Origin of the sequence: Companilactobacillus miaonis, assembly GCF_036913615.1 — a bacterium.
GTDB lineage: Bacteria > Bacillota > Bacilli > Lactobacillales > Lactobacillaceae > Companilactobacillus.
The window spans coordinates 1-54,809 of sequence record NZ_JAYKTX010000002.1 but is presented as its reverse complement, the minus strand read 5'-3'; the positions used below and the strand labels follow the sequence as shown (position 1 = coordinate 54,809).

72 protein-coding genes, 26 tRNA genes and 1 rRNA gene (1 of these 99 running past the window's edge) are annotated in these 54,809 nt (G+C 35.1%); 15 read left to right on the top strand and 84 right to left on the bottom strand.

Features of this window, described 5'->3' with window-relative positions:
- From glmM to murB, 5 genes are all read right to left on the bottom strand, one after another.
- A protein-coding gene (gene glmM / locus U8521_RS01845; protein ID WP_135374475.1) for a phosphoglucosamine mutase crosses the window boundary here: on the bottom strand, positions 1-1,286 show its 5' portion. It extends 67 nt beyond the left edge of the window; the window shows 1,286 of its 1,353 coding nt (coding positions 1-1,286); it begins with the start codon at positions 1,284-1,286; its stop codon lies beyond the left edge, outside the window.
- 19 nt (positions 1,287-1,305) lie between these two features.
- Positions 1,306-2,391: a CdaR family protein gene (locus U8521_RS01840; RefSeq protein ID WP_334333400.1), complete on the bottom strand. Its 1,086-nt coding sequence runs from the start codon at positions 2,389-2,391 to the stop codon at positions 1,306-1,308.
- Entirely contained in the window at positions 2,375-3,229 is an 855-nt protein-coding gene (gene cdaA / locus U8521_RS01835; protein ID WP_334333401.1) for a diadenylate cyclase CdaA, read from the bottom strand. The genes U8521_RS01840 and cdaA overlap by 17 nt, the downstream gene beginning before the upstream one ends.
- A 75-nt stretch (positions 3,230-3,304) precedes the next feature.
- Positions 3,305-5,422, bottom strand: a complete 2,118-nt coding sequence (locus tag U8521_RS01830) for a cation:proton antiporter (protein WP_334351674.1) — start codon at positions 5,420-5,422, stop codon at positions 3,305-3,307.
- A 20-nt stretch (positions 5,423-5,442) separates the two neighbouring features.
- On the bottom strand, positions 5,443-6,342 hold the full coding sequence (murB, locus tag U8521_RS01825) for a UDP-N-acetylmuramate dehydrogenase (RefSeq protein ID WP_334333403.1): 900 nt from the start codon (positions 6,340-6,342) through the stop codon (positions 5,443-5,445).
- A gap of 111 nt (positions 6,343-6,453) precedes the next feature.
- Between murB and U8521_RS01820 the strand changes: the two genes are divergently transcribed.
- Together U8521_RS01820 and U8521_RS01815 are read left to right on the top strand one after the other, a co-directional pair.
- Positions 6,454-7,212, top strand: coding sequence for an exodeoxyribonuclease III (locus U8521_RS01820; RefSeq protein WP_334351673.1), 759 nt, complete (start codon positions 6,454-6,456; stop codon positions 7,210-7,212).
- Positions 7,213-7,218: 6 nt separating this feature from the next.
- A complete protein-coding gene (locus U8521_RS01815; RefSeq protein WP_334333405.1) occupies positions 7,219-7,755 on the top strand; it encodes a 3'-5' exonuclease in 537 nt (178 codons plus the stop codon).
- On the opposite strand, the gene U8521_RS01810 is transcribed toward U8521_RS01815, so the two are convergent.
- From U8521_RS01810 to U8521_RS01795, 4 genes are read right to left on the bottom strand one after another with little or no spacing between them, the layout of a single operon-like run.
- Positions 7,752-8,210 carry a GNAT family N-acetyltransferase gene (locus tag U8521_RS01810; RefSeq protein WP_334333406.1) on the bottom strand — a complete coding sequence of 153 codons (459 nt, stop codon included), beginning with the start codon at positions 8,208-8,210 and terminating at the stop codon, positions 7,752-7,754. The genes U8521_RS01815 and U8521_RS01810 overlap by 4 nt on opposite strands.
- Positions 8,207-8,668 carry a tRNA (adenosine(37)-N6)-threonylcarbamoyltransferase complex ATPase subunit type 1 TsaE gene (gene tsaE / locus U8521_RS01805; protein ID WP_334333407.1) on the bottom strand — a complete coding sequence of 154 codons (462 nt, stop codon included), beginning with the start codon at positions 8,666-8,668 and terminating at the stop codon, positions 8,207-8,209. The genes U8521_RS01810 and tsaE overlap by 4 nt, the downstream gene beginning before the upstream one ends.
- A gap of 29 nt (positions 8,669-8,697) precedes the next feature.
- Positions 8,698-9,666 carry a phosphate acetyltransferase gene (pta, locus tag U8521_RS01800; protein WP_334333408.1) on the bottom strand — a complete coding sequence of 323 codons (969 nt, stop codon included), beginning with the start codon at positions 9,664-9,666 and terminating at the stop codon, positions 8,698-8,700.
- The gene (locus U8521_RS01795) at positions 9,666-10,361 is read right to left on the bottom strand and encodes a uracil-DNA glycosylase (RefSeq protein WP_334333409.1); all 696 of its coding nucleotides are present in this window, start codon (positions 10,359-10,361) and stop codon (positions 9,666-9,668) included. Before U8521_RS01795 ends, pta begins: the two co-directional genes overlap by 1 nt.
- Positions 10,362-10,442: 81 nt before the next feature.
- Here U8521_RS01795 and U8521_RS01790 point away from each other — a divergent pair, with 81 nt between their 5' ends.
- Positions 10,443-11,324 carry a Cof-type HAD-IIB family hydrolase gene (locus tag U8521_RS01790; protein ID WP_334351672.1) on the top strand — a complete coding sequence of 294 codons (882 nt, stop codon included), beginning with the start codon at positions 10,443-10,445 and terminating at the stop codon, positions 11,322-11,324.
- Positions 11,321-11,869, top strand: a complete 549-nt coding sequence (locus U8521_RS01785; protein ID WP_334351671.1) for a hypothetical protein — start codon at positions 11,321-11,323, stop codon at positions 11,867-11,869. The genes U8521_RS01790 and U8521_RS01785 overlap by 4 nt, the downstream gene beginning before the upstream one ends.
- A 53-nt stretch (positions 11,870-11,922) precedes the next feature.
- Here the strand turns inward: U8521_RS01785 and U8521_RS01780 are convergent, their stop codons facing one another.
- Entirely contained in the window at positions 11,923-12,489 is a 567-nt protein-coding gene (locus U8521_RS01780) for a GNAT family N-acetyltransferase (RefSeq protein ID WP_334333412.1), read from the bottom strand.
- Positions 12,490-12,744: 255 nt separating this feature from the next.
- Positions 12,745-13,224: a hypothetical protein gene (locus U8521_RS01775; protein WP_334351670.1), complete on the bottom strand. Its 480-nt coding sequence runs from the start codon at positions 13,222-13,224 to the stop codon at positions 12,745-12,747.
- A gap of 187 nt (positions 13,225-13,411) precedes the next feature.
- On the opposite strand from U8521_RS01775, the gene U8521_RS01770 reads away from it, so the two are divergent.
- Together U8521_RS01770 and U8521_RS01765 are read left to right on the top strand one after the other, a co-directional pair.
- Positions 13,412-13,888 carry a hypothetical protein gene (locus U8521_RS01770; RefSeq protein WP_334351669.1) on the top strand — a complete coding sequence of 159 codons (477 nt, stop codon included), beginning with the start codon at positions 13,412-13,414 and terminating at the stop codon, positions 13,886-13,888.
- Between the two features lie 775 nt (positions 13,889-14,663).
- Positions 14,664-14,858: a hypothetical protein gene (locus U8521_RS01765; RefSeq protein WP_334351668.1), complete on the top strand. Its 195-nt coding sequence runs from the start codon at positions 14,664-14,666 to the stop codon at positions 14,856-14,858.
- Positions 14,859-14,976: 118 nt separating this feature from the next.
- Here U8521_RS01765 and U8521_RS01760 read toward each other — a convergent pair whose 3' ends face one another.
- The 44 genes from U8521_RS01760 to U8521_RS01545 all read right to left on the bottom strand — a co-directional run bounded on the left by U8521_RS01760 (position 14,977) and on the right by U8521_RS01545 (position 46,484).
- Positions 14,977-15,342 (bottom strand): hypothetical protein, encoded by a 366-nt coding sequence (locus U8521_RS01760; protein ID WP_334351667.1) that lies wholly within the window; start codon positions 15,340-15,342, stop codon positions 14,977-14,979.
- 155 nt (positions 15,343-15,497) lie between these two features.
- Positions 15,498-16,523, bottom strand: a complete 1,026-nt coding sequence (locus U8521_RS01755) for a GH25 family lysozyme (protein ID WP_334351666.1) — start codon at positions 16,521-16,523, stop codon at positions 15,498-15,500.
- A 1-nt stretch (position 16,524) separates the two neighbouring features.
- Complete coding sequence (locus U8521_RS01750) at positions 16,525-16,806, bottom strand: phage holin (RefSeq protein WP_010019178.1); 282 nt, start codon at positions 16,804-16,806, stop codon at positions 16,525-16,527.
- Complete coding sequence (locus U8521_RS01745) at positions 16,806-17,108, bottom strand: hypothetical protein (RefSeq protein ID WP_334351665.1); 303 nt, start codon at positions 17,106-17,108, stop codon at positions 16,806-16,808. The genes U8521_RS01750 and U8521_RS01745 overlap by 1 nt, the downstream gene beginning before the upstream one ends.
- A 40-nt stretch (positions 17,109-17,148) precedes the next feature.
- Positions 17,149-17,295 carry an XkdX family protein gene (locus tag U8521_RS01740; protein ID WP_278551883.1) on the bottom strand — a complete coding sequence of 49 codons (147 nt, stop codon included), beginning with the start codon at positions 17,293-17,295 and terminating at the stop codon, positions 17,149-17,151.
- 65 nt (positions 17,296-17,360) lie between these two features.
- Positions 17,361-17,648: a flagellar hook assembly protein FlgD gene (locus tag U8521_RS01735; protein ID WP_334351664.1), complete on the bottom strand. Its 288-nt coding sequence runs from the start codon at positions 17,646-17,648 to the stop codon at positions 17,361-17,363.
- Between the two features lie 25 nt (positions 17,649-17,673).
- A complete protein-coding gene (locus tag U8521_RS01730; RefSeq protein ID WP_334351663.1) occupies positions 17,674-18,153 on the bottom strand; it encodes a hypothetical protein in 480 nt (159 codons plus the stop codon).
- Between the two features lie 11 nt (positions 18,154-18,164).
- Positions 18,165-19,406, bottom strand: coding sequence for a hypothetical protein (locus U8521_RS01725; RefSeq protein ID WP_334351662.1), 1,242 nt, complete (start codon positions 19,404-19,406; stop codon positions 18,165-18,167).
- A 15-nt stretch (positions 19,407-19,421) separates the two neighbouring features.
- Positions 19,422-19,712 (bottom strand): hypothetical protein, encoded by a 291-nt coding sequence (locus U8521_RS01720; protein WP_334351661.1) that lies wholly within the window; start codon positions 19,710-19,712, stop codon positions 19,422-19,424.
- The gene (locus U8521_RS01715) at positions 19,699-20,751 is read right to left on the bottom strand and encodes a BppU family phage baseplate upper protein (protein ID WP_334351660.1); all 1,053 of its coding nucleotides are present in this window, start codon (positions 20,749-20,751) and stop codon (positions 19,699-19,701) included. The genes U8521_RS01720 and U8521_RS01715 overlap by 14 nt, the downstream gene beginning before the upstream one ends.
- Positions 20,752-21,435 carry a hypothetical protein gene (locus tag U8521_RS01710; RefSeq protein ID WP_334351659.1) on the bottom strand — a complete coding sequence of 228 codons (684 nt, stop codon included), beginning with the start codon at positions 21,433-21,435 and terminating at the stop codon, positions 20,752-20,754.
- 4 nt (positions 21,436-21,439) lie between these two features.
- Positions 21,440-21,775 carry a hypothetical protein gene (locus U8521_RS01705; RefSeq protein ID WP_334351658.1) on the bottom strand — a complete coding sequence of 112 codons (336 nt, stop codon included), beginning with the start codon at positions 21,773-21,775 and terminating at the stop codon, positions 21,440-21,442.
- Positions 21,775-23,460 carry a phage tail protein gene (locus U8521_RS01700; protein ID WP_334351657.1) on the bottom strand — a complete coding sequence of 562 codons (1,686 nt, stop codon included), beginning with the start codon at positions 23,458-23,460 and terminating at the stop codon, positions 21,775-21,777. The genes U8521_RS01705 and U8521_RS01700 overlap by 1 nt, the downstream gene beginning before the upstream one ends.
- The gene (locus tag U8521_RS01695) at positions 23,457-24,314 is read right to left on the bottom strand and encodes a phage tail domain-containing protein (RefSeq protein ID WP_334351656.1); all 858 of its coding nucleotides are present in this window, start codon (positions 24,312-24,314) and stop codon (positions 23,457-23,459) included. Before U8521_RS01695 ends, U8521_RS01700 begins: the two co-directional genes overlap by 4 nt.
- A 5-nt stretch (positions 24,315-24,319) precedes the next feature.
- Positions 24,320-28,609 (bottom strand): phage tail tape measure protein, encoded by a 4,290-nt coding sequence (locus U8521_RS01690; protein WP_334351655.1) that lies wholly within the window; start codon positions 28,607-28,609, stop codon positions 24,320-24,322.
- 213 nt (positions 28,610-28,822) lie between these two features.
- Positions 28,823-29,215 (bottom strand): phage tail assembly chaperone G, encoded by a 393-nt coding sequence (gene gpG, locus U8521_RS01685; protein ID WP_334351654.1) that lies wholly within the window; start codon positions 29,213-29,215, stop codon positions 28,823-28,825.
- Positions 29,215-29,901, bottom strand: a complete 687-nt coding sequence (locus U8521_RS01680) for a major tail protein (RefSeq protein ID WP_334351653.1) — start codon at positions 29,899-29,901, stop codon at positions 29,215-29,217. Before U8521_RS01680 ends, gpG begins: the two co-directional genes overlap by 1 nt.
- Positions 29,902-30,288 (bottom strand): hypothetical protein, encoded by a 387-nt coding sequence (locus U8521_RS01675; RefSeq protein WP_334351652.1) that lies wholly within the window; start codon positions 30,286-30,288, stop codon positions 29,902-29,904. It lies immediately after the preceding gene.
- Complete coding sequence (locus tag U8521_RS01670) at positions 30,285-30,707, bottom strand: HK97-gp10 family putative phage morphogenesis protein (protein WP_334351651.1); 423 nt, start codon at positions 30,705-30,707, stop codon at positions 30,285-30,287. The genes U8521_RS01675 and U8521_RS01670 overlap by 4 nt, the downstream gene beginning before the upstream one ends.
- A complete protein-coding gene (locus tag U8521_RS01665) occupies positions 30,704-31,066 on the bottom strand; it encodes a head-tail adaptor protein (RefSeq protein WP_334351650.1) in 363 nt (120 codons plus the stop codon). Before U8521_RS01665 ends, U8521_RS01670 begins: the two co-directional genes overlap by 4 nt.
- Complete coding sequence (locus U8521_RS01660) at positions 31,053-31,373, bottom strand: head-tail connector protein (RefSeq protein ID WP_334351649.1); 321 nt, start codon at positions 31,371-31,373, stop codon at positions 31,053-31,055. Before U8521_RS01660 ends, U8521_RS01665 begins: the two co-directional genes overlap by 14 nt.
- Positions 31,374-31,565: 192 nt before the next feature.
- Positions 31,566-32,714 carry a phage major capsid protein gene (locus U8521_RS01655; RefSeq protein ID WP_334351648.1) on the bottom strand — a complete coding sequence of 383 codons (1,149 nt, stop codon included), beginning with the start codon at positions 32,712-32,714 and terminating at the stop codon, positions 31,566-31,568.
- Positions 32,714-33,454: a head maturation protease, ClpP-related gene (locus tag U8521_RS01650; RefSeq protein ID WP_334351647.1), complete on the bottom strand. Its 741-nt coding sequence runs from the start codon at positions 33,452-33,454 to the stop codon at positions 32,714-32,716. The genes U8521_RS01655 and U8521_RS01650 overlap by 1 nt, the downstream gene beginning before the upstream one ends.
- Positions 33,399-34,664: a phage portal protein gene (locus tag U8521_RS01645; RefSeq protein WP_334351646.1), complete on the bottom strand. Its 1,266-nt coding sequence runs from the start codon at positions 34,662-34,664 to the stop codon at positions 33,399-33,401. Before U8521_RS01645 ends, U8521_RS01650 begins: the two co-directional genes overlap by 56 nt.
- Before the next feature lie 15 nt (positions 34,665-34,679).
- Positions 34,680-36,449: a terminase large subunit gene (locus U8521_RS01640; RefSeq protein ID WP_442886110.1), complete on the bottom strand. Its 1,770-nt coding sequence runs from the start codon at positions 36,447-36,449 to the stop codon at positions 34,680-34,682.
- Complete coding sequence (locus U8521_RS01635; RefSeq protein ID WP_334351644.1) at positions 36,433-36,894, bottom strand: phage terminase small subunit P27 family; 462 nt, start codon at positions 36,892-36,894, stop codon at positions 36,433-36,435. Before U8521_RS01635 ends, U8521_RS01640 begins: the two co-directional genes overlap by 17 nt.
- A 164-nt stretch (positions 36,895-37,058) precedes the next feature.
- The gene (locus U8521_RS01630; RefSeq protein ID WP_334351643.1) at positions 37,059-37,406 is read right to left on the bottom strand and encodes an HNH endonuclease; all 348 of its coding nucleotides are present in this window, start codon (positions 37,404-37,406) and stop codon (positions 37,059-37,061) included.
- On the bottom strand, positions 37,390-37,626 hold the full coding sequence (locus tag U8521_RS01625; protein ID WP_334351642.1) for a hypothetical protein: 237 nt from the start codon (positions 37,624-37,626) through the stop codon (positions 37,390-37,392). The genes U8521_RS01630 and U8521_RS01625 overlap by 17 nt, the downstream gene beginning before the upstream one ends.
- A 43-nt stretch (positions 37,627-37,669) precedes the next feature.
- Positions 37,670-37,915, bottom strand: coding sequence for a hypothetical protein (locus U8521_RS01620; RefSeq protein ID WP_334351640.1), 246 nt, complete (start codon positions 37,913-37,915; stop codon positions 37,670-37,672).
- 323 nt (positions 37,916-38,238) lie between these two features.
- Positions 38,239-38,679 carry an ArpU family phage packaging/lysis transcriptional regulator gene (locus U8521_RS01615; RefSeq protein ID WP_334351639.1) on the bottom strand — a complete coding sequence of 147 codons (441 nt, stop codon included), beginning with the start codon at positions 38,677-38,679 and terminating at the stop codon, positions 38,239-38,241.
- A gap of 111 nt (positions 38,680-38,790) precedes the next feature.
- On the bottom strand, positions 38,791-39,186 hold the full coding sequence (locus U8521_RS01610; protein WP_334351638.1) for a hypothetical protein: 396 nt from the start codon (positions 39,184-39,186) through the stop codon (positions 38,791-38,793).
- Positions 39,170-39,640, bottom strand: a complete 471-nt coding sequence (locus U8521_RS01605) for a tyrosine-type recombinase/integrase (RefSeq protein ID WP_334351637.1) — start codon at positions 39,638-39,640, stop codon at positions 39,170-39,172. Before U8521_RS01605 ends, U8521_RS01610 begins: the two co-directional genes overlap by 17 nt.
- Positions 39,641-39,642: 2 nt before the next feature.
- Positions 39,643-39,852: a hypothetical protein gene (locus U8521_RS01600; protein ID WP_334351636.1), complete on the bottom strand. Its 210-nt coding sequence runs from the start codon at positions 39,850-39,852 to the stop codon at positions 39,643-39,645.
- Positions 39,853-39,860: 8 nt separating this feature from the next.
- Positions 39,861-41,633: a hypothetical protein gene (locus tag U8521_RS01595; RefSeq protein WP_334351635.1), complete on the bottom strand. Its 1,773-nt coding sequence runs from the start codon at positions 41,631-41,633 to the stop codon at positions 39,861-39,863.
- Positions 41,634-41,657: 24 nt separating this feature from the next.
- Entirely contained in the window at positions 41,658-41,795 is a 138-nt protein-coding gene (locus tag U8521_RS01590) for a hypothetical protein (RefSeq protein ID WP_334351634.1), read from the bottom strand.
- Positions 41,795-42,544 (bottom strand): hypothetical protein, encoded by a 750-nt coding sequence (locus U8521_RS01585; protein WP_334351633.1) that lies wholly within the window; start codon positions 42,542-42,544, stop codon positions 41,795-41,797. The genes U8521_RS01590 and U8521_RS01585 overlap by 1 nt, the downstream gene beginning before the upstream one ends.
- A 9-nt stretch (positions 42,545-42,553) precedes the next feature.
- Positions 42,554-43,006, bottom strand: coding sequence for a replication terminator protein (locus U8521_RS01580; RefSeq protein ID WP_334351632.1), 453 nt, complete (start codon positions 43,004-43,006; stop codon positions 42,554-42,556).
- 24 nt (positions 43,007-43,030) lie between these two features.
- Positions 43,031-43,255, bottom strand: coding sequence for a hypothetical protein (locus U8521_RS01575; protein ID WP_334351631.1), 225 nt, complete (start codon positions 43,253-43,255; stop codon positions 43,031-43,033).
- A 19-nt stretch (positions 43,256-43,274) separates the two neighbouring features.
- Positions 43,275-43,778 (bottom strand): single-stranded DNA-binding protein, encoded by a 504-nt coding sequence (gene ssb, locus U8521_RS01570; RefSeq protein WP_334351630.1) that lies wholly within the window; start codon positions 43,776-43,778, stop codon positions 43,275-43,277.
- Positions 43,775-44,608, bottom strand: coding sequence for a conserved phage C-terminal domain-containing protein (locus U8521_RS01565; RefSeq protein ID WP_334351629.1), 834 nt, complete (start codon positions 44,606-44,608; stop codon positions 43,775-43,777). Before U8521_RS01565 ends, ssb begins: the two co-directional genes overlap by 4 nt.
- A 310-nt stretch (positions 44,609-44,918) precedes the next feature.
- Positions 44,919-45,152, bottom strand: a complete 234-nt coding sequence (locus tag U8521_RS01560) for a hypothetical protein (protein WP_334351628.1) — start codon at positions 45,150-45,152, stop codon at positions 44,919-44,921.
- Positions 45,149-45,472: a DUF771 domain-containing protein gene (locus U8521_RS01555; protein ID WP_334351627.1), complete on the bottom strand. Its 324-nt coding sequence runs from the start codon at positions 45,470-45,472 to the stop codon at positions 45,149-45,151. Before U8521_RS01555 ends, U8521_RS01560 begins: the two co-directional genes overlap by 4 nt.
- 1 nt (position 45,473) lies before the next feature.
- Positions 45,474-45,758, bottom strand: coding sequence for a hypothetical protein (locus tag U8521_RS01550; RefSeq protein WP_334351626.1), 285 nt, complete (start codon positions 45,756-45,758; stop codon positions 45,474-45,476).
- A 6-nt stretch (positions 45,759-45,764) separates the two neighbouring features.
- Entirely contained in the window at positions 45,765-46,484 is a 720-nt protein-coding gene (locus U8521_RS01545; RefSeq protein WP_334351808.1) for a phage antirepressor KilAC domain-containing protein, read from the bottom strand.
- Positions 46,485-46,544: 60 nt separating this feature from the next.
- Here U8521_RS01545 and U8521_RS01540 point away from each other — a divergent pair, with 60 nt between their 5' ends.
- Positions 46,545-46,943, top strand: coding sequence for a hypothetical protein (locus tag U8521_RS01540; RefSeq protein ID WP_334351625.1), 399 nt, complete (start codon positions 46,545-46,547; stop codon positions 46,941-46,943).
- Here the strand turns inward: U8521_RS01540 and U8521_RS01535 are convergent.
- Positions 46,936-47,115, bottom strand: coding sequence for a hypothetical protein (locus U8521_RS01535; protein WP_334351624.1), 180 nt, complete (start codon positions 47,113-47,115; stop codon positions 46,936-46,938). The two genes, U8521_RS01540 and U8521_RS01535, sit on opposite strands and share 8 nt — an antisense overlap.
- 36 nt (positions 47,116-47,151) lie before the next feature.
- Positions 47,152-47,400: a helix-turn-helix transcriptional regulator gene (locus U8521_RS01530; protein ID WP_442886106.1), complete on the bottom strand. Its 249-nt coding sequence runs from the start codon at positions 47,398-47,400 to the stop codon at positions 47,152-47,154.
- A gap of 120 nt (positions 47,401-47,520) precedes the next feature.
- Here U8521_RS01530 and U8521_RS01525 point away from each other — a divergent pair, with 120 nt between their 5' ends.
- The 8 genes from U8521_RS01525 to U8521_RS01490 all read left to right on the top strand — a co-directional run bounded on the left by U8521_RS01525 (position 47,521) and on the right by U8521_RS01490 (position 52,056).
- Positions 47,521-48,213: a LexA family transcriptional regulator gene (locus U8521_RS01525; protein WP_334351622.1), complete on the top strand. Its 693-nt coding sequence runs from the start codon at positions 47,521-47,523 to the stop codon at positions 48,211-48,213.
- A 38-nt stretch (positions 48,214-48,251) separates the two neighbouring features.
- Entirely contained in the window at positions 48,252-48,623 is a 372-nt protein-coding gene (locus U8521_RS01520) for a helix-turn-helix domain-containing protein (protein ID WP_334351621.1), read from the top strand.
- Positions 48,620-48,793, top strand: a complete 174-nt coding sequence (locus U8521_RS01515) for a hypothetical protein (RefSeq protein ID WP_334351620.1) — start codon at positions 48,620-48,622, stop codon at positions 48,791-48,793. The genes U8521_RS01520 and U8521_RS01515 overlap by 4 nt, the downstream gene beginning before the upstream one ends.
- A 15-nt stretch (positions 48,794-48,808) precedes the next feature.
- On the top strand, positions 48,809-48,994 hold the full coding sequence (locus U8521_RS01510; RefSeq protein ID WP_334351619.1) for a hypothetical protein: 186 nt from the start codon (positions 48,809-48,811) through the stop codon (positions 48,992-48,994).
- 18 nt (positions 48,995-49,012) lie between these two features.
- Positions 49,013-49,306, top strand: a complete 294-nt coding sequence (locus tag U8521_RS01505) for a hypothetical protein (RefSeq protein WP_334351618.1) — start codon at positions 49,013-49,015, stop codon at positions 49,304-49,306.
- Between the two features lie 57 nt (positions 49,307-49,363).
- Positions 49,364-50,014, top strand: a complete 651-nt coding sequence (locus tag U8521_RS01500) for a hypothetical protein (protein WP_334351617.1) — start codon at positions 49,364-49,366, stop codon at positions 50,012-50,014.
- 182 nt (positions 50,015-50,196) lie between these two features.
- The gene (locus U8521_RS01495) at positions 50,197-50,835 is read left to right on the top strand and encodes a helix-turn-helix domain-containing protein (protein ID WP_334351616.1); all 639 of its coding nucleotides are present in this window, start codon (positions 50,197-50,199) and stop codon (positions 50,833-50,835) included.
- Positions 50,836-50,853: 18 nt separating this feature from the next.
- Positions 50,854-52,056, top strand: coding sequence for a tyrosine-type recombinase/integrase (locus U8521_RS01490; protein WP_334351615.1), 1,203 nt, complete (start codon positions 50,854-50,856; stop codon positions 52,054-52,056).
- Between the two features lie 183 nt (positions 52,057-52,239).
- Here U8521_RS01490 and U8521_RS01485 read toward each other — a convergent pair.
- The 27 genes from U8521_RS01485 to rrf form a co-directional block, all read right to left on the bottom strand.
- Positions 52,240-52,324, bottom strand: a tRNA-Leu gene (locus U8521_RS01485).
- A gap of 33 nt (positions 52,325-52,357) precedes the next feature.
- Positions 52,358-52,428 (bottom strand) — tRNA-Cys (locus U8521_RS01480).
- 19 nt (positions 52,429-52,447) lie between these two features.
- A tRNA-Gln gene (locus U8521_RS01475) sits at positions 52,448-52,519 on the bottom strand.
- An 8-nt stretch (positions 52,520-52,527) separates the two neighbouring features.
- Positions 52,528-52,600: transfer RNA gene (locus tag U8521_RS01470), tRNA-His, on the bottom strand.
- A gap of 18 nt (positions 52,601-52,618) precedes the next feature.
- Positions 52,619-52,689, bottom strand: a tRNA-Trp gene (locus U8521_RS01465).
- A gap of 4 nt (positions 52,690-52,693) precedes the next feature.
- A tRNA-Tyr gene (locus tag U8521_RS01460) sits at positions 52,694-52,776 on the bottom strand.
- A 4-nt stretch (positions 52,777-52,780) separates the two neighbouring features.
- Positions 52,781-52,853: transfer RNA gene (locus U8521_RS01455), tRNA-Phe, on the bottom strand.
- 5 nt (positions 52,854-52,858) lie between these two features.
- Positions 52,859-52,932 (bottom strand) — tRNA-Asp (locus U8521_RS01450).
- Positions 52,933-52,947: 15 nt separating this feature from the next.
- Positions 52,948-53,021, bottom strand: a tRNA-Met gene (locus U8521_RS01445).
- A 26-nt stretch (positions 53,022-53,047) separates the two neighbouring features.
- Positions 53,048-53,137 (bottom strand) — tRNA-Ser (locus U8521_RS01440).
- A gap of 46 nt (positions 53,138-53,183) precedes the next feature.
- Positions 53,184-53,255, bottom strand: a tRNA-Glu gene (locus tag U8521_RS01435).
- Positions 53,256-53,264: 9 nt separating this feature from the next.
- Positions 53,265-53,352 (bottom strand) — tRNA-Ser (locus U8521_RS01430).
- Positions 53,353-53,360: 8 nt separating this feature from the next.
- Positions 53,361-53,435: transfer RNA gene (locus U8521_RS01425), tRNA-Ile, on the bottom strand.
- 13 nt (positions 53,436-53,448) lie between these two features.
- Positions 53,449-53,519 (bottom strand) — tRNA-Gly (locus U8521_RS01420).
- 40 nt (positions 53,520-53,559) lie between these two features.
- Positions 53,560-53,633: transfer RNA gene (locus tag U8521_RS01415), tRNA-Asp, on the bottom strand.
- An 18-nt stretch (positions 53,634-53,651) separates the two neighbouring features.
- Positions 53,652-53,725 (bottom strand) — tRNA-Met (locus U8521_RS01410).
- A 35-nt stretch (positions 53,726-53,760) separates the two neighbouring features.
- A tRNA-Ile gene (locus U8521_RS01405) sits at positions 53,761-53,834 on the bottom strand.
- A gap of 7 nt (positions 53,835-53,841) precedes the next feature.
- A tRNA-Met gene (locus U8521_RS01400) sits at positions 53,842-53,915 on the bottom strand.
- Positions 53,916-53,952: 37 nt separating this feature from the next.
- Positions 53,953-54,026, bottom strand: a tRNA-Pro gene (locus U8521_RS01395).
- A 22-nt stretch (positions 54,027-54,048) separates the two neighbouring features.
- Positions 54,049-54,122 (bottom strand) — tRNA-Arg (locus U8521_RS01390).
- Between the two features lie 13 nt (positions 54,123-54,135).
- Positions 54,136-54,221: transfer RNA gene (locus U8521_RS01385), tRNA-Leu, on the bottom strand.
- Positions 54,222-54,235: 14 nt separating this feature from the next.
- Positions 54,236-54,307: transfer RNA gene (locus tag U8521_RS01380), tRNA-Gly, on the bottom strand.
- A gap of 4 nt (positions 54,308-54,311) precedes the next feature.
- Positions 54,312-54,384, bottom strand: a tRNA-Thr gene (locus U8521_RS01375).
- A 62-nt stretch (positions 54,385-54,446) separates the two neighbouring features.
- A tRNA-Leu gene (locus U8521_RS01370) sits at positions 54,447-54,529 on the bottom strand.
- Between the two features lie 24 nt (positions 54,530-54,553).
- A tRNA-Lys gene (locus tag U8521_RS01365) sits at positions 54,554-54,626 on the bottom strand.
- 8 nt (positions 54,627-54,634) lie between these two features.
- Positions 54,635-54,707 (bottom strand) — tRNA-Val (locus U8521_RS01360).
- Positions 54,708-54,718: 11 nt separating this feature from the next.
- A 5S ribosomal RNA gene (gene rrf, locus U8521_RS01355) occupies positions 54,719-54,809 on the bottom strand; the annotation flags it as partial.

Sequence of the window (54,809 nt, the reverse complement as noted above, 5' to 3'; positions counted from 1 at the left end):
GCAGCTTCACACATAACGCGAAGAAGTGCTTGTGTACCACTAGGACGTACCAAGACACGACCATCGCCATCCATCTCATCTTCGACGGCTTTGATCACATCAAGAATTGGTTGATGCTTATCCCATGAATTCTTGTCGGCAACTGGGACATTAACTAATTTTTGTGGATAAACTTTTACAGGTGCTGCTAATTCAGCCAAACTCTTGCCGGTTTGTTTCATAACGTGCAATAAGTGTGTACCAGTTAGCATTCCGTCACCAGTGTTCATGTATTCATACAAAACAACGTGTCCTGATTGTTCACCACCGATGTTGTAATTGTTCTTACGAATTTCTTCAACCACATGACGGTCTCCGACAGCAGTTTGAACAGACTTCATCCCATTAGCTTCGATAGCCTTGTACAAGCCGATATTACTCATAACAGTTGTTACGATCGTGTCTTTCTTTAAACGGCCACCATCGTGTAAATATTTGCCTAAGATGAACATTATCTTGTCACCATCAACAATATTACCGTCAGCATCAACTGCTATACAACGGTCTCCATCACCATCGAAAGCAAGACCTGCTACGGCGTCTGACTCTTTAACACGTTGAGCCAATTGTTCAGGATGTGTTGAACCAACATTTTTATTGATGTTGATTCCATCTGGATGAGAAGCCATGATTTCGAAGTCAACATTTAAATCGGCAAACAAAGTACTTGCTAAACGACTAGTTGAACCGTTAGCAGTATCTAAGACGATCTTCATACCACTTAGATCATCAGATAGTGTTTGTTTCAAGAATTGAAGATATTTTTGTGCACCTTCTGGATAATCAGAAACACTACCTAAGCCCTCAGCTGAAGGTCTTGGTAAAGTATCTTCCTTTGCATCTAATAATTCTTCGATCTCTTCTTCAACATCATCTGCTAGTTTATAACCATCACCACCAAAGAACTTGATACCATTATCTTCAGCAGGGTTATGAGAAGCAGAAATCATAATACCAGCATCAGCTGAAACGGCACGTACCAAATATGCTACGGCAGGAGTTGTAATAACATCCAAGTTTAAAACTTCGATACCGACTGAAAGAAGTCCTGAAATTAAACTCTCTTGAAGCATTTGACCAGAAATACGAGTATCTCTAGCTACCAATACACGAGGATGTGCATTTTCACTTTCTGAATGTTGGGTTAGCACATAACCACCACAACGGCCCAATTTAAAAGCTAATTCTGGACTTAATTCTTTATTTGCAATACCTCTTACACCATCTGTTCCAAAATATTTTGTCATGAAAATTTACCCCCAGCGTCTATTCGCTATCATTATTATCGTTTGTTGAATTAGTGCTTGATGAACTTGATGAACTCGTATCATCTGAATCAGAATCTGACGAACTAGTACTAGACGTTTGATTCCCAGTCGTATTAGACAAAGTATTAGAATTTGTCTTACTGATAGTCACACTAATCGAAGTTGGATCAGTGAATGAAACTTTACTCCCTAAAGCATCACTCAAATTAACCGTCTTCTTAGTACTTTCCGTTACATTAGATAAATCAACCGGCACATCGATTGAACTATCGATGTCGTCAATCTGATCCTTTGTACCAAAAACTCTAACATTTTTTACATCAGATTCAAGTGTATACCCGTTACCCGATGAATTTCCCTTTTGTTTCAAATTAATAGTTACTTGTTTACTTTGAATCGTGATAGGGATTTTTACGTGTACCGTTTGTGGATCTAACGTAACATTTACAGTTTTACCATTTTTATCGAGAGCTTGCACTAAAACTTCTTGATCAAACGTAGATTTTATTCCTTTAGGTAAAATTGGTTTAACTACTACTCGATTGATTTTTTCAATTTCAGAAGCCGCCCCCGTAACAGTTACTTCTTGTGGTGAAACGTCCACAGTTCCTGTTTCATAACCAGTAGCTAATGACTCCTTGTTATAGTCGACATCAACCGTGAATTTCTTAGTTTCACGTTTTTGAATATTAACCGTTACATACTTAGGTTTGATACTGTAAGTCAATTCGCTATTCAAACCAGATTCTTTAATTTGAACACGATGTTGACCAATTGAGAGATCACGCAAATTTAAATACAAATTAAAATTTTGCGTGTTCTTAGTAGCAGTTACTAATGCTGCTGGTCCTTCAATAGTTATCTTAACTTTCTCGGGATATCCCGTTATGTAGTACTTATCAACATCTGCTTGCAATTGCAATGGCGCATTAATCGTAGCCTTTTTGGTCACAGTTGAAGTATTCGATTGATTAGAATCTCTTGTTGAGCCAACACCTGGCGTGCTGACAAAGAAGAATAGCCAAAGAGCACAACAGAGAGATATAAATGCGTAAAAATAATTACTATTAATTATCTTTTTCATCTTGTCTCTCCTTCTTCCGGTTTAGTTTTAAAAAGTCCAAAATTGAATGTGTTCCATTCTCATTAGGATCTTTTAACTGAGCGTGCAGATATTTCAAATAATCTTCACGGGAAAGATCAAGCATCATGTGCCCATTTCGAGTAATCATTACCCCGCCAGTCTCTTCAGAAACAACGATCGTGATAGCATCTGTAACTTCACTGATACCGACTGCCGCACGATGTCTGGTTCCGAGTTCCTTAGGAATAGTGTTACTTTCTGAAAGTGGCAAATATGCTGCCGCAACAGAGATTCGGTTATTTCTAATAATAACTGCCCCATCGTGTAATGGCGTATTTGGAATGAAAATATTAATCAACAATGCACCTGTAACTTCGGCATCCAAATCAATTCCGGTTTCAACATATTCTTCCAAACCAGTATTCATTTCTAAGGTGATCAACGCTCCAATTCGACGCTTACTCATATATTGAATCGCTTGGTCAAGACTTTCAATCAGATGATTTTTCGTCTTACCTTCTTCGTTACTGGTCGAACTAAAGAATGGCAACCGTCCCAAATGTTCCAATCCACGACGAATTTCAGGTTGGAAAATTATTACAATAACGATAATTCCCCAATTGATCAACTGATCCATTAAGTAAGAAACCGTATGTAAATTTAGAGCCCAACTAATCAGTTTGATTCCAAAAATAATCACGATTCCTTTTAACAATTGAACAGCTTTTGTGCCACGTAACATTGACAGAACTTTATACAAAAAATACCAGACTACCAGGATATCAACCAAGTTAGCCAAATTCTGCCACGTAAAAATATTGCTTGGTATAAAATTCATTTTCATAGCTCCTTAGTAGTTCGAACTAATTATAACAAACAATAAAAATTATAAAAGTTCATCACATTTTATATGTTAATCTACACCAATATTAATTACTTCTTCACTGTAATTAATATTTTGACGCAATTCATTAGCCGTTGCTTTACTAACTTTACCTTGTTCTAACATATCTTGAACAAAAGCTCGACGATAACTCAACGCTTTAATTTCCAAATTCATCCGGTCACTGTTAAATTGTGGCGAGCGGCCTCGATATTTACCCTGGAGTAATTCCAAGCGATCTTCATAATGACGTTGGAAAATATAAATTAAATTATCTTCTAAATCATCATGTTCAGTTTGACTCAATTCTTGTAATTTTTCTAAAGCACTCTTAGCACCAGCAATAGAAATTTTAATTGAATCCTGATTTATCTGTTTAATATCATCCGATTTAACTGAACGGTAAATAAGGTGACGTAATTGTAAATAAGTTCTTCTGAAATAATTGTAAAAAAATTCAATCGTTGGATTTGACCGACGATGAACAATCTCACGTTTATAACGAGCAATCTTTTTGATAGCCAGATCATAAGATTCTTCAGAAATTTTCTGATTGTTAAAGAGTTCTTCAATCGCCTCTAATTCGCAATTGAAACAAACATCCCACAATTCAGCATCCTTTTTCCCACGAACACGTCGTTTACTAATTTGATGAGTTTTAACTAAAGCATTCGATTGAATTCCAATGTTTCTTAAATCATATAAATATTCAGCAATCACCGACGAATAGACCGACGTGTCGCCGTCATCCATTTCTGCCCGTAATTTTTTGATTGTTTTTTCTAAAATTATTCGATTAGCTTCTTTTGCTGTCAACTCAACCGTTGGAATATCTTCTTCATCTGAATCGGTATCTTCATTATCAGCAAAAGTACTACCACGATAAGCAACTGGCGCGCTATTTTTAGTCAATAAAGGAATAATAAAAGTTGCTCCCAATAAACTAAAAATAATCACGGCACTAGCAATAAATAACACTAAAGTTCTCGATGGAAACGGTGCTCCACCTTTGATTGTCAACGGAATCGACAAAACACCGACCATTGTAACCGCACCACGAACACCAGAAATACCTGACATCAAACAATCATCAAAACGAGTTTTTGACCAAAAAGTGATTTTGCCATCACTATTGTTGGAAAATGTTGAATAAATATAACTCCACAAGAAGCGAATTACGACCAACATGATCCAAATAACAAAAGCTAGGATAGTTGCTCCAAAGGTATTGATATTATCGTTATGGACTAGTTTTTCCATCGCAAACGGAATCTCGATTCCCAGTAGAACAAAGACAATTCCGTTCAAGACGTAAACTACCAGATCCCATGTTCTTGAAGTAACTAAACGAATCTCCGGAGTAAAGTTACTCATATTTTTACTTGAAGAAATATTAAATATTCCGGCAACAACAACCGCCACAACTCCAGAAACATCAAAAACATCATCCGCTAAATAATAAATTATAAACGGAATAATGATTTGGATAATCGCATGCAAAATTGAATCGTCAACACCTTGGTTGATCAAGTACAGACGGATTCCATTGAAAATCCAAATCAAAGCGGCACCTAAAAGTGCCCCAACAATTGAAATGTAAAAGAAGTCGACCGTAGCATTTTTCAACGAGAAAACTCCTGTTACCGTAGCTGCAACTCCGTATTTAAAACAAATCAGACCAGATGCATCATTGATCAAACTTTCTCCGTTGATCAGATGCATTAATTTATCTGGAATATGAGCCTTTTTAGCTATTGACTCCACAGCTATTGGGTCAGTCGGCGACAAGACCGCAACTAATGTAAAAGCCACTGCCCAAGGTAAAGAAGGAATCAACCATTTAACAAATACTCCACCGACTACCGTGGATAAAATAACTAAAATGATGGCATTTCCCAAAATTGGACCCTTTAATTTCCAGAGCTCTCTTTTTGGAAAATTATTCCCATCATTGAACAAAATTGGCGCAATAAACGTCAGTAAAAACCACTCTGTATCGACACTAATTTTAATGTGCATAAATAATGCCGCGATAATTCCGGCCGCAATTTGTAATAAACTGGGGGGAATTGAGACAAAGTAGTGACTAATAATATTGGCAATAATTAATAATGAAAGAATCAAAATAATTGATTCAATTATTTCCACAGACAACACCTACCGTTTTCTTATTTTTTATCTTCACCAATAATGCGAACTTCGGTTTGAAGTTCAACATCAAATTTTTCTTTAACAGTCTTTTGAATTAGATGAATTAAATTCAAATAATCAGTTGCTGTGGCATGCTTAATATTGACGATAAAACCAGCATGTTTCATTGAAACTTGTGCTCCGCCAACCATTTTTCCTTGAAGACCAGCTTTAATAATCAATGGACCAGTAAAATGGCCCTTTGGACGCTTAAAGACACTTCCACAAGATGGATATTCCAAAGGTTGCTTAGAACGTCTAAGATTGTTCAATCGATCCATTTCTTCTTGAATTGTTTCCTTATTACCACGTTTAAGTGCAAACGTAGCACTAATAACGATACCACCATCATCTTGAACCAAACTGTGGCGGTATGAGAATTTCATATCTTCATGGGTCAAAGTCGTGATGTGACCATCTGGCAATAATACTTCTGCGGACTCAAAAACATCCTTAATCTCTCCACCATAAGCTCCGGCGTTCATAAAGACAGCTCCACCAACACTTCCGGGAATACCAGCCGCAAACTCAATTCCAGTCAACCCAGCTTTTTGAGCAGCAATAGTTGTATTAATAATCGTGGCACCTGCTTCGGCGGTAACTTTTGTATCCGAAACCGTGATCTGTTTAAAATTAGGTAGAATAATTACGATTCCCCTAATTCCACCATCTTTAATTATTAAATTACTAGCATTTCCAATAACTGTGATTTCAACATTATTGGCTCTGGCTGTATCAACAATTTCGACTAATTCTTCACGAGTTTTTGGAAAAGCCAAAACATCGGCGTTCCCACCTGTTTTAGTAAACGTATATTTACTTAAAGGCTCATTTAATTTAAATTCAATATTAGGTAATTTTTCAACTGGAAAATTCAATATTCATCATCCTTCGTGTAGCATAGACTTACATTTAATTTTATCACATCCTTATATACATAACGAACTAACAACCATCACATAATGCTATAATTATGCCGAGGTGATCAGATGAAACTTATATCCTGGAATGTAAACGGTTTACGTGCCGTTGTAAAAAAAGATTTTGTTAAAATTTTTCAAGATTTAGATGCTGACATTTTCAGTATTCAAGAAACCAAGCTCCAAGAAGGTCAGATTGACCTTGAATTACCTGGCTACCACCAATACTTTTTCTATGCTCAGAGAAAGGGCTATTCAGGGACTGCTATCTTTACAAAGGAAAAGCCAATAAACGTCAAAAATGGTTTGAACATCCCTGAATTTGACGATGAAGGTCGTACTTTGATCTTAGAATTTCCTAAATTCTATTTAATCAACAGTTATTCCCCTAATTCACAGCAAAAATTAAAGCGTCTCGATTATCGAATGCGTTATGACGATGCTTTACGAGACTATATGAATAAACTTGCAACAAGAAAACCTGTAATCTTGTGTGGTGATTTAAACGTTGCCCACGAAGAAATTGATTTAAAGAATGATAAAACTAATCATAAAAATCCTGGTTTTTCAGACGAAGAGCGTAATAAGTTTACAGAACTCTTAAATAGTGGTTTCATTGATAGTTTCAGAAGTCTTTACCCTAATGAAGAAAAATATTCTTGGTGGAGTTATCGCTTTAACGCCCGCAAGAACAATGCTGGTTGGAGAATTGACTACTTTGTCGTTTCTGACAACGGTAAAGATCTAATTCAAAATGCTGACATTTTGAATGATATTTATGGATCAGATCATTGTCCAATCGAACTAGACTTAACTTTAGGAGATTAATTATTTATGAATTTTGTCTCAATGGATTTCGAAACCGCAAATGGCAGCCGTTCTAGTGCTTGCTCTTTAGCTTTAGTATTAGTTAGAGATAATCAAATCGTTGATAACTTTTATACTTTGATCAACCCTCAACAATACTTTAGCTCTCGAAACATTCAAATCCACCACATTCATCCCGAAGATGTTGCCGATGCACCAACATTTGATCAAGTTTGGAATCATATTCGTCCACTATTTGATACAAGTCATTTAGTTGCTGCTCATAACGCTAGTTTTGATAATTCTGTTTTAAAAAATACCCTTACGGAATACGGAATTATGGTACCGAAATATTTAACTATTGATACTTTGAGAACTAGTCGAAAATTTTTCCCAGATTTTCCTAACCACAAATTGAATACTGTTTCTGATCGGTTAAATATTGACTTGCGGAATCATCACAATGCTTTAGCAGATAGCGTTGCTTGTGCTGAGATCCTGGTCAAAACCGAACAGCAATTTGGAATTGAACAAATAAAAAAGATGGTCAAGCTAACTAGCTAAACCATCTTTGACATTACAAACGTTTTATTTTTTTCTAACTCAGTTGTAAATCCATATTTTTGATAAATATGAATTGCAGCTGGGTTATTTTGATATACTTCTAAAAAAATTTTCTTTAGCGGTGAATCTTTTGCCCAAATTAAACAATCTTCAATCAAATACGAGGCAATCTTGTTATTCCAAAAATCTTGATCAACTACAACACCTAATTCAGCCTTCGTATCATCAACATTTTCAATGCGACAAAAACCGATGACTTCATCTTCAAAAAGTGCTAACTCCAATTCATCAAAGCGTGATTGGTAGATTGCATCCAGTGCCAATTCTTCTTTCTCACGAGTCAAATCATGGTCAAAAACGATGAAATCACTCTGCTTATCAGCTTTTTGTAAAAAATTAATCAATTTTTGGGCATCACTTGGAATTGCTTCACGCAATACTAATTGTTCGCTCATAGCAAATCTCCAAATTTACGATCCTCATATTTCTTACCACGCAATTTAAAGACAATTTGTCGATCAGTATCTGACAAGCGGGTAATATTGATTGAAATGTGTTCTGCAGGGATCTCATCTTTGATAAATTGTGGCCATTCGACGACCGTAACACCGTTACCATTGAAGTATTCATCAAACCCGAGATCCTCATCAGGACTGCTTTCCAAGCGATATGCATCCATATGATAAAGTGGCAAGCGTCCATCTTGATACTCGCGAATTAGTGTAAAAGTTGGACTCTTAACATTGCGTTTGATACCTAACCCTCTTGCTAGCCCGCGAGTGAAGGCAGTTTTACCTACTCCTAAATCACCATTTAAAACTAAAACGTCGCTAGGTTCGAGTAAAGTGCTGATTTTTGCACCTAAGTCTTCTGTTTCCTCATATGAATGTGTTGTTAATTGATATTCGAGCATAATTTCCCCTCAATTTTAAAGTAACAATTTTAGAGTGCCAAGGCGGCAGTTAAAATAGCTGTCTTAAAGACATCTTCTTCATTGCAACCACGTGATAGATCAGAAATTGGTTTAGCCAATCCTTGTAAGATAGGTCCAATCGCTTCAAAACCACCAAATCTTTGAGCAATCTTGTAACCAATGTTACCTGATTGAAGATCTGGAAAGACGAAAACATTAGCATGACCAGCGACTTTTGAATCTGGAGCTTTTTGAGCACCAACACTTGGTACGAAGGCGGCGTCAAATTGTAATTCACCGTCAAGATCTAAATCAGGAGCTAACTCATGAGCAATCTTTGTAGCCTCAGCAACTTTAGTAACTTCATCACTCTTAGCACTACCTTTAGTTGAAAAACTAAGCATAGCAACTTTTGGATCAATATCAAACAATTTTGCACTCTTAGCAGTTTGAACAGCAATTTCAGCTAATTCTTGAGCATTAGGGTTGATATTGATGGCACAGTCAGCAAACATGTATCTTTGATCACCCTTTTGAACAATGAAAGAACCACTGATTCTTGAGTTTCCTGGAGCTGTTTTAACAATTTGTAAAGCCGGTCTAACAGTATCACCAGTTGAATGAACTGAACCCGAAACCATTCCGTCAGCAATTCCAGTATAAACGAGCATTGTTCCAAAATAGTTATTGTCTAAAAGCATTGTTTGTGCTTGTTCTTTAGTATTCTTGCCTTTTCTACGTTCAACAAACTTATCAACTAAAGTATCAAAATCAGCATACTTTTTAGGATCAACAATCTTAATGCCAGCAATGTCAAATGATTTGTCAGCAGCAACTTGTTTGATTTGGTCAGCTTCCCCAATTAAAATAGGTTCTAAAATATTTTCTTTAGCTAAACGAACTGCGGCACCTAAAATTCTTGGTTCATCACCTTCTGGGAAAACAATTGTCAAATTTTTTCCATTAATCTTACTCTTTAAGCTTTCAAATAAATCCATTACTTTTCCTCCATATCCTCGGCATTCTCAGGTAACTGCCAATTGATCTCTTTTTCATTATAGAATAAAAGCGCTTTATTTGCTTTGGAAAATGGCTTTGAACCAAAAAATCCGTAGCGGGCTGCAAAAGGACTTGGATGGGGCGAAGAGATAATTGTATTCTTCGATTGATCGATCAAAGGAATCTTACTCTTAGCCGCATTCCCCCATAGGATGAAGACGACTTTACCACGTTCTGACAAAGCGTGAATGGCATAATCAGTCAGCTGTTCCCAACCTTTCCCCTTGTGTGAGAAAGCAGCCCCTCGACGAACTGTCAAAACAGAGTTCAACAAAAGAACTCCTTGTTTAGCCCAGGATTTTAAATAACCGTGATTAACTGGGGTGCAACCTAAATCGTCTTGTAATTCTTTATAGATATTACGCAATGAAGGTGGAATTTTTACCCCTGGAGCTACAGCAAAACTACAACCGATTGCCTGATTAGGTTCGTGATAAGGATCCTGTCCTAAAATAACCACTTTTGTATCTTTAAAAGAAGTCCACTGGAAAGCTTGATAAATATGATGCATTTCTGGATAAATCGTCTGAGTATTGTACTCGTTAACTAAAAATTCACGTAATTTTTCATAATACGGTTTGTCAAATTCGCTTTGCAAAACCTCTTGCCAATCATTTTTTATTAGCGTTTTCAAATTTACACCTACCTGTATGATATTAATTCTATAAAATATGGTAACATTCACATATAGCATAACGCACTCGGAGGGAACTTTATGATTAAATTAATTGCATCCGATATGGATGGAACTTTGTTAAATGATAAAATGGCTGTTTCTGATCGTAATATTCAAGCCATTAAAAATGCACAAAAGGCAGGAATTGAATTTTTGATTGCAACTGGTAGAAGCCTTGAGGAAGCTAAGCCATTCTTAAAAGATCGCGTTCATCCCGGATACATCACCTTAAACGGTGCCGAAATCTATGACAAAGATGAAAACTTGATTTCAAGTAATCCAATTTCTGAATCGTCAAAAATCAAAGTTATCAATTATTTGAAAGAACACCAAATTTATTTTGAAGTTGTAACCAACAAAGGAATATTTTCCGACAACAAAGATATGCGTGTAACTAGCTTAGCCGAATTACTGGTTAAATTAAATCCTAGTACGACCTATGAACAAGCGCTAGCAGATACTATGGAACGAATCAAATTGACACCAATGACTTTTGTCGACAGTTACGACAAAATCCTCAGTGATCCATCTTATCAAATTATGAAATTACTAGCCTTCAGCAATAAGGAACAAGAAGTTCTTGGACCTCTTAGAGCTGATATTGAAAAAAATATTAAAGATGTCGTAGTTACATCCTCATCACCCAACAACGTAGAGATTAATAGTATTGATGCGCAAAAAGGAATTGCTCTTCTACAATACGCAAAGGATAAAAACATCACTCAAGACCAAACAATGGCCATTGGTGATAATTTGAATGACGAGTCAATGATTCGTGATGCTGGAATCGGCGTAGCAATGCAAAACGCTATTCCTGCTATCAAAGATTTATCCGACATCACAACTGATAATAATGTTAATGACGGAGTTGCTCAGATTGTCGAAGAAGTCATAAATAAAGGCGACGATTTTACTAAATGATGAATTTATACATCCGAAAAGCGGATTTGACTGTCGGTAATATTTTGGTCATAACTAATCAAAATAAAGAGACAGTTTTTATCGCTTCACGAGACAAAGAGAATCCATTTTTGATCAAACTATATAATCGTTTAAATACGTTGATTGGTGAAATAAAATTAAAAAATAATTTTCTTAAAATTTATTCAATTGAAATCAATGGTGAAGAAAAAGCCACTATCAATGCCATCCCTATGCTAGATTTAAAGTACGTTCATCTAGGACAAATAAATTGGAATGTTTTTGGTAACTTAGTTATGTCTGATTATCACGTGACAAAAGATGGAAAAGAAATTCTAGTCGTTCAACCCACCATCCTAGCCCAAGGACATCCTGGTCTAGAACTAGATTTTACTAATATGGATGACGGACCAATTGGTACTCTATTGACAATTTTTTTGAATAAATATATCAAATTACCAACTTTATCTTCTAACACCGAACTAGACGGTAACTTATTAAAATCCAAAATACCTTATTTAAATAATTTCAAAAATAAATGTTAAAAATACCCCATTAGAAAAACATACTTTTCAGTGTGACTCTAATGGGGTATTTTTTATTTTGTTAAATCATATTGCATATGATCATATAAGTGACTACCAATGTACAATTGGCCTACTTTTTCAAAACCAACCTTTGTGTAAACATGCTTAGCTGGTTCATTATCGACATCAACATTCAAACTCAAAATCTTTTCACCACGTTTTTTAATAACATCGATGAAATGTTCCATAGTTTTTGTACCGATACCTTGATTTTGGTAATCCGGAGCAACTGCAAATGAATCTAAATACCATTCTCCAGGCCATGCTTCTTTATCATCAAATAAATTGTCCTCTTTAATACCATGTTCGTGCAGAATCTTGATTAATGGCTTATCAATGCCGTCTTCTTGGCTTTCTGGATAACCAACAGCGATAGCAACAACCTTACCGTCAAGTTCGTTAACAAGAATGTTATCAAAGCCGTAGCGATAGCCCGGTTGGAAAAATCCTTCTTTGATAACTTGTGCCATCTTCTCATTACCAGCTTTTTTAAAAACATCTAATTCCATTTCATCGAAGATTTGGAACAAGATAGGTAATATCTGATCAGCATCTTCTTCTTTTGCATATCTAAACATATTTTCACCTCGTATATATAATACATGTTTTAGGAATAATCTCAAATATGGCTAGAATCGCAAAAAAACAACGATTAGATAATCATTGTTTTTAAGTCGGCAAAGTTATTATCTGATTCTCCTAGTGGTATTTTTTTTGTAAACAATTATTTAATGATAATTTTCTCAGGATTATCAATTGAGTACTCTTTTATTATAACTGGAGTCTTTTTGAAAAAATATAATCAGTTTCCTGAAAATGTCCAAAAACGTAAATTAATTTTCTAAACAATTATTTAATTCGTTTAAAATTTTCGTTACATCTATTTTTAAATCTTCTTCAAACCATTTTGTGATCAAATAAGTAAGACTAAAGATCACCGATGCCTTGTTAGAATTAGCAATCAAATTAAATCTTTCAATCTCCAATTTAATATAATTTTCAATGATTCGTTTCTTAAAAGCTTTTTCATTCAAGTTATTGCAATTACGACAAAAAACTTTATTCTGATTAATATTTTTAATAAGTTCCTCAACGAATTCTTTCAGTGAATTACTATTTTGACTTGCTTTGGCAACTATTTTTTTCTCAAAGGAACTGAGGTATAAATCTTCCATACCATCAAAATTAACATACAATGTACTTCTAGAAATATTCCAAATCCTAACAAATTGCGTTACATGAATAGTATCTATATGCTGATTTGATAAATGAGTATAAACATTATCAATCAATTGATCATACTTCTTTCCCACTTTTCAACGTCCTTTCGAATTGATTAAAGGTATCGTATCAAAATAGCCAATTTTTTAAAATAGATTTTGAACGATTGTTAATCGAATTTGTTATTAATTTTAATCAATAATTAGATATACACTTTGCTATTTTTAATTCAAAAATCGACTTATACTTAATAACAAAATTACTATCAGGAGGATATTTATGAATCGTAAACAAATTGCTTTATTAACCAGTTTTTCAATTTTAACAAGCATTAGTTTGACTAGTATTAATTCTTCCATTCATCCGCGTACACACTTGATTAAAGCTACTAATAAGAAAAACGTATCAAAAAAGAAATCAGCTTATCCTGATATTATGAAAAAATTAGATCTAACTTCGATGCAGCAATACGACAGCAATACCCTATTCATGAAAGTTGCTCTAAAGGATTTTTACATCAAGGATTTTTCTGAAATATCCACGAATAAGTATCGTCTTCTATTAACCCCACTAGATACGAGTGATCAATATTTTATTACCACGGTCTCAATGACAGAGTCACTGAAAAAGAACCATCAGATCACGATTCAAGGATTCTTAAACGGCAAGACTAAAGTTAAAGATAAAGATAATCTTCAAGATAAATATTTGAATAAAAATACTGTTTCAGTTTTAACTGATCATGTTATCTATTGATGATTAATCTGTCCAAATTATTTAACCTTCTTAATGTCTCACTACTGTATACTTGAAATAAGTTCCCCAAGTAATTTTGTTACCTGTGAGTGATTTAGAGGAGCTCTCAGAGGATTTCTTTAAATTGTTATCATTTATGCCATTATGTGTTGTAATCGTTAATAGGATCTTTTTTAAAAGAATTCTATTAGTTCGTTGGGTTCCATTTTAAGGATACAAAAAAAGCCTTAACCATTGATATAACAATGATTAAAGCTAAATGATATTAATCTCTTAATACCGGTGATCGGGGTATCAAATCCCTATATAATGGTAGAAACACACCGAAGTGTGCAAAATATGTGCAGAAATGAACGTCCAAAACATCTTAAATAGTTTGTGAATCCTCCAAGTAACCAGTTAAAAATTAATTTAATTGGTTACTTTTTTGATATAACAACTTGACTATACACTCTCGAGAGTGTATTATAATAAGTGTAGTAAGGAAGGAGATGAAAACATCGGTTCCAGGATAAAAAGAAAGAACCAGCAACAAAAGGAAAAACGAGAAAGAGTTGAATATAGACTTGCAATCATAACAACAATTCTTTCAGTTTTAGCTTTTATAAAAAGCTGGTTCTGAGACAATCAGGGGCGGAAGCCCTTGTTTGCTATCCTTAGTATACCATGTTGATGTATGAAAAATAAAAAACAAAAAGCTACTATCATATTATTTGGAATTTCCATTGTACTGATTATACTAACTTTTTTAAAAGAATTTCTTTAGGAGAATTTTATGTCAGAAAAATTAACTGAAGCAAGGATTAAAGCAAATAAAAAGTGGGATAACAAGAATAGAGATCGTACCAGGTATTTAAATTCTCGTTCTGCAGCACGTGGATTTATTAAAAATAAATCTACATTGGATGATATTAAAGAACTTCGAATTTTATTGGATACTCGAGAAAGAGAATTGAATAACAAAATATAAAAATGGCTCCCACTCTATTATTCGAGTGAGAGCCATTTTAATCGGTAGAAAGAATCATAAAATTACCCAAAACTTACTAAAAAACATAATCTTTTTCTTCATTTTAAAATCGATTTGATTATTCTTCGGCAGTAATTTCAAGTACTCGTTTTCCTTCTTTTCCTTCAAGTTCAAAAGAATAGAAAGTGGCGTTTTCAAAGCTCTTTTTTACTCTATTGTCAAAATCAGCGCTATAAAGTATTTCACTCAAAATCGAATTTATAATTCTCGATAATTTACTAATTTTATCAGCTTCAATACTTATTATTGGCTTAACTTGTGGCATCTTAAAATTTTCTTTTTTTATGGCAACATAATCATTCTCTTGCAAAGGAAATTTAACTACATTATCTACCGGAATCATAATTATAGAATCTCTTTTTCCTTGCCAATTAGCTTTATCACTAAAGAAGTTATCAAGAAAGCTATTAATGGTGTTTCCCATTAAGTTTTCCTCCTTTCATTTATATTTAAAGGAAAATCATAAAATTTTTTCCTTTATACTCTTATTATAAAGGATATTCATTAGCTATTTTCATCCACTTTAAAATAAGACCCTTGTCCACCTCATCTGCAGAGATACATTAAATGTTATCGTTTTTATTCAAATCTACTGCCCGAAGTATACTCGAATGGAATATATTCATCAGTAGCAATCTTAGCCATTGGAATTTTATTAATAATTTTGAATCCATCAGTTTTAAATGATTTAGCAGTGCTGACAGACGCATTCTGTACACGTTTTCCCTTTGAGTTAAAGACAGGAGCAGGCAAATCATCAATGTATTTAACGATAATTAAATCTTTAAATGGCGTTTTTGATAGCGGAACAAAAATATCCGTAGCAATTTGATAATGAGGTTCATTATTTATCAATCTAATATCTGAACTCTTCCAGGTTGATCCCACCTCATACATTTCAGGTCGTTCAATGCCTAATCTGTCCACTGGATGTGTTTGTTCAGTTAATTTGATAACATTTTCTACTTTAGGCTTTTGGGGTTCAACTTTAGGTTGTGTGGTTGCTTCAGTTTTGGCTGGTTGCTTATCAAAGATGCCCCAGTCATAACTCATGTCTTGAGAGCCACCGCCCCAGCTTGATGTGTACTGCCAAGCGACAATGTTACCTCTTGCTCCACAATCGCTTGATCCATAGCTAGCTACCCAAGTCGGGTACTTATTAGCATCAAGAATACCTTGGTTGAACCAACTAGCCATACTATATTGGAATACATTTGTATAACCTTGTGTTTCAAGGTAATTAATGAAAGTATCAACATAGCTTGCTACTGCTGAAGTATTCAATGACGGATCTTCTACATCAACACAAAGAGGTGTATCTTTTCCAAAACCTAAATTAACAACTGATTGCTCGAAGAATTTTGCTTCATTGATTGCATCAGTAACACTAATCGCTAGAAAATAATGGTAAAATCCAACATTCATACCAGCTTTAATCGCATTCCTAGTTTGAGTCAACGCCTTAGGGCTTAAATAGTTAGATCCATTAGCGCTTCCTTGAGTAGTTTTGATTAAAACACTTTGAACACCTGAATTTACAAAATTTTGGAAGAATGCTAAATCGTCTCTTTGATAGCTTGATATATCAGCAAAATATTTAGTCATGCTAGTTCCTCCTTAAATTTGTTGAATTTGAATAAGTTGGTGTTTGTACTTCTGTGGGAGTATTACTATTCGTATTACCCTTTGATGTGTCAGTAATTAAACCAAGAGAACCACCAATTAATAAGATAGTATTTACTATTCCCATAATTTGATTGATTTGATCAGAAGTGATTTCCCAACCAAACAAATGACCAATTTGCTGGCCAAATACTAATATTAAAGAAATTAACGATACCCACCACGCTTTTGAATGGACATCTAATGTTAATTTATTCTTCATCATTAACCTTCCTCTTTTCTATTAAATAAAGTTTTAATTTCCTCATTGTCTTTAGTCAATTTCAATTCGTGCTCCTCTAGCTTTTTATCAAGCTTTTCAAAATGCTCTTTAAATTCTCTATGTTCTTCTTTTGAAGAATTTTTAAAATCTTGAACCGTATTTGCCAAATTATTAATTGAATCTTGAAGGGGCCTAGTTATGAAATGATTGACTAGCCAAATAAACCACCCACCAAAGCCAGTTATCAAAAGGAATATACTTCCAAGCTCCGAAAGTGAGTAGCCTAAGAATACATGTGGTGGCATATTTTGCCTTCTTTCCTTGAATGCAAAAAAAGAGTAGCCGTTAGGCTACTCCTTCTTTATCACTCTTATAATCTTCGCCAGTAATTTCTTTATAATCATCTTCTGAGATAACGATTGGAACATATCCAACAATGTCACTAGCCTTCAAAGTTCCCCATCCAAATTCCATCTTTAATAGTTCTATCATAATAATTCCTCCTTAAAATTATTCCGACCACCACCACTACCAGAAAGGGAGCGTGCTTTTATTGACTACTTAGCTGTAATGGTTGCTTCATCAGTTGTAGCTGTGGATGTTACGTCTGTTGGTGCTTCTGGAGCTGGTGTTAGAACTGTCCAGCCTTTTGCATCAACTTTTTCTGATTCGAGGCCTGTAACTGAATCCTTAAAAGTGATTTTATAATCGCCATCAGCAACTACTGTACCTGCTGCTAGTCCTGTCACTGTATAGCTAGATGTCCCAACTTCACTTTCGCCAACTTTATTTCCTGCCTTATCATAAATAACTTCAATATCCTTTGAACGATCTACTTCTGCCATAATTAAAACTTCCTTTTTCTAATTTTTATTGTGCTGTAATTACTGCTCCATCAGTAGTTGCGACGGATTTGATTTCTGTTGGTACTTTTGGAGTTAGATCAATTCCCATTACCTTATCCAACTTGATGGTTAGATCTGCTATCTGCCTAGTTAATTCAGTGGTAACCATTCTAGAATTAGCTTTATCTTCAATATATTCTTTCGTTAAAGTTGTCAAGGCCATTTGAAGTTGATCTTTAGTTAAACTATCTTTTAGCTGATCTTTGGTTAACTCGACTAGTGATACTTTAGTTTCTTCATCAGGTGTTAAGCCTGTTGAAATGTGGACTAATTTGTTATCCGATTCTCTGACCGTCCAGAGGTAACTTTCACTAACTAAAAAAGCTGGATCACTTTGAATAAGTATCCAACCTTTTTCCTTTGCTTGCTTTTCAGCAGCAATGTCATTTGTATCATTCACATTGATAATATTTCTACTATCATCTAAATAAACTGCTATCTCCATAGTTTCACCTCCTAATTTTTATAAGTATTTACACGAATTACTGGAATTGGGAACTCATCATGATCAACGTTATTAGATGATTTTTCTGTTACATGCACTGTTAAGCTTAAATTAATGTTTTCGTTAGGAAGTATCTTGATGGATGATCCTTCAAAACTTACGATACTGAATGAATAATTATGATTGATATTAATCCAGCCATCTGAAGAATTGTACTGACCTTGAACAACTTTTCCAACGTATTGTGATAGTTGATCAGAAACATCAAACGAATTATTCATAATCAGCTCTTCTTTAGGAACTTTGATTCCTTTTAGTCCAATTGATGATAAATCCATACGAACTTGGTCATCTCCAAGAGGTATTGAATAAACACCTCCGAAACTACTATTTGGAGCCGCTAAAGTTTTATTACTTAAAGTGATTAAATAACCATCTTCTGCATTTTCATGATATGTTGATGGCCCTGTTAGTAAAACATTTCCAACTGATGATCCTGTAAAAAGATTAACAGTTGATGGCAATTGCGATACTGCATTTTGAACTGAATAAGTTGAAATCGTATCTACGATAAATTGATACTCAACACCAGTTGCTGGACTAGCGCCATCATTGCTATATCCCTTGTCATGTGTCAAAGTCAGCGTCATGTCCGCATTGAGAGTCAATGAAATTGATGGTGCCTTAACATTTTTACCACCAAGATTTTCACCAATTCCGATAATTGGTACAAATGCTGCAGACCCGACATTAATACTGGAATTATTGATATAGATGGGATATGAAGCGAGCGTAGTGTAACATCCACTCTTTACCACATTGTTTACATCGCAGTTTAGTGGTAAATCCGTAACTGTTCCAGCAACACCGTTAGTGACTACCGTCTTTTGAATGTGCCCTAGCAGTTGAATGCCGTCATAGTTTCCATTGAATTTAGAACCCTGTGCATCCTTAAAAGTAATTGTATTTGATTTAGTAGGATCATCCGTCCCACCCCACTCGAAATTGCGTTGTGTGATTTCGCCATCAGCAAGTGAACCAGCATAGTAATTAGCCCCAGCACTAGGATGCTCCTTATCAATATCCGTTCCACCAGACCCTCCACCAAATGCACCAATATCTGTTAAATCTAAAAGATTATCATCCCCAGTGGGTTTTACAGTTTTAGTATTACCATCTTTATCTTTAACTTTTGCACCCATAACGGCCTGTACTACAAGTCCAGCGACTTCGGTTAGTTTATTTGTTGCCATTTATTTTTCCTCCCCTTAATTAGTTGTTGCTGCAGCATCAGAATCAAGTGCGGCAGTCATAGTTTCAATTTTTTTCAAAATGTCTGGATCCTCAATCTTATCTGAAGTATCGATTTTGTCGATTTGCTTTTGAATTACGCCTTGTGCAGCATCTGCTGGTAAAAAGGCATTGGTTCCATCGATTTTGTTATCTTTTAGATCTAGCGGTGCAGTTGAGTATTCGCCTTGAGCATTCTTATACTTGATACCAATTGGCATTTTGGCTACTAATAATGCAACTTTCTCTAAATCATTATTTGCCGCCATTTGAATCATCTCCACTATCAGAATCTAATGCTTTACTCATAGCATCAATTTTTTCTTCAATTTTTGGATCTAAAATCACATCATTCATATTCAAAACAATATCCCCCATATCAATCCCAAGTTGAACATCTGAATAGAGTCCATCATGAGTTACTAAATTTGAACCTTTGATTTGTTCAGTTAATCCATCCATTCGAGTCTGAGCATCATCAACAGATTTATTCAAAGTACCAATTTTCTCTTTGTTCTCTGTCACATAGCCGTCAATTTTATCGTTGCCGGTTTTTAAATTTTCGTCTAACTCATCAGAGATTTCTTTCATTTTTTGACGAACCGAAGCCAAATTATCTGCAATGATTGCCGCATAAGCATTGAGCAAATAACTTAATTGGTGATCAGCTGAAAGCTGCATCTCTTTAATATGAAACAAAGCTCGTTGATATTCAGACACATAAAAAGCCATTGCTCTCGGATAGGACACATCATTCGCAATGACATTTAATGAAAAATCTAAAGTTGTATAAATCTTACTTCTATCAGGCGACTCAATAACAAAATGACAATTCTTATAATAACCAGCTGTTTGAGCTACTTCTGCAGGTGGTGACCAAATGATTTGACCAAGTTTAGCTTGAACACGATTGAAGCCCCCATCATCATATATTTCAGCTCCAGCATGGTCATTACCTTCAAATCGAATCAAACAATTCGTCATGTCCACAGGACCGTTTTTAGTCAAAAATAGTATTGGTGACTTAAACATTCCCGATTGACCTTGACGGATACTGATTTCCTGAAATATACGTTTATTGGTTAGTGTGTCAACCACGCCTTGAGGCAGATTATGAATATGTTCATCGTCTGTATCTTCGTGTGGAAGATAGAACGCCTTAGAACCATCTAGATAGAAAATCATTGGTTGTTCTAGGGGAATATCGGTCTTTAAAGTACTGTATTGGCTTCCAACTGGAATATGTAATTCAGGGACATTGGTTTCCTGATTAGTATTAGTTGGATCCGTATTAACTGTATCTGCCATCTAATCTTTCTCCTTTTCTAAATTTTGTTTAAGTGAATCAATCTTATTCTCGATATTTGCATCTTGAATTTCATCGTTAATATCCACTTGTTTATCTCCTGCGTATGAAGGTGGAAATACACTATTAAGACTGCTGCTATCTGGCTTGTATTCAACAGCATTGTTCAGGTTGTTGATTTGTTGTTGAAGATATTTCAATTTTCTATCCATATCTTTTTTTGAATAATATTTTTCCTCAACGTTCTCATGCATGAAATTAGCAACACTGACATTGATAAGTTTTAAAATGAAAGACTTTAAATTACTTAGCGTATTTTTCAAACTAGAAAAATAACTTTTCTGACTTAAAGAATAATCAACGACTGAATTAACTGTTTGTTGAATATGCTTAATGTTATTGTTGTAATCATCCCTGGCATCAGAATTGGCAATACCGTTAAATCCGTCTAAATTCAACTTTGCTAAATAATCTGGAAAATCTGGGGAATCTGGCCAAACAACATTATCTTTAACATCATTAAATTCATAAACCTCTGATTTATAATCACCATTCTCATCTGGACTAGATATAATAATATCTTTACCATTTTTGAATGTTAAAATTACACTCTTACCATCCTTAGACTTGAGTTTCATGTTTTGAGGAAATTCAGACTGTAATACCTCTTTTACTAAATCATCCAATTTATCAACTCCTTTCCTTCAAATCTGATAGTTGATCATCTACCACTTCCAAATATTTATTGGTAGTAGCAATTTCAATCACACCATTTTTCGAATCCTTAAACATAGCCTGTAAGTATCCACTTTCGATACCTGCAGGCTTATTTTTTGTGTTTTTGTCAAAATAAAAAAGACCTGAATTATTTAATAACTCAAAGTCTTCAATATATTTTGCATAATTACTTTTTTCATCAATCCTTTTATCCACAAACCCTGTTAATCCTTTAACAGCTAAATAGTGAGTCTGAGGATAATAATATTTTTGACTGATTGGATCCGCAATCCTTCTAATATCTGTCATTAGACCTCACCTACCTTTTGAGTCCAAGGACCAGCAATAAGTCCATTAGATAACGATATTGAAGTATTTCTACTAGCATTGACCAATGAACTCTGAATCGATAATTCATAATCCGTCAACGTTGTTGGAGTGGAATTTAAACTAACCTCATAAACATTCGAATAACTTAATGGATTGTATTTAACACTCACAACAGTAACCCAAGTAGTGAAATTCTCTGCAGGTATATCACAAAAGACCATATCCCCAGTTTCAAAAGAATCACTACCACTATAAGTCAATGAAATATTAACTTCTGGTTCAGTCTTCATTTGAGCTAAGGCATATTTTCTCATTTCGACTGGATCTTCTATCTCATCATTACTAACAGCTTGTCCTGGACGTTCTCCCCACTCACTAATTGACTTAGAATCATAAACGATATAGGGAGGAAATGAATAGCTTTGATTATCTGAAGCATCATCACTATCGTTTTCTTTTACTTCTTTTGGTTGAACATCTGTATCACCAGAAAAGGTAATATCGTCGGCACAAACCCATTCATTAGTTGCAACTTGATACCAGGTCTTACCTCCAGCACCATTGCTAACTGAGGCATTAATCCGATATTGATCACCATTTTTTAAGATTCGACCAGGTACTTCATTCTGAGGTGTAAATGGAGAATCATAGACTTTAACGGTAGTTGGTTGAGTTGTAGTTGAATCATCCCCACTATCGTTATTTGTTGTTTCTGCAGCTTTAATAGTTCCTTGTCCTAAAACGTCAGTAATAACCCTGTCTTCAGGTTGAATATCCCCTTCTTTATCAAAAGTTAGATATTTTTCATTGACCCATCCATTTGTTGAAACTCTATACCATGTTTCATCATTAGATGTAATTTTCGAATCCATAACCCACTTACTACCATTAGGCAAATATTGAACAACATTAGTTGGATTATCTGGATCAGTTACTACTGGAGCGCCACCAGTTTCCATTGTGCTAACAGAACCAACAGCGGTACCGATAGCGGTTGAATCTGCTGCAGCGTTCGTCTTACCAAACACTTTTGCAATGTTCTGTAAATCAGTGGTATCAATGCTTGCTTTAAACGTGGGAGTATCATGAATGTATCTAAATGTCTTGTTGGTCTTGTGTTGCCATTGGTCCATAATTACCAATTTAATATGTTTATTGTCAGCAACCACTACTAAATTAAATTTCTCAATACATTCATTAATACAATCTAGTCCAGATTTATTACCATAATCTTCAAAAGTTGCGGTCTCATTTGAACCAACGACCTCCCAGGTATACCCCATATTTCCTAGCTCATTCTGATCAAATATAAAACTCATCATGTCGGTAGCTGACAATTTTCTTTTACCCGGTAACGTATCATATTGATAAACATATCGACAATCAAACCAAATATGAGTGGCTGAAACCGTGCGTTTATTATCGTAGGCCTCATCGTCCTTATCGGCTTGTTTTATTCGATACTTCTGACCATTAAAGTAAATATAGTTTTCATTCTGCAATAATTGATAACCAATACTACCATCATTTTTAGCAGTGAAATCTATTTGATCAGATTGATTCATTTCCTTGTGATTACTTAATGAATCTCTTTGAATACATGTCAGTGTTTCTTGATACTGGCCTTTTCTATCACTGACAATATAACGAGGTAATTTAATCATAGATAAATGAAAGGAAAATCAAAGGTAACTGTTCCAGTAAAGCCAGTCAAACTGAAATTGTTCCAACCCTTTTGTAAATTAATGGATCCATGATTAGTATTAATTTCGCAAGCATTACCATTCAAGAATGGATGAACTCCTTTCAATATCAATTTATCGGTATTAATTAAACCACCATTAAATTGGAATATATCCCCTGTATCACTATTAGTTAATACAGGACTTCCATTTCCCTCAAAAATAATGTTCAATTCATGATTTTGCTCATAAGGTTGAATATCAAAATCGGATGGATTGAATATTTTAAAAGAACCCTGAGCTTTTGTATAATTCAAATCTTCGAAAGGAAGATTCAAATTATTACTTAAAACATAGGGTTCTTTTTTCGTATCAATAGGAAAGTCGCTACTTCTGACAACTGAATATAAATAAGCACTTGGAATGTCAAATTCAACACTAAATGTCTTATCTAAATATCCAATCGCTGTTATATCAAATGGCTTGGTAATACCATAAAAACATCTAGCAATATCATTACTTTGACGAACTCTTATTAACTTTCTGTGGAAAAACTTGTTATAAAGTTCATGACATTTTGCTTCAAAGTCAATTTCATCAGATGTTTCTAGAAAGAAATTAGCCGTTGCAGTTCGAGAATCATATAAAATCGGTCCTTGTTGCTGCTGACCGTCAACACCAGTATTACTGATCAAAGTTGTTTTTGTTTGTGGTGAACTTATTTTTAAATCTAAAAAATGCAACCCACGATAATCTTGGATTGCAAATTCATCTTCATTATTTGGTTTTAATAAAAGCGTATTAACACGAAACTTGCCATTAGTTAATATGGCCAAGACTATCACCCCATTTGATATTTAGTAATTTTTCTATCTTTTAATCCTAATTCATTCATCATTTTATAAAGATTTTTTAAAACATTCGAATCATCAGGCTTTGCGGCATCCCTTGAAATAATTTCAAGAATCTTGGCTAAAATTCTATTTTGAATTTGAGTCAACAATGCCTGTTGCTTTTGGTTTTCTTCAATCCTACTTGTATCAAAACTAACTGCAGAATTATTACCATCTCCAAATTTAGCTTGAGCTTCACTTAGAACTTGCATGGCTCTGGTTCTGTTAGTCAACGGAACAACCATTTCTGGACCTGCTTCACCGATGATTGCATTTGTTGCTTTAGTAATAACTCCACCTGCAGCCATTAATCTTGGACCAGAAGGACCACTAGCAGTACCACGCCATTCGCCATACTTGCCATTGTAGCCCATTCCCATATCTGTTCTCCATGTCGCATCATTAAACAGTGCAATTAGTTGATCTAACGGATTCCAAATATTCTTGTGTCCAGGCATAGCGTAATTATTAAATGTTGGGTCAATATACTGCAAAATTCCTTTTGATGGTGTACCGGCTTTGGCATTATTATCAGTCAAATTAATAGCGTGTGGATTACCGCCAGATTCATTGCCGATAATACGTTCAATCATATCTACATTAAAATCAGTTATCTTCTGGTGCATGTAAGCGGCGGCAGCCTTAATCATTGGACCATACGCTTTAGCTGGCATCGCTTTACCAGAGCCACCCATAGACTCAACCATTTTATCCATAACATCTTGAATATGATCTTTGACCCAATCTCCAGCCTTAGATGCTGTTTTATCCAAAGTTCCTTTGGAAAGTTCAGCATAAGACTCAATCTTAGGCATTACCTTATTACCAGCAGTTGCCATTAAAGCCTTAGTATTTTCAATTGGATGTTCCATGAATTTAGACAAGGCTTCAAACTTATCACCAATCCAAGAACCGACATTTTCAAGTGAACCTTTAGCCCAATTAATCAATCCACTACCAGCACTCTCAATCTTGCCAATGACACCACCAGTGGCATAATGCTGAATTCCAACAGCATTCATAATACCTTTAGTCTCATCACCATTATAAATTCGAGTCCCTGCAGGTAACATCCCTGTCCAATTACGTTTGTGACTCATCATTAATTCACCACTAGGTAATTGAACTAGTTCCTTCCAGTTAGGACCTTTACCATCATTAATGACTGATAAATGTTGTTCTACAACACCACCTTGAGCAAATTTAACTTTACCTAGGTGTGGAATATTAGTCTTCTTACCAGTGAAAAACTTCCATACTGAATCAATTGCATCAACACCAGAATTGATAACACCAAGTACACCATTGATTCCGCCGGCTGCTGCCTTTTTGATTCCATCCCAAATTCCGCCAAAGAAATCAGCCATACTCTGCCACATTTTATTCCAAACAGAAGATATAGCACTAAGGGAATTTGAAAAAATACTAGATAAGAAATTCATGATTGGAGAAGTAAAACTAACAATTCCGTTCATGATTGATTTGAAGAAATTACTGATTCCAGAAATTGAATTATGCCAAATATTACTTAATCCGCTAAGAGCCGAACTAGCAATATTAGACAAGGATTTCATAATTCCACTGAAGAAAGTTCTCAGTCCAGAAAAAATTGATCTAAAGAAATTACTAATATTGGTTAAAATTGGACGATAAAAGTTCATCATATTCGTCCAGTAATTCCGCCAAATATTAGATATTCCGCTCATTATTGACTTGAACCAATTAGATAAAGCATTCATGCTAGTTCGCCATGTATTACCTAATCCCGTCCAGAAATTCTTAAACCAATTTTTGAAAGGATTCCAGATTGCTTTGATACCATTGACTAATGATTTCATTAAATTCTTCATTGGTTGAATCAATGGTTTAGTAATCGTAACGGCAATTCCGATTGGTAAAGCTAACGCATAAACCACTAATTTTCCGAAGCCTTTAAGAGCACCGACTAAAGCATTGAGCATCTTCTTACCAATTTTAGCAAAGTCAGAAACCCATTTGGATATAGTATTAGTAACACTACTCCAAGCCTTATTTAATCCAGAAGTTAATTGAGATCCCCAAGCACTCATACCAGCAAAGGCAGCTTTGAATTTTCCTGGTATTTGACCTAACCATTTAACTAAATCATTAAAGACTTTTTTAATAGTCTTGCCAACATTATTAACCGCATCTCTGAATGGTTTTATCTTATTGTAAGCAAGGACAAATGCGGTAACTAAAGCAGTAACGGCTACAACTGCTATACCTATTGGACCAGATAGACCTATGCCTACAAATGACAAAGCTCCTTTTATTGCACTAAAAGCTTTAATTAAATGGCCAACACTACTTATTATTGACCCAATAACTATTAATACTGGTCCTAGTGCTCCAACTATCAATCCGGCATTAACAATAAATGATTTTGTTCCTGGACTTAACTTAGAAAATGAATTAACTAAACTAGTAAGCTTTTTAATTAATGGAGTTATCGATGGTAATAATTGAGAACCAATAGTTGTTGCTAAAACATTCAAAGACTCCTTAAATTTACTCAAATTAGCATTAGCTGAATTATTCATTGTATCGGCAATCTTCTTTGTCGATCCTGTAGCTTTTTCAGTTTTGTTAGTTAAATCAGTTAATGCATCGCCACCTTCAGAAACAAGTGCATTCATACCTGCTTGAGCTTCGGTACCAAAAGCCATAGCTATAGCTGAAGCTTTTTGTTCCTTAGTCCAACCTTGCGTGTTTGTCTTAATCTTATTTAAGATTTGAGGCAATGTAAGAGCATGATTCTTAAAATCTTCGGCATTAATTCCCAGTTCTTTCATACCCTCAGCATTTTGTTTCGAAGGCTTCATCAATCTTGTTAATGCTGATCTAAGAGCAGTACCAGCAACAGAACCTTCGATACCTTGGTTTGACATCTCACCAATAGCTGCAGCAGTTTGTTCCAATGAGATACCAGCAGCATGAGCTGTTGGACCAACGTATGTCATAGCATCTCCCATGTCTTGGAAACCTGCTGCCGTTGCATTAGCTGTATAAGTCAAGGAATCAGTAACTCGCTCAGTATTTTTCAACATTCCGGAAGTAGAAGTAGATTTTAATCCAAATTGCTCCAACGTTGAGGTGGAAACTTTCATTACCGAATTAAAATCATCCCCACTAGCTTTGGCGGCATTAAGAATTGAAGGCATAGCACCTAAAGTCTGCTTAGCTGAATACCCTCTTTTTACTAATTCCTCCATACCAGAATTTATAGAATTGGTTGAAATACCGTATTGAGTAGCCCATTTCTTTGACTCATCTGACATTTCCTGAAGTTCTTTTTTTACTTGCTTAACACCTTCACCATTTGTTTCTAGTAATGGCCTTATATTAGTCATTTGAGATGAAAAATCAGATGCACTTTTAACGGCATATCCAAAACCAGCAGTTAATGGTAAAGTGAATCTCGTTGTCATTGTCGAACCAGCACTCTTTAAAGCACCACCGACAGCATTCAATTTACCAGACAACTTATCTAAACGATCAGCTGACTGTGCCTGACTTGTTGAAAAGTTTTTAACTTTTTTGCCTAATTCATCATATTGAAATTGAGCTTTCGACTGTTCAGCGTTCAATTCAGCAATCTTTGAACGTTGATTTTGTGTTTCTCGTGCATCACTGCCTTTAGCATCGATTAAATCTTGTAATTTAGCTCTTTCAGAAGCAATAATTTTGCTGTAATTATCAACTTCCTTCCCCAAAGCACGATACTTAACCAAATTGGCTTCAGTTTGTTTGCCTTGAGTCTGTAAACTATCAACTTCAACTTTAGACTGCTTTTGAACACGTTGAAGTGCTTCACGATAGGAATCATTTCCACGTTCAGCTTCTTTCATCGCTACTTTTGCATTATCAAGTTGGCGTTGATATTGAGCTTGTTGAGTTTCGGCTTTATTCAACTGAGTAGCTACTTTCATAGCCGAATCAGAATACTCACCATTAACCTTGACCGCTGTATCATAACGGTCTTTTAAAGTTGAAATTTTTTTCTCATTAACATCCATCAGCTTAGACAATTCATCAACTTTTGAACTTGCTTTTTCATAGGCCGTGCCAGTTGTATCTAAGACTGATAGATTGGCTTTCATTTCAGACTTAGCTAAACGAAATTGATTTTGAATTGATTTCAATGAATCTTCAAACTTAGTTGAACTCATGTCCAATTCAATAATCATTGAACCAAGTGGTCTGCCACTACTTGCCATTTAACTGACACCTCCTTTAAAAGTTGTTATAGAAGTCTTGAGCCGACATCATTTGAGTATCAGTTGTTGAATTACTATCATCCGCTGTGGCTCTTCTATGCAAATAATCTAAGAAACTTTCAGCATCCGCATCATCAATATCCTTATACGAAACACCATTTTTTAATTGTTGATCGGTTAAATCATCAAGAATTTTGAGACCTTCTGCCGCTGTTATTTTTTTGCTGGATGATTAGCGTCAGCTTCGACACCACCCATAGCATCAGCAAGAATGTCACTTAACGTTGACATACCATCTGATTCCAAACCATCGTCAATTGATTGAACAGTTACTTTTGGATTCTTGAACAAACCGGCAACCAATTCTTCCATTTTTTCCAAATAGATATCGTCTTTGCCTGAAAGTTCAATATATTTTTTCTCTTCAGAACTAGTTAATAATTTGCCTGAATCCATCTTTGTATTAAGAATTTTAAGCTGTGCTTCATCTTGTTCTTGCAGCTTATTAAACTTGAGAACCTTCTTTAATTCCCCAAAAGAAATATAATTCTGTACATACTGTTTGGTTTCTTCTGATTTTGGATCGTACAAATCAATTTTGATCATTATGCAGTTTCTCCTTCGTTAGTTGTTGGTGTTGTGCCATCAGTTTTGTGACCTTCGTTCTCAAGAACTTGTGTTGAATCGTCTAAGTCTCCAGTAAATCCGGGGAATACTACCTTTGCGAATTGAGCTAAAGTAGTTCCATTTGAATTCGAAGCCTTAGTTTTGACTAACTTATCTTTTCTTCTTGTAATGGCACTACCAGTAAGAGAAACATTATTTGGTGTCATACCTTTATCTTCACCAGTCTTGAAATCTTCAGCATCTTGAGTTGAGAACTTAGCTTTGGCAATTCCAATCCACATAGGTTTTTGATTCAAATCTTGTGCTTCGGCAATGATGGCAACATATGGTTGTTTAACATCAGATTTTGTCATATAAACTCCATCCTCATTTAACTCATCACCCAACACGTCAGTTGCTACGTCAGATGGTAATTCCATTGCTGATAATTCAATCTTTCCGGTACCTGTACCAGCATTCGATACGTAGTAAGCAATATTAGATGCATAAGTAACATTCATTTGACCGGAAAATCCAGATGTTTTTAATTCGACAGTCCCACCAGAATCTTCATCAATTGGAACTACTTTAATAACATTTTCTTGATCATCCATAATTCCAATAAAGATTCGTCTGAAACCTTGAGTACCGATAGCTTTTAAATTTTTAGTTGGTGTATCAGCCATTTAAAAAATCTCCTTTACACTTTGTGTTTTATTAAATCTAAGAATTAAACGTTGAACGTCGTAATTTTTATCTGTTTCTTGAGTATCAAAAAAGCACTCAAATTGATGAGTGCTTAAATCTTTTTCTATTAAACTGTGATATTTTTCTACTTCTCTGTTAGTCGCTACCAAAACATTTACTTGGCAACTAACTGTTTCAAAATTCTTTCTATTACTAGCGTAGTCATTTGAATTCGTTGGTAAGGTATTAATTTGAATCATCGGAAATTCCTTATTCTGGAGCATTTCTTCTGGAATCTTCTTATTAATAAACAAATTAGTATCATTAAATCCCAGATTCATGTTTTTAATTAAATTGCCAACCTGGATTGCTGCAGAACGAATCATAATCCCAGTTCCTCCCTAACAGTTTTCTCCAAAGTATTTTTATACGCCTCTTCACTTTGAGTAAGGGTATTAGAAATAAATGGTTTAGGAGCTTGATTAATAGTTCCCAATTCAACGAAATGAACACGCCAGTAAGTATCTTCACCGAATCCAACTTTTACTGCTCCAGTTGTATCAACATTCGAATAGACAATATCATCCTTCAAATGCTTAAAAGTTGTTTTATGGCCGGTTCGCTTGTCCATTTCACGTTGAGCTTTCCAAGAACGATCAGATTGATTTTCGTAAGGAGTATTTTTTTCAAGATTATCAACTACAACATCTCGACCAGCTCGCAATGCTTTATTTCTAATCGTCTTACCTTTTCGACCAAGTGAAGAAAGATTTGAAGTAATATTTTCATCCAAACTAAAACTCACTTTTGACCAATCCTTTCACATAGAATTACATCCCATTCACCGTATTGAGTATCATAATCGACTGCTTTAATTTGATACTCAATATTTTCCGGTTTTACCAAGTGAATTAGGTGCATGTCAGACGTGATGAGTGGTTCAGTTCGCTGTCTATGACGGATAATGAACTGTACTTGATTCCTGAGGGCTTCCAAATTTTGGGCAATTTCATTAGCTTTTTTGGTTCTCTCCATCGCATACAATTTTTCATAGATAACTTTATCTTCACCTGGTATTGAATCACCATAATCATCAACTGAATCTTTACCTTTTGAAACGATACGAATTCGTTCATTCAAATCACCAGTTTTAGCTATCGCCATAATCTTGAGCCTCCTTCCAAATTTTAAATTCGGGTTTCAACTGTAAAATAAAAGTCTGCACGCCATAGTAAGTTTCTTTCTCCTTACTTGAGGTCGTTGCAGACTTATTTTTGTAATAATAATCGGTTAACATTTGAACTGCTAAATCAAATCTTTTGTTATTTTGATAAAATTCATCCTCTTTTGAGCCACCAATAGATGAAATCATCGTATCAATAGCGACATCACGATACATTTTAATTTCATCATTATCGGTATTATCAATTCGAAGATTGTCCATCAGTTGATCTATATTATCATCAGCCATTTAATCACCAGCCTTACTTATCGGCAGGAACCAGTCCTAATAAATCATCCTTAGTTGTTTTACCAGTTGTATCAATTTCATGAGCTTTCAACCAAGCGGTAATTTCGGCTACCGTTTGAGAATTTGTTGGTTTTACATCGCCATTGGGATCAAAGGATTCTGTTTTGTCCCCATCTTCGCTTGATGGGGGATCTATTTTCCCGCCGTAACATTGGCCAAACGGAATGCTGAAGCTAACAGAATTTGATGATCAAACCATGCAGTCAATTGGAAATAATTAATGCCTTTATCGTAATCTTTCCATTGTTCGTACAATGTTTGAGCAATTTCGTAATTCAATTGAGCATACGTAAAGTTACCTACAACTGGTTCAGTTGCTAATTCATTGAAACGTACTGGATAACCAAGAATTTCTTCGGGTTTCTTACCGAACAAATCACCGCTATTATTTACCAATTCTTTAATCATAGACATGTAAGCAGGACGTGTCATATAAATCTTCATACCGTTTTGAAATCTGTCCTTAACGTCAGCAGCTGCATTAGTAATAGCATCAAAGGTAGATGAACCATCAATTGACTTGATTCCAACTTCTTTAGCATAGAAGCTCATATGTTCTTCACCAGCTTTAGGAGTCTTAGCAAATGCTACACGCTTTTCCTTAGCTGCTAAACCTGCTTGAAGTGCTGCGTTTGTGTATGCAACTAATGCTGAATCAGTACCTAATAGGATTGCTTCTGAAAGTGCGGCTTTAATCTTAGTTTTGAATCGTCCAAACGTAACTGTATCGCCTTTAGCTTTCAATTCTTTAGCAACTTCTTGATCGTTAACAAAATCATCATCATCAATTTGGAAACGTACACGTGGCAAAATCAAATTAGTAATACCTGATACAGTTTCATCTTGACGTAATGGATTATCATCTAATGGTTCAGCGATAATTTGATTTGACACAGTTACAGGTAGAAATGCTTGACCACCAGTACCATTGTCGCCAGTGCCGTTATCATCACCAAGAACTTGAAGAATTTCTTTAGATGGAGCTTCATTACGCATAACTGAGCGAATCAATTGAGCATATGCATGAGTCTTCTTTTCCTTTGGATCAATATTAATAAATCCCTTATTCTTATTCTTTTCAAGTTTTTCCCTTTTATCGACTTGAGCTTTCAAAAGATTGTAACGATTTTCAAGCCCGTCAGCCTTTTGACTAAGTGCATTTAAGTCCTTATCAGGAAATGATGGATTACCAGCTTTCATAGCAATTTCATCATTAACTTGTTGAAGCTCTTGACCTACTTGAGATAGGTTATCTTTCATTTGATATAGAGTTACTGTCATTACATTATTCCTCCTAATGTTTGTTCAATTTGTTTATTTTGATTTTTAGCTTTTTCAATTAGTTTCTTTCTCTCGTCAGAAATATCGTTGATTGGTTTGTTGTTAACTTGAGATGGCAAATTATGAAACATATCCTTGAATTTATCAGGAACAACACAAGCAACTGCTTTATTAGCTTCTAAGACTTCATCAGCAAGTCCATAATTGACTGCCTCTTCTGCCGTTAACCAAGTTTCATCATCCATTAATTGTTTTAAGGTATTCTCATCAATTTTGCCATCAGATTTAGATAAGTAAGTTGAAACTGAAGTTTCTCTGATTCGATCTAAATCATCAGCTTGTTTTCTGAGGTCCTTTGCATTTCCCATAACAAATGTCATTGGATTATGAATCATTAACATAGAATTTTCAGGCATATAAATAGTGTCACCACTCATAGCGATGACACTTGCAATTGAAGCCGCTAATCCGTCAACATAAACATTAACTTCAGCTTTATTTTGTTTTAACTGATTGAAAATTGAAATTCCTTCAAATACTGAACCACCTGGACTATTAATGTGTAAATTAATAGTTTTAACATTACCTAATTGCTTTAAAGCATCACGAAATGATGTTCCACTAGTTTCAGAGTCATAAAACTTATCAGCAACGATTTCACCATCAATATTAATGTCAGCTGTATCACTGCTTGTTTGGGTCATTTCCCAAAACTTTTTCGGTGTCTTCTGTTGCGGCATTCTTTGTCACCCCCTTTCTTTGTGTTGGATCCATATCAATTGGATATAGATCACCAGAAACAAATAATTTATCAGCAAATTCATCGCTGGATTCAGGCAAATCCTCCAAATCCAAAATATCATTAGTCGTGTATACACCGTTTCGTCTCATAATTTGATAGAAATTGGCACGTGCCTGCATATCACCACGAAGTAGTGAGTTCATATTGAACTTAAAATAACTACCTGCAGTTAATTCTTCAGTAGTTAAAAGTTTCTTTTCAAATTCTTGTTCATATTGCCGAACAATCGGCGTTAAAGTCATCTGAACGAATTGAGTCATTAATTGTTCATTAGAACTAAACGTTCCACCTGAACTAGCGTTTAAAAATTGAAGTGGAACATTAAAAGCATTAGCAATTCGCTTATCAGTAATGTCATCTTCAGTTTTTAAATCCGCTGAAACAAAATTTCTATCAATTGAATTAATTTCAACACCAGGTTCCTGGAAAAGAACACCGGCATTGGAATCATAATATTTTTTAAACATATCAATTACTTGTTGTTGCTTTTCTTCAGAAACGTTAGCTCCATACTTCAAAATAAAACTATCTTTTCGACTCATCTCACCTAGTGAGAATTCCTTAACAGCATTATCAAAATCTAATGCTCCCTTTAAGACATCAAGTGGAGAAATTCCGGCATATCTTGAGGCTCCTGTAATGTGTTTAACGTGAATAATATCCTGGTTAAATACATAAACATTTAGATTAAATAATGCTGAAGTGACATGATACCAAAGCGTATGATCATCCCTATTAATCATTGGTTCAACATCCAAAGGATTAATTGGAATCAAACTTTTAGGCGCATTATAAATACCTCTTTCAATGATTGCATAGCCATTACCGTAAGTGTTTCTATCGGTTTCAAGTCGATTGATAAAATCATATGAAGTCATATTCTCGTTGGGAACGTGTTTTAGTAAATTACTAACACTGTTATCCACTTCTTTTCGCTTCTGCAGTTCTTTTAACGGCAATGAAGCCAAAGTATTAGATAAACGTGTAATGACACTAAAGACGGTCTCATTAGTTTCTAGCGTATGCTGTTTTGAACCATTTAAGCTTTTTCCAAACCAATCAGTAAAATTAAAAGCCTTACCTGACCAGGGCTTTTTATTTGTTGAATTGGATTGGAACAATTGCTTGAACCTACTCATTAGGCCCATTTAATCACCTCCTAACTAATCAAACGATAAGAATTTAATATCACTGCCCTGTTTGCTAATCAATTTATTAATCACATCAACGTGGGCATCCAATAAAGCTGCAAAACCATCAATCTTTCTCGATAAGGTTTGCTTTTGTGGCATCCAATTATCATTACGATCTTTAATCAATTTGATGTTATTCAAATACCATCTAAACAATTTAGAATTGTTATAAATAACTTTGCCATCAAGCAGCAATTCTTTTAAGTTTTGCATTGGTCCACCAAGTGTCTTGAAACCTTGTCTAACCTCTTGAGTATCAAATCCATAATCAGTCATAGCTTTATTCAAAAGTAAGGCCTTAGCAGGGTCAAACATGACCTTAGTTATTTGATAGGTCTTACTCATATCTTTAAACCAATCCAAAACATACTCATACTTAACATAATCTCCAGGGATAATTTCTAGTTCACCAGATTTTTCCCAGGATTCAATTCTTTCCGGATTCTTATCTCGTTTATACCGAGCTTCTGGAACCCAGGTCTTTTCGAGTACAAAAATACCGCCGTCATCTAACGGAAACTCTAGACAAGCAGCGGTAAAATCTTCTGTTTCTGATAAATCATAACCACCAGTACACTCTCTTCCTTCCAATAATTTAAGGTTGAGAGTTTTATTATTCTTCAAAATTGTTTCTGTGGTTACAAAGCTAAGCTCATCCGTTTCACTAAAGATATTGAATTGTTTAGTAATCCAATCGGCTAATTCTTGTGGATTTTTACGGTCCTTTTTATAATCACTAATCATGTCAACCATTTCCATCAGACAAATATTTGGATTGGCTTTAACCCACATTTCCGGATCATTAGCTTCTTGTTTATCATCTAGTTTGGCCAAATAATAAAATGTTCGTTCATCAATATGATCATCATAATTTTTCAAACAATCTTGACCATTATCAACAAAATCCATTAATGGTCCATCTAAGACTGTTCCAGCGGTCGATATGTAAATAATTAATGGTTGTTTACGAGTACCACGAGAACGCTTCATAACATTAATTAGCTTGTAATCTTTGTACTCATGAATTTCATCAAAGACAGCAAAATGTAAGTTCTCGCCATCTTTATTAGTTTTCTCGGCAGACATAGGAACAATAGTACATTTTCGTTTAGGAAATCTAATTTCATTATTGTTAGCAACAAATCTATTAGACAAAAACGGTGATGCATCAATCATAGCTTTGGACTCATCAAACAGCTTATGAGCTTGCTTTTGAGCGTTAGCAAGGAAATATACATTGGCTCCTCGCTCTCCATCAAATCCAGTCATATAGTCAGCCAAACCAGATTCAAGAGTTGTTTTACCATTCTTACGACCAACAAATATTAAACCCTCACGAAATCTACGATAACCAGTATCACGATGAACCCAACCAAACATGCTACCAACAACAAAATGTTGCCATGGCTGTAGGACTAATTGACTAAAATCACCCTTTGATGGCTTACATTTAGATTCAATGAATCGAATTGGACGCCAGGCTTTTTCCTCATCAAATACCCAGGGGAAATCATCAGTACCTTGACGGTCTAAATCTTTTAGATGTCGTTCACATGATGCTACGACTTCTTTACTTGCAGGGATATCACCGTCAACAACCATTTTGGCGTAATAGTTGGTCAATAAAATAGGGCTAGGCTCTTTTAAATAAGCCCAACCCTCACGATCACTTCGATATTTATCCCACCACTTTGTAAGTTGCGTATAAGAATAATCTAAGATATTAGTCGAATTCGTCATCATCATCCCCTTCATTATCATCAGGCATATTAATTGCTAACGATGCTCTTGACCCTGGTGTCAATCCTAATTCATTTGCTAATTTATCCAGCAATTGAGCCGAATTACGTTTTTCACGAATAAATGGATTGACTCTGCCTTTCATCATGTAACCTTTCTGCTTTATTTTTCTATCAAATGAATGATAGTCAGCAAGCGTATCACAATAAAGAGCTAGGGTATTTACATCCCCGTTAGTCAAAAGTTGAGTAGGTTTCATCATTTCAACGATTCTACTAAATTCTTTAGCTCCTGTTTTAGTCAACCAAGATGGAGGAATCAACTTATCTCGTGGCAAGGTCAACTTGTCTTCATTTTTCTTTCGTTTATGTAATTCTTTTTTGGTAATGTTGTTTGGATTGCCTTCCATTAAATGAATCAATGAACTTTTTGCTGTTTGTGGCATAAGTTTCCTCCTTTCCACTCAACTAAAAAGCCGTAAACCATTGATACATAATGGTTTACAGCTGATGTGGAGAAATATTTTTTTGTTGAAAAACGAATTTATCGTGAAAATGGGACTACACCGTTGTCTGGGATTTCACCAGAATATTTTTTGAGGTAGGGGGGCTACCAAAATAATTTATCATCATCTTTGTTTGATGAAAATTTGAAAATATCAGAGCGTTTTTTAACCTTTGCTTCATGCTTGAAGTATTTCTTATTCCCAGACCCCTTCTCAGGATGTTCCTGATTATGATGTTCTAAGCAGATGACTTCTAAGTTATCTTGATCAAGTCTCTTGTCCCAGGCATCCCTTAAAGGAATGATATGGTGAACTGTTTTAGCTACTGTTATCTTTCCTTCACGTAAACAATCTTGACAAAGATAATGCTGTTGGATAAGTGTTGCTTGTCTAGCATCATGCCATGCCTTGGTATGATAGAACCTTATATACTTATCAGTCTGTCCAGACAATAGCGGCATCCCAATTAATCTTTGAGCCATCTTCAGGCTTGACCAATTTAAACTCTCTTGCCTTCAATGCACTCTCTAACGATGACTTACTAATAGTGATAGTAGAACGAATGAACTTACCATTGCTTGCTTCAGTTCTATCAGTCTTGAATGGTATACCATCAAGTCCTTGCATTGCTTGGTCATATTCATCTTGTGACATCAGTATTACTTTCTTCAAAAGAATCTACCTCCAATAAAAAAAGACTGCTATCAGCAATCTCTTAAACCTTTCTATGTATCAAGTCCCACATGACTCCCGTTTGAACACTAACGGCTTGACCGTATCGTTCATTCATAATATTAAAGTTGTGTTTATTAATCTTCATATCTTTAACTTTCATATCTCGAATGATTAAGTGATACATAACGTTGATCAATCCATATTCTAATTCTTCAGTAGTGACATCCCTATCAACATGAACTGATATAGTATCATCTTCCTTAGTAACATTTAATACTGTTTTCATCAAATCACCCTTTCAAATGCGAGCCTTGGGAATCGAACCCAAGTATTAATTAAGAAGTACCAAATCCATATTATGAAAGGAAGAATTTTTGCAACGATGTCCAGGGTCAAACAGTAGTTTTGAATAGTACCAACACTCGCAAAATGATGAGCGTTATCATAACTCATCAAAAAAAACTATCTATAACAATGAGGTCAAACTTTGCTCCTTTTCAGGTAGAGTAACCGAATCGCTACCTCTAATGTCTTTCGACAATATCAATATAACTCACTTCCGGTTCACTCGTCGTTCGGTCTTTGTTCGGTAAAAGTTCACTTTTTAAATTAAGTAAACTGCTTCCAACTAACCTCTTCGTAAACATGAAAATCTTGTGTCGATTGAAAAGCATCCGCAAACCAAAGTAATGCAATCTTTTTCTTGTTCTGATACTGTGTATGACCGTAATTGACATCCCTCTCAACTTCCCAATCTCTTCGATTTAAAATATATAATTCTTTTAAAATAACAGAATATTTACCAGGACAATTATTGATTGCTTTAACAGTAGCTATAACTTTAGGACGTGCTTCAAAGTGATCTACTATCTTATCCTCTAAACTATTTCTATAACTATTGCTGCTTCCCCCGACACCGCCAAAACTTGGGGACTGCACTTCAAGCATCGAATAACCAGCTTGCATTACTAATCTTGGAAAATCTTCTTTTAAGTATTCTTTGACATTATCCTGAGTTTTTGATTCATTGATACGTGGTAATAAACTCATAAGTAACAGCCCCTCGTGTGATATAATGGATTTGCTAAAAAACAACACATCACCACGAAAGACATCTACCAATTTGAGTAGGTGTCTTTTTTGCTGCTATTGAATTAACAATCACTCTCGTTCTTTTTGATCAACCGGGATAGCTAGATATTTAAGTTTTGGATTCATTTTATTAATATCTTCCATTGTGTATTTAGTCCCTTCGTTAGAGTCACTACTAAAAGCTATAGGACTTGTTCCAACTGATGTATTAAGATAAAAATTTTGATTATTTATTTTGAAATTAATCACATAAAGCAACTCAGTACTAAATATTGCCCTACCATCATATAAATCAGCAATATCCGCCCAAAAAGTAGAATTTCCTTTGTTATCATCCGCATATCTACCTAAGATTCCTCTTGAATTTATGACTGAATCGTAAACTTTATAAAAAGAAGTTGCCTTACTGAGAATTTCTTGTAATTCTACATGTGATGCCAAATCGAAACTATCTATTGTCTTCATTAGTAAATCCCTCCAATGCCATAATCAATGTGTGTCTAAGTGTTTTAAAGTTAAATTGCTTATTGCCTGCTGCCTTTGAAATAACGTCATTAAAATGTTCTTGTGTGGGTCTGTGTAGCAAGCTATTAACAAAAACATATTTTTTACCTGGAATAATTGAGTGTTTTGAATAGAATTCCTGTTGATCATTGCGTAATTGATTAAAACGGTCTGCTAAAGAATCAGAGATATTTACTTTTCTTCTACCGGTCTTGCCAACAACATCAATACATTTATTATCAAGATCAATATCTTGCCACTCTAGATTAATAATTTCAGAGAACCTCATAGATGTTTCTAGTTCTAATGCAAGTTCCAATCCTGTAATTCGGTTAATATTTCCATGATTGGCATAATCTATAACATCCCTTAACTCATCTTTTGTTAAAACATTTACTTTTTTCAATTCGTCCATCGTTAAATTCCTCCATGTATGATTAGTCTTAATTTCTTCCAAAACGAGAATGGTTCTTTGATTTCATATACAACTCTTGCAGTTACACGATTCAATAAATTTTCATCAGAATCAATCGAAATGATTTTCGCATTTGTCTTTGAAGCCCAATACTTTATTTTATTCATCAACATTGGATGATTTCTGGCTTCAAATATTTTTGTCTGTCTCATCTTCTGGCCTATTTATTCCCTTCAATCAATGTTTTATTTTCGAACTCGGATTTTACATCCCCAGACTTTTGATAAATATTTGCCTTAAACCTCACATTATCTTCACTTTGAATAAATTGACCTTCTGGGAATTCTTTTAACGATAAGGTATAAATTCTTGGATCACCATTCAAAATGAAACTTACTTTACTGCCACTAATGTTTAATCTATAAACTTTCCCTTCAATATTTGTGGTTTTTCCTTTGCCTGTTGGAATAGCGGTTGAAGAACCAAATAATGAACGATATTTAACTAAAGTGCTTTTTGCATCATTACCTACAGCAACTGTGCTCTGTGTGCCATTACCACTTGCTAACAAATATACATAGCTCATAAATGCACCATTATCATCTAGCATTGAAACAATCCATGTAGGCTTGCCATCAATCATATATAGCAACGGCATACTAGATTTCCATTGAGTTTGTTTCATTCTATTCTCTGCTAAACTAGATGCCCTTTCTGGAGTCATTGCATCATTCTTTTCGCGATAGTAGTAAGTTTTTCCATTAGCTGCATTAACATACATATAACCTAAAACAGAAGTTTGTTTAGAATTCGTACTTGTCATTGAAGCAAAATAATAAATATGCTTATTGAACAACACAGGTGTTAATTGTTGATCTGTTCCTTCAGTACCAGCCTTGTTAACCGACTTAATGACTCCCTCTCTGGAACCGCCTATACCATAAGCATTCCACCAACCATTTCTTTCTTGTCCCCAAGCTTTAATTTGCCAACTTGATATAGTTGGATCAACTGCAATGTCTAACCATTCAGGTTTATCTTTTAAACTATAAATTTTAACGTTATCATTTTCAGCGTCTAATACTGCTACTTTCTTATCTTGAAAATTAGGTCTATTTGAAATTCCAATTCTCTTATACAGAGTAGAAATATAATAAGGTTTTCCATTATCATCGATTTCTAATTGTGGAGTATTCTCATCCATACTGTAGCTACTACCTGCAACTTCTGAATAGATTCTTCTATATGCATCATGTCCAAAATATGCTGATGGCGTATATCTCATTTCCCTCTTTACAAATCTTGGCTTAGCATTCTTTGAAGTTGCATCAACAATGAAATAGCCATCTACCTTTTTATAATGTCTATATCTAAAATATGACCCATCAAAATCAAGTGGAGCCACATAAACCATCTTTCCACGATATGTCTGTACCCTCAGGTGATCCACATCATAAACATTTGAATTAGGAACATTTGATAAAGAATTTTGAATTTGTGCCTTAACTGTTTTCACAGAATTGGCAACAGCGACTTCTTTGTTCTTGCTACTTATAACTGGCATCGGTGCTTTGCTAACTTGTTGGCTCACTTTGGTCTCAACTGTATTTGCCGAACTTTTTGTTGATCCTAATCTAATAAAGGATATAAATAATCCAAAGATTATAAGTAAAACTAAGGCAAAAATGACACTTGTTAGTGATATATCCTTTGAATCAAAATTATTGTTTTGAATGTTAAAGAGAACAATATTTACACTCAAAGAAATTATCAACGATACTAAGTTATATGTAACTATCGAAACAAAATATTGATTTGGAACTAACATGAATATTATTAAGTAAGCTGCAAGAATCAATATTCCATTAACAACTGTATTTATAATGGCAGATACATAATCTTTCTTAAAAATACTGTATCCTATAGTCCCAATAGCTGGTATTAGTCCAGCAAAGATAAATATGAAAGTTATCCTAAAAAATAAAAGTCCCATAATAATATCTCCCTAAAATTTATTTCAGTTTGCATATTCATTAAGAATATTCTCAATATCATACGTTGCTTCCAGCGCATCTTGATAACGATCCTCGTCATCATCAAAGACTGAATGATCTTCAAAATATTCAATGATCGCTTCTCTTTGTTTATTATTCATTATGCAATCACCGTCACATGATTAGATTTAATTTCATCGTCTAAATTATCGGCAAGATATTCTTTAATCCCACGCATAGCCTCATTCTTCCAAGCACCACCATCAGCTTCAAATAATGCTGCCTCCATACCTTCACGCATTCTGAAAATGAAATTACTACTAGGTTGAGGAACTTCAATAAAAGTTCTATATGGTCTCAGTGAAACCGGATTTGGAACCTTTACTTCAGCAACACTAGCTACACCCGATTTAATTTGAACTGATTGACTTACACCATCATCTTCACTCGAGTGAACCGTTTGTTCTTTTAAGTTTCCGATGACTTTCAAAATTACATCTCTATCCGGTGTCTGAACAAAACGGGCTTGAAGTGCAATATTTAACGATTCAGCATCATAATATTCATCAAAATCAAAGCTAGGAATCATTGCTTCTGCATTGATCAATCCCTCACGTCTACCAAACACATCTAATGCCCCAAACACTTGCACCTTTGTTGGTGATAGAACCTGAATGAATAACTTGCTATCCTTTCTCTCATCCATGTTCTTAATCATTCCAACGATTCCAGAAAGGGTTGATACACTAACCCGATTCTTACTTTGATTTTGAGGGATGACTAATTTTGGTTCCCCATAATTATCGAAAGTATAGGTCTGATCATTAATTTGAACGAGTCTATCTTTGCTATTGGCCTTTTCAGCCATTTCTTGAATCTTCTCAATTGCCTCAGAAGTTAAATCTGCCATTTCTATCACCTATGCCTTATTTGTATTTTGTTTTTGTAAATCAATTACTCGAGCAGCCTTTTTTGAACTACCTTTTTCCTTTTTGTCTTCGACATCTTCAACTTTTTCACCAGTATCGGTACGAACATCCCCATTTTCATCGAAATAAGTTTGTCCTTTGGCCCCAGATTTAAGCTCATTGGCTTCGATTGAGCCTGTATTGGAGTTTCTACCAACAAGTAATGTAGTTGATACTCCATCTTGTGGAACGAGCTTAGACTTAACTTCAGAGTAAACTGAGATAGCATCTCTGTTGTCATTTGGAAGATATGTCAATGTGATTGTCACAGTACGTTTTTTCTTCGCATCGGTATTTGGATCCAAGATATTTTCAGCAACCTTTTTTAACTCTTGTTCAAATTTTTCTTGTACTCCACCATCCGACATCGTGGATAAATTGAAATTGATTAACTTTTTTGTCATGTGTTTAACCTCTTTGTTTAATAATCAAATTCGACATAATTTATATTTATTTGCTAACTCGTCATCCTTTAAAACTCCAAGAATGATTTCATTTTTTATATCATCGTCTAATTCTCTATCGGCCCGTTGAAATGACCTTGGTGTTTTATAAAAATTTCTATGAATATAAAGAATTGCACGAATGATATTGTGAGATTCATCTACAAATCTCTCTCTAACAAAATCCCTGTAAATATCCTGGTAATTCATATCATTCACACCACCTTATTTAAAATGGCAAATCATCATCTGAAATATCAATTGGTTTTGAATTGTTATAGAATGGATCGCCCATTTTGTCATTTTGCTGTTTTGGTGAAATAGAACCGCTGTTTGACTTGTCTATTTCGTTATTTTGGGATTTTGGAGAAATAGGCTTGCTATTTTGCTGACGAATTTGAGCTTCTTGTTTTGATTCAAGCAATGAGAATCTATCCGCAACGACATCTGTTCGATAAATTCTTTGACCTTGCTGATTCTCATAAGAACTAGTCTGAATTCTTCCCTCAAGTCCAATAAGTGAACCCTTGTTAGCATATTTAGCTAGATTTTCCGCTGACTTACGCCATAGTTGGCAGCCAATGAAGTCAGCCTCACGTTCTCCTTTTGAGTTTGTAAATGTTCTGTTTAAAGCCAATTGGAAATTAACAAAGGCAACCCCATTGCCACCTTGTGTATATTGAATTTCCGGGTCCTTAGTCAGTCGTCCAACTAGTACTACGTTATTAATCATTTCTTACGACCTCTATCTCGTAATTTTTCTAACTTGTTTAAAAGCTCATCTTGATTTGAATGAATAGACTTCGATTGATTTTCTGGTGCATCCCAATCAGTCGATTGCTCTTTATTCAATTTGTGGTTGTTATGGCTGGAATCTTTCTTAGCTGGTTTAGAATTCAAATAGCTTTCAAACTTTGGTCCAAATAATGTCTCTGGTCTTAAATACAAATTCATATCCGTGTCTAACCAATCCTTTGTTTTCAAATTTATGACATGTTCGAAATCCTTATATCTAAATCCTTCTTTCCAGCGTTGATTAATCAGACGTTTAGTCTTCGATGTTGAGTACTTGAAGTTCTTATTTGTTTTTTTATTTAGGTATTTGATTATGGATTGATAAGGAGGCACATTGTCGGGTTGCCCGACATTATATGTATTACTATTATGTATTACTAAACCTGTATTACTCTCCTCACAATTTTCTAAGTAGGGGGTTTTAATATTTTTAGTAGGTTCGTCAAATTTATTAACTACCCCACTAAATTTATTAACTGGGTAAATTTCTCTTTTTAAAACTTGTTTTGGATTGTCAGGTGCATAGAATAATTTAATTTTGATATATCCTTTTTCTTTCAAATCTGATACTAACTGTGATGCCCTTGAAGGTGTTATACGCAAAAATTTAGCGAAATGCTTATTGCTTGCAAAACATCCCTTTTCACTGCTTGAAAGACTATCAATTTCAACGTAGAGCAACATCTGCATCTTATTAAGATTCTCATCTAACCAAATTTCTTTAGGGATCCAAACCCCTTTAAAGTCTCTAATTAATTCTTCAGTCATGTGTATCACCTTTATTCCCTTTAATCTAAAGGCGCTGTATAATTAACATGTTGGGATGTTAGTTATACAAACGTCCAGAAGATGCTTATGTCCTGCCAGACAATTACATCTTCGTTGCCTTTCTCTTTTTGAGAAGGGCTTTTTTCTTTTGTTCAAAGTCAGGATCACAGCAAATGTAGCTTCCAAATAGGTCAAAATAATCCTGTACAAGTGAATTCTCATAAAAAGGTCTAAGTATAAACCCCATTAAGAAAAACAGCACTGGGACCCAAATAATGGGTGGAATTGATATCGTCAATTTGATAACCTCCTAAAATGTAAAAACATAATCATTAATATCTTCGCCACTTGGACGATATGAAACTTTAGCTCTCATTAGGTTCTCAACTGCTTCACTAGATAAAGGCTGACTAAATGACATTGTTGTTGAATGTTTTCCTAATGAAATTGCCATTCCGATTTTCTTTGCTAATTCAGAATATTGATAATCTTCTTTTAACTTTGGTATGTATTCTTCTAATTGTGCTAAATCATTCATCGTCATAATTCCTCACTTATTTTTAAATTAAAGATTCGATTCATATTTCTTCTGCAAAACTTAGCAAATCCGTTGTAATCAAACTTGTAGGCTTGTCCATTAAACGGATAGTAAACTGGACCACCGTTATCAGAATCAAGCTGTTCTTGAAAATCTGGATCATGAATAATGGCTCTTAACCTAGTTGTTCCAATCCTGGATAATTTTGCTGTTTCGGTAAATGTCGTATAAATCTTTTCAGGTTTGTCAGGCGCAATCTTTTTATCCACAGCTTTTTGAACAAGAGTTTCTAATTCCTCAGCTGTAATCTTTGCAAGCATCTCCATATCAATCACCACCTTCCAATTCAATTTTTCTGGTTAAAACAGTTACAAACCAATCATCAGCAACCAAATCATCAAACGTAGGTTTCCAGCCTGAATAAGTTTTCTTAATACCGTACGGAACAAGCTCACAGGAACCACGTTTTCCAGGTATTACAATTAACCTAGGCCCTGGTATCGAATCAGAGACCCACGATTCACGTGCTACTCCTTTGAAGCCCCTATTTCTTATATTTTTTGTTTCCTCATCACGCTTTCGTGATTCCAACACTGCTGATCTAATATCCATAAGTTATTATTGAATCCCTTTCAAAAATTTATTAACAAAGTACGTTTGGCCCTTACCTGTAACCTTTGGAGTTCTTGTAACTCTGACAGAACCATCGGGATTGTTATAAGTTCGTTCTTTAATTTCAAATATCTTCAAATCCATTGATTTTTGAGTGGGTAGATTCCTGTCTGAACGATTTCCAGATATCAAGTAACCATTTGAACGCATCCACTTGAATAATCTCCCAGCGCCGATATCAACACCATTTTGGCTAATCAATTTAGCCAGTTCACCAACTAATATGCTTGAATCACTCGTTTCAACAGCATTGGCAAATAAAACTTTTGGTTTCATCTGTTCGATTCTGTCTTGTTGATCTGCAGCTAATCTCAATGCTTCTGACATTGATGTTGGAACGTTAAAACCACCATTTTGAATTTGTTGTTCCATCTTATTAAAGGCATCGATGTATTCGAGTTTGAACTTAATTGCCTTCTTACCAGAAAATCCCATGGCAAGTAATGAGAATCCATCTTTCGTCATATAAAATATCCGGTATTTTTGTTTATTCTGGGGATGCGTATATTGACCCTCATAAAATAGGTCTGCGAAATTTTGCGCAACCCCTTTTTTTAAGTCATCAACTGCCTTCAAAACATCCCTATGATTTTTATCAAATATCTTTGCTACTTGAAGGCTGCTTGTAACAGGCTTGTCATTTTTTATAGTTACTAATTTATTAATCAAATTTTGCCTCCTTTCACGTTATAATTTTCTTAGATCAAAATAATCGAGGTGAAAATAATGAATATTAAACAGGTTCAAACATTCGTTTACTCATACAATTGGACAAATGTGTGCTCCAATAACCAAAAAGAAATTGATCAAACAAAACTACTTTTTGAATCTGATCACAGAATATTCACAGCAAATTGGTTGGATAGAATGAACATCGAATCATATACAAATCTCAATATCAAACTCTCGAATAAATTTAATCCTTTACATTCAAGAGATTCACTATCTGATCTATTAGAAGATATCCCTTCCTTATTCAAAAAATTAGAGGATTTCTCTATTACTAATGAATACGATTTTGATAAGACTGATATAACCAACGTTACTTTCTTAGAACCCGCATGTTCCAAGACATTTGGCCTTTACATCTTCAAAAAACCTATTGAGATTGTCGGTCTTATTTAATTTTAAAATTTGGTGTGAAGTGTGATAATTCCTCCAAATCCTTTTGAAGTACAGCATTGTCATGCTGTGCTTTTTTTAATAGTCTTTTAAATTCGTCACCATTAGTCATTACAAAATCCATTGTTAAAGCTCCATTAATAGAATTTAGTAGTTCAAAAGTTTCTTCATCCATGATCACTATTCACCTCTCGTTAAATATTTTTTGTTGTTATTTTATTTTTAGTTTCTTTTTCCTTTGGACGTAAATTTCGTACTTTTTACCTAAAAAAATATCATCAAATTTAACATTAAATACACTCATATATTTTTTTAAAATAGGGGTCGGTAAATTGCTGGAATCTGTTTCATACTTGCTAAGTGTCTTAGCCGAAATTTCTAACATTTTAGCCATTTCTTCTTGTGAGATATCAACTTCTTTTCTCAATTCTTCAATTGTTTTAATAATACTCACCTCCATTGCAAGTTAAATTTTAGTCCGCATTTTTCGTATTGTCAATATAAAGATTCACATTTTACGTACATCAATATTGTAAGCACGCAATGTACGTACTATAATGTGTGCATGAGGTAAAATAATATGACAGATAATACGGATACTATTACAAGACGTAAAATAATATCCGAGAATATCAGAAAACAATTGAATATACACAGAATGAAACAAATCGATTTAGCCAAAAAAGCTGGCATTTCAAAAAGTGCTTTAAGTGATTACTTAAACCTTAGATCAGCACCCTCATTTGGTGTTATTCAAAAAATTGCTGATGTTTTCGGTGTTAAGAAAACAGATATTGATTCAACATTTAAAGATGACAATAATAGTGTCATTCATTTAGCAAATTCAAACTCCTATAATTATTTTAATGCTGGACTTTCAGCTGGAGTACTAATGGAAGTTGACCCTTTTACTAGGGATGATACTGAACAAATCGTTTTATCAGATGTAATCATGGGTAAATATGCTGGCGATAAGGACATATTTATATCTCATGTAAATGGAGAATCCATGAATAGAGTCATCCCTAATGAATCATTAATTGCTATTAAGAAATTCCAATCAATCAATGACTTAACTAATGGTGACATCGTTGTATTTCAAGATGGTGGAGATATGTCCATTAAGAGATTCTATAACGATCCAAATAGTAAAATCATTACCTTTAGTCCAGATTCATACGATGTATCTTTTAGACCAATAAACTATCGATATGAAGATTTTGGCAGCGTTAAAATTGTTGGCAAGGTTGTCGTATATACGGTTGAAGTTTAGAAAATAATTATAATTAATATGCATATGGAGTCTTTATTATGAGTGAAGATATAAAAAGAATATTCTCATCTAATTTAAAAGAATATATGAAGATAAATAGTGAAAATGCCACGAAATTATCTAACTCTTTAAATTTTTCTTACTCAACTGTTTCTGATTGGATTAATGGTAATAAAATGCCAAGATCCAAATCTCTTCAAATCTTAGCTGAACACTATAAATTAAGTACGACTGACTTGCTAAAGCAAAAAAATGTACGAAGTAATAATGAATACCATCCCTCAAACAATACAAAAATAATTGAAAAATTAATTACGACTCAAATCACTGGTGATCAATTAGATAGTATTTTAAGTTTTATTGATTTTACAACTAGAAATAATACAGGAAATGGAGACTCAAAAAAATGAAAAATGTATACACCGATTCAGATTATATGACTTTTAAAGATTTTTTAGCACGACTTAGAAAAGATATAGATGATCCAGACTTTTTTGCGTTTGATTTGAAGGTTCCAGAAAATGAAGAACAATATCAAGATATGTTAAAAATGTGTAAATATTTAAAGGGAAATAATTAAGGACGGTGTTTTTCAATGGCTGAAGAAAAATATGATATTAGAGAAATAATGTTAGCAAATGCGGGAAATGCATTTATTAACAAACAGGTCCCTTTTGGTGACGATTCATATTTGGGTGAAGATGCTGTCCAAATCGGATTTAATTTAATTGATTTGGTTGAACAATTAGACAGGGAATTTAGTTACAAAAAGAAAAAATAATATTTGGGGTTAATTATTATGGGGATGTTTACAAATAATCAAAAAAATAGTGCTGAAGATATTTATATAAAGAATGTTAAGCCATTGATCAAGCATGATGGCATGACCCATGTAATTATGATTAATAGTTTTAGCAAATGGATCAATCAAATATTTGGTGCTGAAGATAAATACACGACTCAGATTGACTCAATACTCACTAACATGCAAAACGATGGTTGTGAAATTTTGGATATTAAATTTAATTCGTTAAAAAATCAGGGAATGTTCAAAGATATGGAAGGATTCCATACCCTAATTACTTACAAATAATCCTTATTGTCCAAATACTGATGACATTAAAAGCTGACATACTTATAGGGGGAAACCATGAATAAATATTCAAAGATTTTATTAACCAGTATCGCTGCAGTAACCTTATCTACTACTTTTCTAGAGACACCGGGATTAAATATCAATCCAACGCAAGAAATTGTCGTTTCTGCTAAAGCTAAACAAGCAACTTTGGTTCCTGGAACTTATAAAGTTGGATCAGAAATCAAGCCTGGAAGATATAGCATTACATCTTCAGATGGTTCAAGTGGTAATATTTCTTCCACTCCTAAAAAGAGTCTCCATGGGGATGGTATTAACGAGATTCTTGGAAGTGATCCTACAATGGCACAGGTTCCTTCTGTAAATGCTACTTTACGTAAAGGCGATAAGGTCAAAATCGAAGGACTAACTTCTGCAACTTTTACACCAGTTAAGAAAAGACATAAGAAAAATAAATCTTCTTTAACTACTGGCTTTTGGATTGTTGGTAAAGATATTAAGAAAGGTAAATATACCGTTACCCCAGCAGAAGGTCAAAGCGGTAATTTTGTCGTTATTCCTAAGAGTGCCTTCGGTGATTCAACTAACGAAGTATTAGGCGATGATACAGATATGTCACAAGTACCTAAAGTTAATGTCAATCTACATAAGGGCGACAAAGTTGAAGTATCAGGTATGACACAAGTCAGCTTTGCTAAGAGATAAAATAATTATGATTTAACAGAATAATCATTGAACAAACGTTCGTGAAATAAATAAGTCTCACGTAGGCTTATTTATTTTTACCCAAAATCAAGAACGAGGAGAAATTTCATGAAAAAAAGAGCAAAAAAAATAACCGTTAACTCCACTTGAGCTAACGGAAATTATAGAAAGGAGAAACCAAAATGCGAAGTAATGAAGAAATTCTCAATATTATCATCCAAGCTCGCAAGCAAATTGGAATGTCAGTTAATGAACTTGCTGAAACAAGTGGAATAGCTAAGTCATCCCTATCTAGATATGAGAATGGCAAAAGAATACTCCCTTTAGATGTCATTGAGACTCTTTGTAAAATTTTATCTTTATCCCCTGCTTTTGTTTTGGGTTTTACTAACAATCAACACGAAGTCCCTGGAACAAATCAAAACGGCTTTAGTGATTCTTACGATTATTTCGAGGATATAAATTCAAAAAACGCAAAGCCTATTATACTTGCCGACCTTTTAACAGGCAGTTATGCCGGAGATAAAAGCGTATTTGTTTCAAAGGCTACCAATGATTCAATGAATAAAATCTTTCCTCATGGATCATTACTAATGATTAAAAGAGTTCGTTCACGTCTCGAATTGAACGATACAGACATTGTTGTTGCTGAGCTTGATAAAAGCATCGTTATCAATCGTTATTTCTATGATTCAAAAGGTAAAACGACGATTCTAATTCCTGATTCAAACGACCCAAGGCTTAAACCACAAAGTTTCAACAACGATGACAAATTAAAAATAATTGGTAAAGTCATTGCTTACGTTGTTAAAACAAAATAATTCTAAGGAGGATAAGCCATGGCACAATATTTTAAAAATCCAAAGACTGGTAAATATGGATTTAGAATATTTTATAACGACAAAAATGGCAAAAGAAGATCTATTCAAAAAACAATCTTCAAACGTCAGTCAGATGCCCGAAAATATGCCGAGAAATTAGAAAATCGAGTAAATGAAACTGATATAGAAAAGGCTGAGACTATTACTTTTGCCAAGTACTTTTCTGAATGGATGTATGCTTACAAAATTGGCAGATACACTAAGAGTACCGACAATAAATACATCAATGCTCAAAAGTTCATCGAGAATTATTTTAAAGACACTCTTCTTAAAAATATTTCAAAGATGGATTACCAAGGCTTCATTGACGATTACGCCAAAGACCACGTTAAGGAAAGTATCGAACGTTTAAATGGATATATCCAAAGTTGCATTGCTGAAGCAATCGATGAGGAATTAATCCATCGTAATTTTACTAGAAATTTGGTTATAACAACTAACAAGAAAAGCAAACCTGCTGATCTAAAGTATCTTGAATTAGATGTAGCCTCAAGGCTAAAAGAAATGGCTCTCAAGGACGAAAGTATCTTTAATATATCAGCATACGAAATAGTATTTGCACTCGATACGGGAGCTAGATATGCTGAAATAGCCGGTATGACTTGGGATAACATTGATCTAGATAATAATACAATTTATATTAAGAGAACTTATGACTACAAAGAACGAACTGGATTTCTGCCTACCAAAACCGAAAGTTCAGTTCGTGAATTAGCCATTTCAGATAACCTTAAACGTTCTCTCAAGAAACTACAATTGCAACAAAGAAAACTATTTCTTCGTCAGGGATTCGATAATAAACATAAATTTGTATTCATGAATAATAGGCATCAAATTCCAAGTGATTCAGCAGCTAATAAAGTACTAAGGAATTACCTTAAATCAATTGATACTCAAAATTATAAGTCAAAAGGTTTGAATGACAAAGAGATCGAAAAGAAAATACATTCAAAGGTAAAAAAGAATGAGTATATTGGAATGCATGGGTTAAGACACACACATGCCTCTTACCTATTTTCCCAGGGACTTTCTCTTGAATATGTCTCCCAACGTCTAGGACACTCAAATATTGGGATAACAAGTAAAATCTATGTCCATATTCTTAAAGATTATAAGGAGCGTGAAGATGTCAAAGCTATGGAAGTTTTGGAGAATTTATAGTGTTCCCATTTGGGAGCAGTGTGCAAAACGGTGTGCAGGAGACCCAAAAATGTGCAGAATTGTGCACCTACCCTATAAACTTCATATTAGCTTTTGAAAACAAAAAAAAGCTCAAACCATTGATTTAACAACAATTTGAGCTAACTGATATTTGGTTTAAAAAAGGTTTTAAAAACCATCCAATACCGGTGATCGGGGTCGAACCGATACTCCTTATACAGGAACGGGATTTTGAATCCCGCGCGTCTGCCAATTCCGCCACACCGGCATTTCATTATTTGAATACTTAGGCATCGGCCAAAGGCGGTAACCGGATTTGAACCGGTGATGAAGGTTTTGCAGACCTCTGCCTTACCACTTGGCTATACCGCCATATTCATTTTTAAAACAATTGGGTTAGCTGGATTCGAACCAGCGCATGATGGAGTCAAAGTCCATTGCCTTACCGCTTGGCTATAACCCAATAAAATAGGCGGTATGTGAGAATCGAACTCACGTGTGTCGGTACCACAAACCGATGTGTTAACCACTTCACCAATACCGCCATGATAAAAGGTAGAAACAGGGATAGTAGGAATTGAACCCACACCGACGGTTTTGGAGACCGTAGTTCTACCTTTAAACTATATCCCTAATATGGAGGGGAGTGGATTCGAACCACCGAACCCGAAGGAGCGGATTTACAGTCCGCCGCGTTTAGCCAGACTTCGCTACCCCTCCAAAATGGCGCGGGACGGAATCGAACCGCCGACACATGCAGCTTCAATGCATTGCTCTACCGACTGAGCTACCGAGCCATTAACGGTCCCTGCGGGAATCGAACCCGCGATCTCCTGCGTGACAGGCAGGCGTCCTAACCAACTAGACCAAGGAACCAAATTTTAAAACTAATTGCGGGAGCAGGATTTGAACCTACGACCTTCGGGTTATGAGCCCGACGAGCTACCAGACTGCTCCATCCCGCGATAATAAAAATATATGCTACCCACTAAGGAGGATGTGGGATTCGAACCCACGCGCCGCTTTCGCGACCTGACGGTTTTCAAGACCGTTCCCTTAAGCCGGACTTGGGTAATCCTCCATTGCTTAAAACGTAAAACTATTTAATTATTGGTGACTAGCACCAATGACCCGTACGGGATTTGAACCCATGTTACCGCCGTGAAAGGGCGGTGTCTTAACCACTTGACCAACGGGTCATATAAAAACGGAGAAGGAGGGATTTGAACCCTCGCGCCGCGTTAGCGACCTACACCCTTAGCAGGGGCGCCTCTTCAGCCACTTGAGTACTTCTCCAGACATAGTGGGCCTAAATGGACTTGAACCATCGACCTCACGCTTATCAGGCGTGCGCTCTAAACCAGCTGAGCTATAGGCCCATAACAGTGGCAAAGCGGGTGACGAGAATCGAACTCGCGACAACAGCTTGGAAGGCTGTGGTTTTACCACTAAACTACACCCGCATAAACCTTGCGACATCATTTTAATAGATAAATCTATTAACGGTCCCTGCGGGAATCGAACCCGCGATCTCCTGCGTGACAGGCAGGCGTCCTAACCAACTAGACCAAGGAACCAAATATTTTTAAAACCAATTGCGGGAGCAGGATTTGAACCTACGACCTTCGGGTTATGAGCCCGACGAGCTACCAGACTGCTCCATCCCGCGATAATAATAAACATCATAAATGGGGTCCTTATAGATGGACCCTGTAGGACTCGAACCTACGACCGAGCGGTTATGAGCCGCCTGCTCTAACCAACTGAGCTAAAGGTCCGGAAGAATAGCGGCGAAGGGGATCGAACCCCCGACCTCCCGGGTATGAACCGGACGCTCTAGCCAGCTGAGCTACACCGCCATAAAACATGTCGTACAGAAAACAACTTTCGTTGCTATCGGGAAGACAGGATTCGAACCTGCGACCCCCTGGTCCCAAACCAGGTGCTCTACCAAGCTGAGCCACTTCCCGAGGATTAATACTTTTGGAGCAATGCACCTAGTAGGAGTCGAACCTACAACCTTCTGATTCGTAGTCAGACACTCTATCCAATTGCGCTATAGGTGCATATTCATTATAGTGCCGAGGACCGGAATCGAACCGGTACGGTAATTACTTACCGCAGGATTTTAAGTCCTGTGCGTCTGCCAGTTCCGCCACCCCGGCGTTACTATAATGAAAGCGGAAGACGGGATTCGAACCCGCGACCCCCACCATGGCAAGGTGATGTTCTACCACTGAACTACTTCCGCATTATGCCGACTAGAGGATTCGAACCTCCGACCCCCTGTTTACAAGACAGATGCTCTGCCAGCTGAGCTAAGTCGGCATAAAATACGTAACTTTCATATTATACTGAATGTTTCCCAATATTGCAACAACAATATTGAATACGGGTGAAAGGACTTGAACCTTCATGTCCACTGGACACTAGAACCTAAATCTAGCGCGTCTGCCAATTCCGCCACACCCGCATGGTGTGTTATATATGTTGCAAATGAGCCGTGACAGGTTCGAACTGTCGACCCTCTGATTAAAAGTCAGATGCTCTACCAACTGAGCTAACGGCTCATGATGAATGGAGGATACAGGGATCGAACCTGTGACCTCCTGCTTGTAAGGCAGATGCTCTCCCAGCTGAGCTAATCCTCCATCATGAAACAGCGTAGCGACTATCTATCCTCGCGGGTAGTTTCCCACCAACTACTTTCGACGTGAAGAAGCTTAACTTCTGTGTTCGGCATGGGAACAGGT

Coding starts and splice junctions, on each gene's coding strand:
- U8521_RS01840 (WP_334333400.1), bottom strand. CDS start 2,391: ATGAAAAAGATAATTAATAGTAATTATTTTTACGCATTTATATCTCTC.
- cdaA (WP_334333401.1), bottom strand. CDS start 3,229: ATGAATTTTATACCAAGCAATATTTTTACGTGGCAGAATTTGGCTAAC.
- U8521_RS01820 (WP_334351673.1), top strand. CDS start 6,454: ATGAAACTTATATCCTGGAATGTAAACGGTTTACGTGCCGTTGTAAAA.
- U8521_RS01815 (WP_334333405.1), top strand. CDS start 7,219: ATGAATTTTGTCTCAATGGATTTCGAAACCGCAAATGGCAGCCGTTCT.
- U8521_RS01810 (WP_334333406.1), bottom strand. CDS start 8,210: ATGAGCGAACAATTAGTATTGCGTGAAGCAATTCCAAGTGATGCCCAA.
- tsaE (WP_334333407.1), bottom strand. CDS start 8,668: ATGCTCGAATATCAATTAACAACACATTCATATGAGGAAACAGAAGAC.
- pta (WP_334333408.1), bottom strand. CDS start 9,666: ATGGATTTATTTGAAAGCTTAAAGAGTAAGATTAATGGAAAAAATTTG.
- U8521_RS01790 (WP_334351672.1), top strand. CDS start 10,443: ATGATTAAATTAATTGCATCCGATATGGATGGAACTTTGTTAAATGAT.
- U8521_RS01785 (WP_334351671.1), top strand. CDS start 11,321: ATGATGAATTTATACATCCGAAAAGCGGATTTGACTGTCGGTAATATT.
- U8521_RS01780 (WP_334333412.1), bottom strand. CDS start 12,489: ATGTTTAGATATGCAAAAGAAGAAGATGCTGATCAGATATTACCTATC.
- U8521_RS01770 (WP_334351669.1), top strand. CDS start 13,412: ATGAATCGTAAACAAATTGCTTTATTAACCAGTTTTTCAATTTTAACA.
- U8521_RS01765 (WP_334351668.1), top strand. CDS start 14,664: ATGTCAGAAAAATTAACTGAAGCAAGGATTAAAGCAAATAAAAAGTGG.
- U8521_RS01760 (WP_334351667.1), bottom strand. CDS start 15,342: ATGGGAAACACCATTAATAGCTTTCTTGATAACTTCTTTAGTGATAAA.
- U8521_RS01755 (WP_334351666.1), bottom strand. CDS start 16,523: ATGACTAAATATTTTGCTGATATATCAAGCTATCAAAGAGACGATTTA.
- U8521_RS01750 (WP_010019178.1), bottom strand. CDS start 16,806: ATGATGAAGAATAAATTAACATTAGATGTCCATTCAAAAGCGTGGTGG.
- U8521_RS01745 (WP_334351665.1), bottom strand. CDS start 17,108: ATGCCACCACATGTATTCTTAGGCTACTCACTTTCGGAGCTTGGAAGT.
- U8521_RS01740 (WP_278551883.1), bottom strand. CDS start 17,295: ATGATAGAACTATTAAAGATGGAATTTGGATGGGGAACTTTGAAGGCT.
- U8521_RS01735 (WP_334351664.1), bottom strand. CDS start 17,648: ATGGCAGAAGTAGATCGTTCAAAGGATATTGAAGTTATTTATGATAAG.
- U8521_RS01730 (WP_334351663.1), bottom strand. CDS start 18,153: ATGGAGATAGCAGTTTATTTAGATGATAGTAGAAATATTATCAATGTG.
- U8521_RS01725 (WP_334351662.1), bottom strand. CDS start 19,406: ATGGCAACAAATAAACTAACCGAAGTCGCTGGACTTGTAGTACAGGCC.
- U8521_RS01720 (WP_334351661.1), bottom strand. CDS start 19,712: ATGGCGGCAAATAATGATTTAGAGAAAGTTGCATTATTAGTAGCCAAA.
- U8521_RS01715 (WP_334351660.1), bottom strand. CDS start 20,751: ATGGCAGATACAGTTAATACGGATCCAACTAATACTAATCAGGAAACC.
- U8521_RS01705 (WP_334351658.1), bottom strand. CDS start 21,775: ATGACAGATATTAGAAGGATTGCGGATCCAATCAGTCAAAAATATTAT.
- U8521_RS01700 (WP_334351657.1), bottom strand. CDS start 23,460: ATGATTAAATTACCTCGTTATATTGTCAGTGATAGAAAAGGCCAGTAT.
- U8521_RS01690 (WP_334351655.1), bottom strand. CDS start 28,609: ATGGCAAGTAGTGGCAGACCACTTGGTTCAATGATTATTGAATTGGAC.
- gpG (WP_334351654.1), bottom strand. CDS start 29,215: ATGATCAAAATTGATTTGTACGATCCAAAATCAGAAGAAACCAAACAG.
- U8521_RS01680 (WP_334351653.1), bottom strand. CDS start 29,901: ATGGCTGATACACCAACTAAAAATTTAAAAGCTATCGGTACTCAAGGT.
- U8521_RS01675 (WP_334351652.1), bottom strand. CDS start 30,288: ATGATTCGTTCTGCAGCAATCCAGGTTGGCAATTTAATTAAAAACATG.
- U8521_RS01665 (WP_334351650.1), bottom strand. CDS start 31,066: ATGGCGATAGCTAAAACTGGTGATTTGAATGAACGAATTCGTATCGTT.
- U8521_RS01660 (WP_334351649.1), bottom strand. CDS start 31,373: ATGGCTGATGATAATATAGATCAACTGATGGACAATCTTCGAATTGAT.
- U8521_RS01655 (WP_334351648.1), bottom strand. CDS start 32,714: ATGACAGTAACTCTATATCAAATGAAAGATAACCTATCTCAAGTAGGT.
- U8521_RS01650 (WP_334351647.1), bottom strand. CDS start 33,454: ATGCCGCAACAGAAGACACCGAAAAAGTTTTGGGAAATGACCCAAACA.
- U8521_RS01645 (WP_334351646.1), bottom strand. CDS start 34,664: ATGGGCCTAATGAGTAGGTTCAAGCAATTGTTCCAATCCAATTCAACA.
- U8521_RS01640 (WP_442886110.1), bottom strand. CDS start 36,449: ATGACGAATTCGACTAATATCTTAGATTATTCTTATACGCAACTTACA.
- U8521_RS01635 (WP_334351644.1), bottom strand. CDS start 36,894: ATGCCACAAACAGCAAAAAGTTCATTGATTCATTTAATGGAAGGCAAT.
- U8521_RS01620 (WP_334351640.1), bottom strand. CDS start 37,915: ATGAAAACAGTATTAAATGTTACTAAGGAAGATGATACTATATCAGTT.
- U8521_RS01615 (WP_334351639.1), bottom strand. CDS start 38,679: ATGAGTTTATTACCACGTATCAATGAATCAAAAACTCAGGATAATGTC.
- U8521_RS01610 (WP_334351638.1), bottom strand. CDS start 39,186: ATGAAGACAATAGATAGTTTCGATTTGGCATCACATGTAGAATTACAA.
- U8521_RS01605 (WP_334351637.1), bottom strand. CDS start 39,640: ATGGACGAATTGAAAAAAGTAAATGTTTTAACAAAAGATGAGTTAAGG.
- U8521_RS01600 (WP_334351636.1), bottom strand. CDS start 39,852: ATGAGACAGACAAAAATATTTGAAGCCAGAAATCATCCAATGTTGATG.
- U8521_RS01595 (WP_334351635.1), bottom strand. CDS start 41,633: ATGGGACTTTTATTTTTTAGGATAACTTTCATATTTATCTTTGCTGGA.
- U8521_RS01590 (WP_334351634.1), bottom strand. CDS start 41,795: ATGAATAATAAACAAAGAGAAGCGATCATTGAATATTTTGAAGATCAT.
- U8521_RS01585 (WP_334351633.1), bottom strand. CDS start 42,544: ATGGCAGATTTAACTTCTGAGGCAATTGAGAAGATTCAAGAAATGGCT.
- U8521_RS01580 (WP_334351632.1), bottom strand. CDS start 43,006: ATGACAAAAAAGTTAATCAATTTCAATTTATCCACGATGTCGGATGGT.
- U8521_RS01575 (WP_334351631.1), bottom strand. CDS start 43,255: ATGAATTACCAGGATATTTACAGGGATTTTGTTAGAGAGAGATTTGTA.
- ssb (WP_334351630.1), bottom strand. CDS start 43,778: ATGATTAATAACGTAGTACTAGTTGGACGACTGACTAAGGACCCGGAA.
- U8521_RS01565 (WP_334351629.1), bottom strand. CDS start 44,608: ATGACTGAAGAATTAATTAGAGACTTTAAAGGGGTTTGGATCCCTAAA.
- U8521_RS01560 (WP_334351628.1), bottom strand. CDS start 45,152: ATGACGATGAATGATTTAGCACAATTAGAAGAATACATACCAAAGTTA.
- U8521_RS01555 (WP_334351627.1), bottom strand. CDS start 45,472: ATGGAGATGCTTGCAAAGATTACAGCTGAGGAATTAGAAACTCTTGTT.
- U8521_RS01550 (WP_334351626.1), bottom strand. CDS start 45,758: ATGGATATTAGATCAGCAGTGTTGGAATCACGAAAGCGTGATGAGGAA.
- U8521_RS01540 (WP_334351625.1), top strand. CDS start 46,545: ATGAATATTAAACAGGTTCAAACATTCGTTTACTCATACAATTGGACA.
- U8521_RS01535 (WP_334351624.1), bottom strand. CDS start 47,115: ATGGATGAAGAAACTTTTGAACTACTAAATTCTATTAATGGAGCTTTA.
- U8521_RS01530 (WP_442886106.1), bottom strand. CDS start 47,400: ATGGAGGTGAGTATTATTAAAACAATTGAAGAATTGAGAAAAGAAGTT.
- U8521_RS01525 (WP_334351622.1), top strand. CDS start 47,521: ATGACAGATAATACGGATACTATTACAAGACGTAAAATAATATCCGAG.
- U8521_RS01520 (WP_334351621.1), top strand. CDS start 48,252: ATGAGTGAAGATATAAAAAGAATATTCTCATCTAATTTAAAAGAATAT.
- U8521_RS01515 (WP_334351620.1), top strand. CDS start 48,620: ATGAAAAATGTATACACCGATTCAGATTATATGACTTTTAAAGATTTT.
- U8521_RS01510 (WP_334351619.1), top strand. CDS start 48,809: ATGGCTGAAGAAAAATATGATATTAGAGAAATAATGTTAGCAAATGCG.
- U8521_RS01505 (WP_334351618.1), top strand. CDS start 49,013: ATGGGGATGTTTACAAATAATCAAAAAAATAGTGCTGAAGATATTTAT.
- U8521_RS01500 (WP_334351617.1), top strand. CDS start 49,364: ATGAATAAATATTCAAAGATTTTATTAACCAGTATCGCTGCAGTAACC.
- U8521_RS01495 (WP_334351616.1), top strand. CDS start 50,197: ATGCGAAGTAATGAAGAAATTCTCAATATTATCATCCAAGCTCGCAAG.
- U8521_RS01490 (WP_334351615.1), top strand. CDS start 50,854: ATGGCACAATATTTTAAAAATCCAAAGACTGGTAAATATGGATTTAGA.